Source organism: Lysobacter ciconiae (assembly GCF_015209725.1).
Taxonomy (GTDB): domain Bacteria; phylum Pseudomonadota; class Gammaproteobacteria; order Xanthomonadales; family Xanthomonadaceae; genus Novilysobacter; species Novilysobacter ciconiae.
The window spans coordinates 567,800-625,470 of sequence record NZ_CP063656.1; the positions used below are offsets into that span (position 1 = coordinate 567,800).

General features: G+C 67.4%; 43 protein-coding genes, 1 pseudogene and 1 riboswitch (2 of these 45 running past the window's edge). Of the genes and pseudogenes, 27 read left to right on the forward strand and 17 right to left on the reverse strand.

Annotated features, from left to right (window positions below):
• Positions 1-958, forward strand: the 3' portion of a protein-coding gene (locus INQ41_RS02625; RefSeq protein WP_193987169.1) for a class II 3-deoxy-7-phosphoheptulonate synthase. 440 nt of this gene lie to the left of the window's left edge; only the last 958 of its 1,398 coding nucleotides appear in the window; its start codon lies off the left edge, out of view; its stop codon occupies positions 956-958.
• 100 nt (positions 959-1,058) lie between these two features.
• On the opposite strand, the gene typA is transcribed toward INQ41_RS02625, so the two are convergent.
• Positions 1,059-2,885: a translational GTPase TypA gene (typA, locus tag INQ41_RS02630; protein WP_193987170.1), complete on the reverse strand. Its 1,827-nt coding sequence runs from the start codon at positions 2,883-2,885 to the stop codon at positions 1,059-1,061.
• A 148-nt stretch (positions 2,886-3,033) separates the two neighbouring features.
• Between typA and INQ41_RS02635 the strand changes: the two genes are divergently transcribed.
• The 4 genes from INQ41_RS02635 (at position 3,034) to prpC (ending at position 7,289) form a co-directional block, all read left to right on the forward strand.
• On the forward strand, positions 3,034-3,540 hold the full coding sequence (locus INQ41_RS02635) for a peptidylprolyl isomerase (RefSeq protein WP_193985971.1): 507 nt from the start codon (positions 3,034-3,036) through the stop codon (positions 3,538-3,540).
• A 163-nt stretch (positions 3,541-3,703) separates the two neighbouring features.
• Positions 3,704-4,909: an aminotransferase class I/II-fold pyridoxal phosphate-dependent enzyme gene (locus INQ41_RS02640; protein WP_193985973.1), complete on the forward strand. Its 1,206-nt coding sequence runs from the start codon at positions 3,704-3,706 to the stop codon at positions 4,907-4,909.
• Positions 4,910-4,954: 45 nt separating this feature from the next.
• Positions 4,955-5,941, forward strand: a complete 987-nt coding sequence (locus tag INQ41_RS02645) for a malate dehydrogenase (RefSeq protein ID WP_193985975.1) — start codon at positions 4,955-4,957, stop codon at positions 5,939-5,941.
• 196 nt (positions 5,942-6,137) lie between these two features.
• A complete protein-coding gene (prpC, locus tag INQ41_RS02650) occupies positions 6,138-7,289 on the forward strand; it encodes a bifunctional 2-methylcitrate synthase/citrate synthase (RefSeq protein ID WP_193985977.1) in 1,152 nt (383 codons plus the stop codon).
• Between the two features lie 150 nt (positions 7,290-7,439).
• On the opposite strand, the gene INQ41_RS02655 is transcribed toward prpC, so the two are convergent.
• Together INQ41_RS02655 and INQ41_RS02660 are read right to left on the reverse strand one after the other, a co-directional pair.
• Positions 7,440-7,910 (reverse strand): cell wall hydrolase, encoded by a 471-nt coding sequence (locus tag INQ41_RS02655; protein ID WP_193985979.1) that lies wholly within the window; start codon positions 7,908-7,910, stop codon positions 7,440-7,442.
• A gap of 359 nt (positions 7,911-8,269) precedes the next feature.
• Complete coding sequence (locus INQ41_RS02660; RefSeq protein WP_193985981.1) at positions 8,270-10,300, reverse strand: NADPH-dependent 2,4-dienoyl-CoA reductase; 2,031 nt, start codon at positions 10,298-10,300, stop codon at positions 8,270-8,272.
• Between the two features lie 144 nt (positions 10,301-10,444).
• Between INQ41_RS02660 and INQ41_RS02665 the strand changes: the two genes are divergently transcribed.
• The 4 genes from INQ41_RS02665 to INQ41_RS02680 all read left to right on the forward strand — a co-directional run bounded on the left by INQ41_RS02665 (position 10,445) and on the right by INQ41_RS02680 (position 15,210).
• Positions 10,445-11,908, forward strand: a complete 1,464-nt coding sequence (locus INQ41_RS02665) for a bifunctional 2-methylcitrate dehydratase/aconitate hydratase (protein ID WP_193985983.1) — start codon at positions 10,445-10,447, stop codon at positions 11,906-11,908.
• Between the two features lie 200 nt (positions 11,909-12,108).
• Positions 12,109-13,164: an OmpA family protein gene (locus INQ41_RS02670; RefSeq protein ID WP_193985985.1), complete on the forward strand. Its 1,056-nt coding sequence runs from the start codon at positions 12,109-12,111 to the stop codon at positions 13,162-13,164.
• A 248-nt stretch (positions 13,165-13,412) separates the two neighbouring features.
• Positions 13,413-14,429 (forward strand): OmpA family protein, encoded by a 1,017-nt coding sequence (locus tag INQ41_RS02675; protein WP_193985987.1) that lies wholly within the window; start codon positions 13,413-13,415, stop codon positions 14,427-14,429.
• 190 nt (positions 14,430-14,619) lie between these two features.
• Complete coding sequence (locus tag INQ41_RS02680; protein WP_193985989.1) at positions 14,620-15,210, forward strand: hypothetical protein; 591 nt, start codon at positions 14,620-14,622, stop codon at positions 15,208-15,210.
• Between the two features lie 106 nt (positions 15,211-15,316).
• Here INQ41_RS02680 and kbl read toward each other — a convergent pair whose 3' ends face one another.
• Both kbl and tdh read right to left on the reverse strand, forming a co-directional pair.
• Entirely contained in the window at positions 15,317-16,510 is a 1,194-nt protein-coding gene (gene kbl / locus INQ41_RS02685) for a glycine C-acetyltransferase (protein ID WP_193985991.1), read from the reverse strand.
• Between the two features lie 100 nt (positions 16,511-16,610).
• Complete coding sequence (tdh, locus tag INQ41_RS02690; protein WP_193987171.1) at positions 16,611-17,645, reverse strand: L-threonine 3-dehydrogenase; 1,035 nt, start codon at positions 17,643-17,645, stop codon at positions 16,611-16,613.
• 225 nt (positions 17,646-17,870) lie between these two features.
• Between tdh and INQ41_RS02695 the strand changes: the two genes are divergently transcribed.
• The 10 genes and pseudogenes from INQ41_RS02695 (at position 17,871) to INQ41_RS02740 (ending at position 31,856) form a co-directional block, all read left to right on the forward strand.
• The gene (locus INQ41_RS02695) at positions 17,871-20,048 is read left to right on the forward strand and encodes a S46 family peptidase (RefSeq protein WP_193985993.1); all 2,178 of its coding nucleotides are present in this window, start codon (positions 17,871-17,873) and stop codon (positions 20,046-20,048) included.
• Positions 20,041-22,221, forward strand: coding sequence for a S46 family peptidase (locus INQ41_RS02700; protein WP_193985995.1), 2,181 nt, complete (start codon positions 20,041-20,043; stop codon positions 22,219-22,221). The genes INQ41_RS02695 and INQ41_RS02700 overlap by 8 nt, the downstream gene beginning before the upstream one ends.
• 466 nt (positions 22,222-22,687) lie before the next feature.
• Positions 22,688-24,778 carry a S46 family peptidase gene (locus INQ41_RS02705; RefSeq protein ID WP_193987172.1) on the forward strand — a complete coding sequence of 697 codons (2,091 nt, stop codon included), beginning with the start codon at positions 22,688-22,690 and terminating at the stop codon, positions 24,776-24,778.
• Positions 24,779-24,827: 49 nt separating this feature from the next.
• Positions 24,828-25,475: a histidine phosphatase family protein gene (locus tag INQ41_RS02710; protein ID WP_193985997.1), complete on the forward strand. Its 648-nt coding sequence runs from the start codon at positions 24,828-24,830 to the stop codon at positions 25,473-25,475.
• 64 nt (positions 25,476-25,539) lie between these two features.
• Positions 25,540-26,856: a bifunctional tetrahydrofolate synthase/dihydrofolate synthase gene (gene folC, locus INQ41_RS02715; protein ID WP_193985999.1), complete on the forward strand. Its 1,317-nt coding sequence runs from the start codon at positions 25,540-25,542 to the stop codon at positions 26,854-26,856.
• Between the two features lie 89 nt (positions 26,857-26,945).
• A complete protein-coding gene (locus tag INQ41_RS02720; RefSeq protein WP_193986000.1) occupies positions 26,946-27,965 on the forward strand; it encodes an SPOR domain-containing protein in 1,020 nt (339 codons plus the stop codon).
• A 49-nt stretch (positions 27,966-28,014) separates the two neighbouring features.
• Entirely contained in the window at positions 28,015-28,713 is a 699-nt protein-coding gene (locus INQ41_RS02725) for a CvpA family protein (RefSeq protein ID WP_193986002.1), read from the forward strand.
• 69 nt (positions 28,714-28,782) lie between these two features.
• Positions 28,783-30,252: an amidophosphoribosyltransferase gene (gene purF, locus INQ41_RS02730; protein WP_193986004.1), complete on the forward strand. Its 1,470-nt coding sequence runs from the start codon at positions 28,783-28,785 to the stop codon at positions 30,250-30,252.
• A gap of 264 nt (positions 30,253-30,516) precedes the next feature.
• Positions 30,517-31,337, forward strand: a pseudogene (locus tag INQ41_RS02735) (ferritin-like domain-containing protein).
• Between the two features lie 48 nt (positions 31,338-31,385).
• Complete coding sequence (locus INQ41_RS02740) at positions 31,386-31,856, forward strand: COG3650 family protein (protein ID WP_193986006.1); 471 nt, start codon at positions 31,386-31,388, stop codon at positions 31,854-31,856.
• A 30-nt stretch (positions 31,857-31,886) separates the two neighbouring features.
• Here INQ41_RS02740 and lpxH read toward each other — a convergent pair whose 3' ends face one another.
• Complete coding sequence (gene lpxH, locus INQ41_RS02745) at positions 31,887-32,621, reverse strand: UDP-2,3-diacylglucosamine diphosphatase (RefSeq protein ID WP_193986008.1); 735 nt, start codon at positions 32,619-32,621, stop codon at positions 31,887-31,889.
• Positions 32,622-32,668: 47 nt separating this feature from the next.
• Complete coding sequence (locus INQ41_RS02750) at positions 32,669-33,262, reverse strand: DUF4124 domain-containing protein (RefSeq protein WP_193986010.1); 594 nt, start codon at positions 33,260-33,262, stop codon at positions 32,669-32,671.
• A 178-nt stretch (positions 33,263-33,440) separates the two neighbouring features.
• Here INQ41_RS02750 and INQ41_RS02755 point away from each other — a divergent pair, with 178 nt between their 5' ends.
• Positions 33,441-34,718, forward strand: a complete 1,278-nt coding sequence (locus INQ41_RS02755; RefSeq protein ID WP_193986012.1) for a bifunctional O-acetylhomoserine aminocarboxypropyltransferase/cysteine synthase — start codon at positions 33,441-33,443, stop codon at positions 34,716-34,718.
• 15 nt (positions 34,719-34,733) lie between these two features.
• Here the strand turns inward: INQ41_RS02755 and metF are convergent, their stop codons facing one another.
• The gene (metF, locus tag INQ41_RS02760; RefSeq protein ID WP_193986014.1) at positions 34,734-35,564 is read right to left on the reverse strand and encodes a methylenetetrahydrofolate reductase [NAD(P)H]; all 831 of its coding nucleotides are present in this window, start codon (positions 35,562-35,564) and stop codon (positions 34,734-34,736) included.
• 211 nt (positions 35,565-35,775) lie between these two features.
• On the opposite strand from metF, the gene INQ41_RS02765 reads away from it, so the two are divergent.
• The 4 genes from INQ41_RS02765 (at position 35,776) to INQ41_RS02780 (ending at position 39,243) form a co-directional block, all read left to right on the forward strand.
• Positions 35,776-36,723 carry an alpha/beta fold hydrolase gene (locus tag INQ41_RS02765; protein WP_193986016.1) on the forward strand — a complete coding sequence of 316 codons (948 nt, stop codon included), beginning with the start codon at positions 35,776-35,778 and terminating at the stop codon, positions 36,721-36,723.
• Between the two features lie 52 nt (positions 36,724-36,775).
• Complete coding sequence (locus INQ41_RS02770; RefSeq protein ID WP_407074260.1) at positions 36,776-37,813, forward strand: sensor histidine kinase; 1,038 nt, start codon at positions 36,776-36,778, stop codon at positions 37,811-37,813.
• Complete coding sequence (locus tag INQ41_RS02775; protein ID WP_193986018.1) at positions 37,810-38,553, forward strand: LytR/AlgR family response regulator transcription factor; 744 nt, start codon at positions 37,810-37,812, stop codon at positions 38,551-38,553. Before INQ41_RS02770 ends, INQ41_RS02775 begins: the two co-directional genes overlap by 4 nt.
• A 132-nt stretch (positions 38,554-38,685) precedes the next feature.
• The gene (locus tag INQ41_RS02780; protein WP_193986019.1) at positions 38,686-39,243 is read left to right on the forward strand and encodes a DUF3228 family protein; all 558 of its coding nucleotides are present in this window, start codon (positions 38,686-38,688) and stop codon (positions 39,241-39,243) included.
• 82 nt (positions 39,244-39,325) lie between these two features.
• Here INQ41_RS02780 and ahcY read toward each other — a convergent pair whose 3' ends face one another.
• On the reverse strand, positions 39,326-40,786 hold the full coding sequence (ahcY, locus tag INQ41_RS02785; RefSeq protein ID WP_193986021.1) for an adenosylhomocysteinase: 1,461 nt from the start codon (positions 40,784-40,786) through the stop codon (positions 39,326-39,328).
• 60 nt (positions 40,787-40,846) lie between these two features.
• A riboswitch (S-adenosyl-L-homocysteine riboswitch) is annotated at positions 40,847-40,949 on the reverse strand.
• Between the two features lie 179 nt (positions 40,950-41,128).
• On the opposite strand from ahcY, the gene INQ41_RS02790 reads away from it, so the two are divergent.
• Positions 41,129-43,627 (forward strand): alpha/beta hydrolase family protein, encoded by a 2,499-nt coding sequence (locus tag INQ41_RS02790; RefSeq protein ID WP_193986023.1) that lies wholly within the window; start codon positions 41,129-41,131, stop codon positions 43,625-43,627.
• Positions 43,628-43,982: 355 nt separating this feature from the next.
• On the opposite strand, the gene INQ41_RS02795 is transcribed toward INQ41_RS02790, so the two are convergent.
• From INQ41_RS02795 to INQ41_RS02805, 3 genes are all read right to left on the reverse strand, one after another.
• A complete protein-coding gene (locus tag INQ41_RS02795; RefSeq protein WP_193987175.1) occupies positions 43,983-45,581 on the reverse strand; it encodes an SDR family NAD(P)-dependent oxidoreductase in 1,599 nt (532 codons plus the stop codon).
• A gap of 136 nt (positions 45,582-45,717) precedes the next feature.
• Positions 45,718-47,175 carry a sigma-54-dependent transcriptional regulator gene (locus INQ41_RS02800; protein WP_193986025.1) on the reverse strand — a complete coding sequence of 486 codons (1,458 nt, stop codon included), beginning with the start codon at positions 47,173-47,175 and terminating at the stop codon, positions 45,718-45,720.
• A gap of 21 nt (positions 47,176-47,196) precedes the next feature.
• A complete protein-coding gene (locus INQ41_RS02805) occupies positions 47,197-48,810 on the reverse strand; it encodes a sensor histidine kinase (protein ID WP_228076679.1) in 1,614 nt (537 codons plus the stop codon).
• A 176-nt stretch (positions 48,811-48,986) separates the two neighbouring features.
• Here INQ41_RS02805 and sucC point away from each other — a divergent pair, with 176 nt between their 5' ends.
• Both sucC and sucD read left to right on the forward strand, forming a co-directional pair.
• Positions 48,987-50,150 carry an ADP-forming succinate--CoA ligase subunit beta gene (sucC, locus tag INQ41_RS02810; RefSeq protein ID WP_193986029.1) on the forward strand — a complete coding sequence of 388 codons (1,164 nt, stop codon included), beginning with the start codon at positions 48,987-48,989 and terminating at the stop codon, positions 50,148-50,150.
• 24 nt (positions 50,151-50,174) lie between these two features.
• Entirely contained in the window at positions 50,175-51,050 is an 876-nt protein-coding gene (sucD, locus tag INQ41_RS02815; RefSeq protein WP_193986030.1) for a succinate--CoA ligase subunit alpha, read from the forward strand.
• Positions 51,051-51,411: 361 nt separating this feature from the next.
• Here the strand turns inward: sucD and INQ41_RS02820 are convergent, their stop codons facing one another.
• The 5 genes from INQ41_RS02820 to leuB all read right to left on the reverse strand — a co-directional run.
• Positions 51,412-52,110: a hypothetical protein gene (locus INQ41_RS02820; RefSeq protein ID WP_193986032.1), complete on the reverse strand. Its 699-nt coding sequence runs from the start codon at positions 52,108-52,110 to the stop codon at positions 51,412-51,414.
• 167 nt (positions 52,111-52,277) lie between these two features.
• Entirely contained in the window at positions 52,278-53,579 is a 1,302-nt protein-coding gene (gene thrC / locus INQ41_RS02825) for a threonine synthase (RefSeq protein WP_193986034.1), read from the reverse strand.
• Positions 53,576-54,460, reverse strand: a complete 885-nt coding sequence (locus INQ41_RS02830; protein WP_248285361.1) for a homoserine kinase — start codon at positions 54,458-54,460, stop codon at positions 53,576-53,578. Before INQ41_RS02830 ends, thrC begins: the two co-directional genes overlap by 4 nt.
• 110 nt (positions 54,461-54,570) lie before the next feature.
• Positions 54,571-57,105, reverse strand: coding sequence for a bifunctional aspartate kinase/homoserine dehydrogenase I (gene thrA / locus INQ41_RS02835; RefSeq protein ID WP_193986036.1), 2,535 nt, complete (start codon positions 57,103-57,105; stop codon positions 54,571-54,573).
• Between the two features lie 45 nt (positions 57,106-57,150).
• Positions 57,151-57,671, reverse strand: the 3' portion of a protein-coding gene (leuB, locus tag INQ41_RS02840) for a 3-isopropylmalate dehydrogenase (protein WP_193986038.1). The gene runs 568 nt beyond the window's last position; only the last 521 of its 1,089 coding nucleotides appear in the window; its start codon lies beyond the right edge, outside the window; it ends in the stop codon at positions 57,151-57,153.

Genomic DNA, 57,671 nt, shown 5'->3' on the forward strand with positions numbered 1-57,671 from the left:
CATGGTCAATGCGCCGTTGTTCGAAGCTGCCGCGCGACGCCCGGATCCACGGCGCATGGTCAAGGCGCATGCGCGTTCGGCGATGACGATGAATTTCGTGCGTGCGCTGATCGACGGCGGGTTTGCCGATCTGCGGCATCCCGAGTACTGGAACCTCGACTGGGTCGGGCACTCGCCGCTGGCCGCCGAGTACCGCCACATGGTCGAGTCCATCGGCGATGCGGTCCGTTTCATGGAAACGCTGTCGGGCGGATCGGTCCGCAACCTGGACCGGGTCGACTTCTACACCTCGCACGAGGCGCTGCTGCTGCCGTACGAGGAGTCGTTCACCCGCCAGGTGCCGCGTCACTGGGGCTGGTTCAACCTGAGCACCCATTACCCGTGGATCGGCATGCGTACGGCGGCGATCGACGGCGCCCACGTCGAGTACTTCCGTGGCATCCGCAACCCGATAGCCGTCAAGGTCGGGCCCTCGGTCACGCCGGATCAGCTGATGCGGGTGGTGGATGTGCTCAACCCCCAGGACGAGCCGGGTCGCCTGACGCTGATCCATCGCATGGGCGCGGCGCATATCGCCGAGAAACTGCCGCCGCTGCTGGATGCGGTACGCCGCGACGGTCGCCGCGTGCTGTGGGTGTGCGACCCGATGCATGGCAACACCGAAGCCACCGCGAATGGTTACAAGACGCGCAAGTTCGCCAACATCGGCGACGAGCTGGAGCTGGCCTTTGACCTGCACGCCGCCGCCGGGACCCGGTTGGGTGGGGCGCATCTGGAGCTGACCGGCGAGGACGTCACCGAGTGCACCGGTGGCGCGCGCGGCCTGACCGAAGTCGACCTGGAGCGTGCGTACCATTCCACCGTCGACCCGCGGCTGAACTACGAGCAGGCGCTGGAGGTCGCGATGCTGATCGTGCGCAAGCAGTCGCAGCTCTCGGCGGCCGACAAGAGCGCATAGGCCGGACAGCCGGCACAGGTGCAGCAACAAAAAAGCCGCCCGTGATGGGCGGCCTTTTCGTGTCCGCCCCGCGCGTGGTGCACGGGGCGGTTGCGGGCGCTCAGCTGCGGCTGGCGCGCTTGCGGTCGGTCTCGGTCAGGTGCTTCTTGCGAAGGCGGATTTCCCTCGGCGTCACCTCGACCAGCTCGTCGTCCTCGATGAAGTCCAGCGCCTGCTCCAGGGTGAACTTGATCGCCGGCGTCAGCTTGATCGCATCGTCCTTGCCCGAGGCGCGCATGTTGGTCAGCGGCTTGGTCTTGATCGGGTTGACGGTGAGGTCGTTGTCCTTGGAGTGGATGCCGATGAGCTGGCCTTCGTAGACGTTGTCGCCCTCGGCGGCAAACAGCTTGCCGCGCTCTTCCAGTGGCCCCAGTGAATAGGCGGGGGTGGCGCCGGCCGAGTTGGAGATCATCACGCCGTTGGGGCGCTTGGCGATCGCGCCGACCTCGCGCGGGCCGTAATGGTCGAACACATGGAACAGCAGGCCGGTGCCCTGGGTCAGGGTCTTGAACTCGTTCTGGAAGCCGATCAGGCCGCGCGCGGGGATCATGTAATCCAGACGCACGCGTCCCTTGCCGTCGGACTCCATGTTCTTCAGCTGGCCCTTGCGGATGCCCAGCTTCTCCATCACGCCGCCCTGGTGCTGCTCCTCGATATCGACCACCAGCTGCTCGACCGGCTCCATCAACTGGCCGTCGATCTCCTTGATGATCACTTCCGGGCGCGACACCGCCAGCTCGAAGCCTTCGCGGCGCATGGTCTCGATCAGCACCGACAGGTGCAGCTCGCCGCGGCCGGACACCAGGAACTTGTCCGGATCCGAGCCTTCCTCGACCTTGAGGGCGACGTTGTGCAGCGTCTCGCGCTCCAGGCGCTCGCGGATCTGGCGGCTGGTGATGAACTTGCCGCCGCTGAAGTCCTTGCGGCCGGCGAACGGCGAGTTGTTGACCTGGAAGGTCATCGAGATGGTCGGCTCGTCCACGGTCAACGGCGGCAGCGCCTCGGGCTTGTCCACCGAGCACAGCGTGTCGGAAATGCCCAGGTCCTGCACACCGGAGATGGCGATGATGTCGCCGGCTTCGGCCTCTTCCACCTCGACCCGCTCCAGGCCCATGAAGCCCAGCACCTGCAACACCTTGGCCTGGCGCTTCTTGCCTTCGCGGTCGATCACGGTGACCGGCATGTTGGTGCGCACCTTGCCGCGCTGGATGCGCCCGACGCCGATCAGGCCGACGAAGCTGTTGTAGTCCAGCTGGCTGATGCGCATCTGGAACGGACCGTCGGGGTCCACCGCCGGCGGCGGCACGTGCTTCATGATCGCCTCGTACAGCGCGGTCATGTCGCCGTCGCGCACCGTGTCCTCCAGACCGGCATAGCCGTGCAGCGCGGAGGTGTAGACGATCGGGAAGTCGAGCTGCTCGTTGGTCGCGCCGAGCTTGTCGAACAGGTCGAACACCTGGTCGATCACCCAGTCCGGACGCGCGCCGGGACGGTCGATCTTGTTGATCACCACGATCGGCTTGAAGCCCATCGCGAATGCCTTCTGGGTGACGAAGCGCGTCTGCGGCATCGGCCCGTCCATCGCATCCACCAGGATCAGTACCGAGTCGACCATCGAGAGCACGCGCTCGACCTCGCCGCCGAAGTCGGCGTGTCCAGGGGTGTCGACGATGTTGATCCGGTTGCCCTGCCAGGTGATGGCGGTATTCTTGGCCAGGATCGTGATGCCACGTTCCTTTTCCTGGTCGTTGCTGTCCATCACCCGCTCGGCCAGCACAGTGCGGTCGGAGAACGTGCCGGACTGCTTGAGCAGGCAATCAACGATGGTGGTTTTGCCGTGGTCAACGTGGGCGACGATGGCGATATTGCGAAGGCGTTCGATGGACATGGGGTAGAGCGGCGCGTAGGCAGCTTTCATAAGGAAGTCCGCCAGTATATATGCCCGCGAGTTCGGCGCGGTAACCGGCGCAGGGTGGGTTAAACTTGGGGGTCTGGCGTTCACCCAAGCGCCCCCTTGAGAAAACCGGAGTCACGACATGAGCCTGATAGCCAATTTCGATACCGAGCGCGGCCCGATCCGCATTGAGCTGGCCGCCGACAAGGCGCCGCTGACGGTCGCCAACTTCGTCAACCTGGCCCAGCGCGGCTTCTACGACGGCCTGAATTTCCACCGCGTCCTGGCCGATTTCATGGTCCAGGGCGGCTGCCCGCAGGGCACCGGCACCGGCGGTCCCGGCTACCGTTTCGAAGACGAGACCGGCAACGGCCTGGCCCACGAGCGCGGCGTGCTGTCGATGGCCAATGCGGGCCCGGGCACGAACGGCAGCCAGTTCTTCATCACCCACGTGCCGTGCTCATGGCTGGATGGCAAGCACACCGTGTTCGGCAAGGTGATCGAAGGCCAGGAGATCGTTGACAGCGTCAAGCAGGGCGACAAGATCAAGTCGGTCAAGATCGAAGGCGACGCCGATGCGGCACTGGCGGCCAAGGCCGACCGCGTTGCGGAGTGGAACAAGACCCTCGACGCCGCGCAAGGCAGCTGATCGGGTGCGATCATTTCCGGCGCGCCGCCGCGCGCCGTGAGACCCGTTTGCGATACAAGACCTTGAAACGCCTGGTCGCTTCGAAGCAACCCCCGCCGGCGCCTGATGTCCGGCCTGGTTGCTGTGCCCACCTCACCACTCCTTATCCTTTGAGATTGTTGCGATGCCCCAGTTTGCCCAGCGCATCGGTCGGGCCCAGCCCAGCGCGATCATGCAGGTCGCCGAGAAGGCCAAACGGCTGAAGGCCGAAGGCCGCGACATCATCAACTTCTCGATCGGCGTGCCCAACTTCCTGCCCGGCGACCACATCTATGCCGCGGCGCGCGAATCCCTGGCCCACGACAGCGGCCAGTACGGCAGCAACCGCGGCTCCGACGCGCTGCTGGAGGCCTTCCTCGCGCACCTGGAAAAAATCGGCCTGACCGGTTACACCGTGGCCAATCTGGCCAGCGGAATTGGCGCCAAGCAGGTGATCTACAACCTGGCCGAGGCGCTGCTCGACGAGGGCGACACCATCGCGTTCGCGGTGCCGTACTGGACCAGCTACCGCGACATCGCGGCCATCGTCAACGCGAAGGTCGATCTGCTGCCGTGTCCTGCCGCCCAGGACTACAAGCTGACGCCGCAGCAGCTTGAGGCCGCGCTGGAGAAGAAGCCGCGGGTGTTCCTGTTCAACAACCCGTCCAATCCCACCGGCATGGTCTACGGCAGGGAGGAGATCGCTGCGTTGGCCGACGTGCTGGTGCGCTATCCCGATACCTGGATCATCACCGACGACATCTACCACGCGATGGTGTTCGACGAGCTGGGCTACCACAACTTCGCCCACGCCCGGCCGGAACTGCGTGATCGGCTGATCTTTGTCGACTCGCTGTCCAAGACCTACGGCATGCCCGGTTGGCGCGTGGGCCTGATGGCGGGTCCGGAGTCGGTCGCCAAGGCGATTGCCACACTCAATTCCAACCACATCACCAGCATCCCCGAGGTCGTCCAGGCGGCAGCGGTGGCCGCAATGGCAGGGCCGCAGGATGTGCCGGCCGCCAAGCGGCGCGAGTTCCAGGCCAAGCGCGACCAGGTCATGGACGTGATGGACGCAATCCCCGGCGTGGTCTGCCCGCGTCCGCAGGGCGCGTTCTACGCGTTTCCCGATGTCAGCGTCGCGTTCGGTCGGGTGCACGGTCCCAGCGGTCTGGCGATCGCTGACGACCTGACATTCTGCAGCGTGCTGCTGGAAACCAAGGGCGTGGCGTGCGTGCCCGGTTCGGCCTTCGGTGAGCCGCGTGCCGTGCGCATCAGCTACACCTGCCCGACCCCGCAGCTGGCCCCGGGCCTGCAGCGGTTTGCCGAATTTTTCGCCGAATTGAACTGAGTCGACGCTTCCCGTCCCGCATCCCCACCTGTGTCAGGAGCCCCCATGAAGAATCCCGTTCGCGTTGCCGTTACCGGCGCTGCCGGCCAGATCGGTTACTCCCTGCTGTTCCGCATCGCGTCCGGCGAGATGCTCGGCAAGGACCAGCCGGTGATCCTGCAGATGCTCGAGCTGCCGATGGAGAAAGCCCAGGCCGCACTGAAGGGCGTGATGATGGAGCTGGAAGACTGCGCGTTTCCGCTGCTGGCCGGCATCATCGGTACCGATGACGCCGAAGTCGCCTTCAAGGATGCCGACTTCGCCCTGCTGGTTGGCGCGCGCCCGCGTGGCCCGGGCATGGAGCGCAAGGACCTGCTGCTGGAGAACGCGAAGATCTTCACCGCCCAAGGCGCGGCGCTGAACAAGGTCGCCAGCCGCGATGTCAAGGTGCTGGTGGTGGGCAACCCGGCCAACACCAACGCCTACATTGCGATGAAGTCCGCGCCCGATCTGGACCCGGCCAACTTCACCGCGATGCTGCGCCTGGACCACAACCGCGCGCTGTCGCAGCTCGCCAACAAGGCCGGCGTGCCGGTCGGCGACATCGAGAAGCTGGTCGTGTGGGGCAACCACAGCCCGACCATGTACCCCGACTACCGCTTCGCCACCGTCAACGGCGAGTCGCTGAAAGACAGGATCAACGACGCCGACTGGAACGCCAACACCTTCATTCCGCAGGTCGGCAAGCGGGGCGCAGCGATCATCGAGGCGCGCGGCCTGTCCTCGGCGGCCTCGGCGGCCAATGCCGCCATCGACCACATGCGTGACTGGGTGCTGGGCAGCGACGGCAAGTGGGTGACCATGGGCGTCCCCTCCGACGGCAGCTACGGCATCCCCGAGGGCATCATCTACGGCGTGCCGGTGATCTCCGAAAACGGCAAGTACACGCGCGTGGAAGGCCTGGAAGTCGACGACTTCAGTCGCGCCGCGATGGACAAAACGCTCGCCGAACTGGAAGAAGAGCGCGCCGGGGTTGCGCACCTGCTGGGCTGAGCACGCCGGATAGAGATTCCGACGGGGCAGCTTCGGCTGCCCCGTCGCGTTCAGGGCCGGCCAGTGCCGCGCCTCGGCTAGAATGGTGATCCGTGCCGCGCCGTCTCCGGCGCCGCTCGACACCGCCATTCACGTACGCCGTCCGACGACCACAAGCCGCCGGAACACGGTCTGGACCATCACCATTGGAGCCGAGATGAGCGACACCCCCGTTACCAAGCCGAAGCAGAAAAAATCCGTTGCCCTCAGCGGCACCCCGGCCGGGAATACCGCGCTGTGCACCGTGGGCCTCAGCGGGAATGACCTGCATTACCGCGGCTACGACATCCACGATCTCGCGACCAAGTCGAGTTTCGAAGAGGTCGCCCACCTGCTCGTGCACGGCGTGCTACCCACCCGCGCCCAGCTGGCGGCGTACAAGACGAAACTGCGTCGCCTGCGGGGTTTGCCGGCGCTGGTGACCGAAGTGCTTGAGCTGGTGCCGGCCAACGCCCATCCGATGGACGTGCTCCGCACCGGCTGCTCGATGCTGGGCACGGTGTTGCCCGAACGGGACACGCATCCGGCATCGGAGGCGCGCGACATCGCCGATCGCCTGATCGCCAGCTTCGGCTCGATGTTGCTGTACTGGTGGCACTTCACCCGCAACGGCCGCCGGATCGATGTCGAAACCGAAGACGACAGCGTCGCCGCGCATTTTCTCCACCTGCTGCACGGTGAGCCGGCCAGCGCGCTGCATGCCGATGCGCTGGACAAATCGCTGGTGCTGTACGCCGAGCACGAGTTCAACGCCTCCACCTTCGCCGGTCGCGTGATCGCCGGCACGGGGTCGGATCTGTACTCGTGCCTGACGGGCGCCATCGGCGCGCTGCGCGGACCCAAGCACGGCGGCGCCAACGAAGTGGCGATGGACATCATCAGCCGCTACAGCAGCGCCGACGAGGCCGAGGCCGACATCCGCGCGCGCATGGAGCGCAAGGAGATCGTCATCGGCTTCGGCCACCCGGTGTACACCGTCGGGGATCCGCGCAATCCGATCATCAAGGAGATCAGCCGCACCCTGTGCGAGGACGGTGGCAACCAGGTGTTGTTCGATGTCTCCGAGCGCATCGAGAACCTGATGATGGACAGCAAGAAGATGTTCCCCAACCTCGACTGGTACAGCGCGTCGGCGTACCACATGATGGGTATCCCGACCGCGATGTTCACCCCGCTGTTCGTGATCGCGCGGACGACGGGCTGGAGCGCCCACGTGATCGAGCAGCGCGAGGACGGCAAGATCATCCGCCCGAGCGCGACCTACGTCGGTCCCGAAGACAAGGATTACGTGGAGCTGGACAAGCGCTGAGCGATCGCGAGGTCGCGTGACGCGGCAGCATGCAAAAGGCCGCGCATCTGCGTGGCCTTTTTTGTGCAGCGACGTCTGGTTCAGCGCAGGCGGACGGTCATCGTCTGCCGATGACTGGGGCAATTGCCTGCGCGGCCGCTGGCGGTGCGCTCAGGTGCCGACCGGAAGACTCGAAGGAGCGAGGTTCTGCACCTTAAGGAAGGTGTGGTCGCCGATGGTGGCGACCCGATACGCATTGCGCCAGTTCGGGCTGGCAATCGACAACGCGGCGAAATGGCTGGCGCCGGGCACGATTTCCAGGCGCTCACCGGCAGGCAGTTCCCAGTTGCGCTGCGCTTCGAGCGCGATTGTTACCGATTCGGCCCACGCCTCGGTGTTGCTCAGGCGGGTATTGGGCGAGACGATGGTCGGCGCGAACTGCTTGCGCGCGGTAACCACGTCGCAGACGCTGTCGCCCCACAAGCCGCTGTCGCGGCGACGCAGCGCGACCTCGGCGACCGCTTGCTGTCCCTGCACCGACTGGTTGCGTGCTTCCAGGTACAAGGTGGTGCTCAGGCAAAGCGAGTCTGCGCTTTGCGGGGATAGAACCGAGGCCAACCACAGGATCCAGGCCAGTTTCATGACGAACTCCTTGCTCCGTTGCGCCGGCAACGGTGATCGCACTCCGAAGAGCACGGCCGATTGCCGACATGGCGTACTGGGGAGGCGGCGGCTCTATGGCGCGCTTGGCCCCTTCACCTTGTCCCGCAGAAGGCGGGAGGGTGGATGTCACCAAGGGGTGGTGACTGGGAAAGTTGCGGCACGGTAGCGACCGGAATATAAATGCAACGTGAACAAGGCGCCGCGTTCAGGTTCGTGTGGGCACGGTTTGTACCGGTCCGATTCTGTGAGCCCTTGCTCCGTCACGGTTTCACGACAAGCTGAACAGAAGTCTGAATTTGAGGTCGGGAAACCCCTGTTCAGGCTTTGCCGGCGATGGATCAGAGTGCAGCGGCCACTCGACAGCCCTGATCGATCGCCCGTTTTGCGTCCAGCTCGGACGCCAGCTCAGCACCGCCGATGACGTGGACCTTCCCGATGTGATCGTTCAGCTGGTGCGCCAACGGCTTGAAGGAAACCTGGCCGGCGCAGATCACCACGTGGTCCACGGGCAACACCTCCACTGCGCCGCCGATCCGCACGTGCAGCCCCGCGTCGTCGACGCGCAGATACTCCACGCCGCTGATCATCGTCACCTGCTTGTGCTTCAGAGTGGCGCGGTGGATCCAGCCGGTGGTCTTGCCCAGGCGGGCGCCCAGCTTGCCTTCGCTACGCTGGAGCAACCACAGCGCGCGCGCCGGGGCTTCGGCCGCAGCCGGCACCAGGCCGCCACGATTTTCGGTGTAGTCCAGGTCCACTCCCCATTCCCTGCGCCAGCGCGCGGGTTCCAGCGTGGGCGATCCGCCGGCCTGCGCGAGAAATTCGGCAACGTCAAATCCGATCCCGCCGGCGCCGATGATGGCCACGCGGGCGCCGACTTCGACATTCCCCTGCAGGACATCCGCGTAACGGACCACGCTGGGATGGTCCGCGCCGGGGAATTCCACCTCGCGCGCGACCACGCCTGTGGCGAGCACCACATGGTCGAAGCCGGCCAGATCCGCCTTCGTGGCGCGCGACTCCAGCCGCAGCTCGACGCCGGTCAGCTCGATCTGGCGCTGGAAGTAGCGCAGGGTCTCGTGGAATTCCTCCTTGCCGGGGATCCGCTTGGCCAGGTTGAACTGGCCGCCGATCCGGCTGGCGGCTTCGAACAGGGTGACCCGGTGGCCGCGTTGGGCGGCAACGGTCGCGCAGGCCAGTCCCGCCGGCCCCGCGCCGACGACCGCGATGCGCTGCGACGAGGCGGTCGGGGTGTAGCGCAGTTCGGTTTCGGCGCACGCGCGCGGATTGACCAGGCAACTGGCGCGCCTGTTGGCGAACACGTGGTCCAGGCAGGCCTGGTTGCAGGCGATGCAGGTGTTGATCTCGTCGCTGCGCCGCGTGCGCGCCTTGGCGACCCACTGCGGATCGGCCAGCAGCGGACGCGCCATCGAGACCATGTCGGCCTCGCCGCCGGCAAGGATGCGTTCGGCGGTCTCGGGCATGTTGATCCGGTTGGTGGCAATCACCGGCACGCCGACGGCCGGCCGCAGACGCGCGGTGATGCCGCTGAAGGCGCCGCGGGGGACCGAAGTGGCGATCGTCGGCACCCGTGATTCGTGCCAGCCGATACCGGTGTTGATCAGCGTGGCGCCGGCGGTCTCCACCGCACGTGCCTGGGCCAGGACCTCCTCCCAGCTGAGCGCGTCATCAACCAGGTCGATCATCGACAGGCGGTAGATGAGGATGAAGTCCGGCCCGCACGCCTCGCGGATGCGCCGCACGATCTCCACCGCAAAGCGCATGCGCCGGTCCGCATCACCACCAAACCCGTCCCCGCGGCGATTGGTCCGCGGCGCGGTGAACTGGTTCAGCAGGTAGCCCTCCGAGCCCATCACCTCCACGCCGTCATAACCCGCATCGCGGGCGAGCTGGGCGGTCCGCACGAACGCCGCGATCTGGCGCTCCACGCCGCGTGTCGACAACGCGCGCGGGGTGAACGGATTGATCGGCGACTTGATCCGGCTGGGCGCGACCTGCAGCGGGTGATAGCCGTAGCGCCCAGCGTGCAGGATCTGCAGGCAGATGCGGCCATCGTGGCTGTGGACGGCATTGGTGACCCGGCGATGCTTGCGCACCTCCCACGACCGGCTCAGTTTGCCGCCGAACGGCTTCAGCCAGCCGCTGATGTTGGGCGCGAAGCCGCCGGTCACCATCAGCGCCACGCCTGCCTCCGCACGCTCGGCGAAATACGCCGCCAGCTTGGGGAAGTCGGCCGCCCGGTCTTCCAGGCCCGTGTGCATCGAGCCCATCAGCACCCGGTTGGGCAGGCGGCAGAACCCCAGGTCCAGCGGGGAAAACAGATGCGGATACAGCGGGTGCGGGTCGGTCATGAAAGTACGCGGCCGTATGGATCAGCCACGATGCCGCCAATTGCATGGACCGGCAAGTGTGCATGCGCGGTCCGCCGTGTACGTCCACGTCCCGCTTATGAGCGGGCAGGCACAGTGGTCACCCCGCACCGTGGAGCCCCGCCGATGAGTCAGCCCGACAGCCGTTCTGCGATCCGCCCCTCGCCAGACCAGCCGATGCTGGACGTGGCCGACTACGTGCTGGATTACACGGTCGATTCGATGGAGGCCTACGACACGGCGCGCTACATGCTGCTGGATTCGCTGGCATGCGCGGCGTTGGCGATGGAGCACGCCGAATGCGTCGCCCATCTCGGGCCGCTGGTCCCCGGTGCGGACCTGAAAGACGGCGCGCGCGTCCCGTTCACCGGATTTCAGCTGGACCCGGTGCAGGCGGCCTACAACATCGGCGTGCAGATCCGCTGGCTGGACTTCAACGACACTTGGCTGGCGGCGGAGTGGGGACACCCGTCCGACAACCTCGGCGCGATCCTCGGCGTGGCGGATTATCTGGGCCGGATTGCGCAGCAGGAAGGCAGGGCACCGATGACCGTTCGCGACGTGCTCGGCTGGGCGATCAAGGCCCATGAAATCCAGGGCTGCTACGCGCTCGAGAACGCGTTCAACCGCCTCGGGTTGGACCACGTTATCCTGGTGCGCCTGGCATCGACCGCGGTGGCGACGCGGATGCTCGGCGGTGACCGTGACGCGATCTGGTCGGCGCTGTCACACAGCTGGATGGACAACGGCGTCCTGCGCACCTATCGCCACGCGCCCAATACCAGTCCCCGCAAAAGTTGGGCCGCCGGGGACGCCTGCCGACGCGCGGTAACCCACGCACTCAACGCCCTGCGTGGCGAGGTCGGCTGCCCCAGCGCGCTGACAGCGCCGACCTGGGGCTTCTATGACGTTGCCTGCGACGGCCGGCCCTTCTCCTTCGAGCGCCCCTTTGGCAGCTACGTGATGGAAAACATCCTGTTCAAGCTCAGCTTCCCCGCCGAGTTCCACGCCCAGACCGCGGTTGAGTGCGCCATGCAATTGCATGCGCAGGTGCAGCAGCAACTGGACGCAGGCGGCGTCGATGCGATCGAGCGGATCGAACTGGAAACCCAGCAGGCGGCCATCCGCATCATCGACAAGACCGGTCCCCTGTCCAACTACGCCGACCGCGACCACTGCCTGCAATACATGGTCGCCGTGCCCTTGCTGTTCGGGCGCCTCACTGCCAATGACTACAGCGACGCGGTTGCCGCCGACCCGCGCATCGATGCGCTCCGGGACAAGATGACGGTGAGCGAGGACCCGCGGTTTACCCGGGACTATTCCGATCCCGCCAAGCGCTATATCGGGAACTCGGTCCAGGTGTTTTTCAAGGACGGGACCAATACGCAAAAGATCACGGTGGATGTTCCCATTGGCCATCGGGAGCGCCGGGCGGAGGGAATACCGGTGCTGATGGACAAGTTCGAACGCGCCATGCGCGGCCGGCTTTCTGCCGAGCGGTCGGACCGGTTGATGACGCTTGCAAATGCGCCAACGCAACTGGAATCGCTTGCCGTCACCGACTTCATGGATCTGTTTTCGAACTGAACGAGCCGCGATACGTCCGGCCGCGCTGCGGGAACTTAGTCAATTGTTAGTCGCCTGTTAACACGGCCTTCACGGTCGCGACCCTAGGCTTCACCCCGATGGCGTCAAAACGGCAGCCGTCCACAAGCGCTACCGAAACACGCACCCCGATTTCTACAGACCCGTTCCATACCAGTTTCGATCCATACGGAGATACACGAATGAACAAGAAACTCCTTTGCGCAGCCATGCTTGGTGGCCTTGCGTTCGCCGGCGCCGCAAGCGCTCAAGAGTTCGATGACCGCTGGTACCTGACCGGTTCCGCGGGCATGAACATCCAGGACAACAAGCGCGATTCCCGCGATGCGCCGTTCCTGGCTCTGGGTGTGGGCAAGTTCCTCAACCCGAACTGGTCGCTCGACGCCGAGCTGAACTACCAGAAGCCGAAGGCGGATCGCAACCAGGATCTCAACTGGAGCCAGTACGGTATCTCGCTCGACGCGCGTTACCACTTCCTGGCCGAAGGCCGGAACTGGAACCCGTACGTGCTGATGGGCCTGGGCTACCAGCGCGCCGAGGAAGAGTTTGATCCGTCCAACCCGCTGCTGCCCGCGCGCTTCACCCGCAACGGTGCCCCCAGCGTGCAGAAGGACGGCCACGTCGCCGGCAAGCTCGGTTTCGGTGCCCAGGGCGATGTGGGTCGCGTCAAGATCCGCACCGAGTTGGCCTACCGCATTGATGCGCACGACGACAGCGTTGGCGCGTTCCTGAGCGACGACGTGCCGCGCGATGATGGCGCTGACTGGTTCGGTGACGTGCTGGCCTCGGTCGGTGTCGTGGTTCCGCTGGGTCCCGAGCCGATGGTTCCGGTTGCTCCCGCGCCGCCGCCGCCGCCGGCCCCGCCTGTCCAGGAAGCTCCGGTTCCGGTCACCATCGATCTGCGTGGCGTGAACTTCGACTTCGACAAGTCGACCCTGCGCGCCGATTCGCTGGCGATCCTCAACGAGGCGCTGGAAATCCTGCGTCGTTACCCGGAAGTCCGCGTTGAAGTGGCGGGTCACACCGACCTCTGCGGTTCGGATGCGTACAACCAGTCGCTGTCGGAGCGTCGTGCCCGGGCCGTGTATGACTACATGACTTCCAACGGCATCGATTCCAGCCGTCTGGCCGGCCCGATCGGCTACGGCGAGAGCCGTCCGCTGGAGCAGACCGAGCAGACGCAGCCTGGCTGCCGCAACGAGCGCAACCGTCGCACCGAGTTGAACGTTCAGAACTGAGTGAGGCATTCACCGCTGCAGGTCGTCCTGCAGCCGTGACGCAAACCCGAAGCCCGGCAGAGATGCCGGGCTTCGTTGTTTTCGGCGCTTGTTAATAAAACGTTTGAAAAGGTGTATCATCACGATTGTGACTGCGGCTCGTGGCGGCGTCGTGCCGCCTATCCGAAGTGACCTGCCTGTTCCAGCGATGTGTTGCACAACCGATGTGTCGCCCAACCATTTCCCCCGGATCCACTGAAGGAGCTTCCATGAAAATTCGCTTGATGAGCGCCGCGCTGCTCGCCGGCCTGGCATTTGCCTCGGCCGCCAATGCGCAGGAATTCGATGACCGCTGGTACCTGACCGGTTCCACCGGTTTCAACCTGCAGGACAGCGACCGCGGCACCAACGACGCCCCGTTCCTGGCGCTGGGCTTGGGCAAGTTCGTCAGCCCGAACTGGTCGATCGACGGTGAGCTGAACTACCAGAACCCGAACTTCGACGCCAACCAGGACCTGAACTGGAGCCAGTACGGCATCTCGCTGGACGCGCGCTACCACTTCCTGGCCGAAGGCCGCAACTGGAACCCGTACCTGCTGATGGGCCTGGGCTACCAGCGCGCCGAGGAAGAGTTCGACGCGTTCCCGAACCCGAACTCGCCCGGTCAGCGCGTTGACGGCAACCTGGCCGCGAAGGTCGGTGCCGGTCTGCAGGCCAACATGGGTCGCTTTGGTGTGCGCACCGAGTTGGCCTACCGTGGTGACTTCGACGACCAGAGCGTCCACAACCCGAACGAGAGCTGGTTCGGTGACCTGCTGGCTACCGTTGGCGTGATCATCCCGCTGGGCCCGGAGCCTGTGGCTGCCGTGGCGCCTGCTCCGGTCGCTCCGGCGCCGGCTGCTCCGGTTGAAGAGGCTCCGATCCCGGTGACCATCGACCTGCGTGGCGTGAACTTCGAGTTCGACAAGTCGAACCTGCGCCCGGATGCGGTTTCGGTCCTGAACGAAGCTGCGCAGATCCTGCAGCGCTACCCCGAGCTGCGTGTCGAAGTGGCCGGCCACACCGACTCCAAGGGTTCGGATGCGTACAACCAGGCCCTGTCGGAGCGTCGCGCGAGCGCCGTGTACGACTACCTGACCAGCAACGGCGTTGACGCCGGTCGCCTGGTGGGCCCGAACGGTTACGGCGAGAGCCGCCCGATCGCGCCGAACACCAACCCGGACGGTTCGGACAACCCGGCCGGTCGCGCCGAGAACCGCCGCACCGAGTTGAACGTGCAGAACTAAGCACGTCTGCAACAACAGGGCGCCTGCGGGCGTCCTGCGCGCTACCGAAGCCCGGCCATCGTGCCGGGCTTCGTGTTTTCCGACTGTTGGCCGGGCAGCTGATGCGCTTGCGGTTGTTCAACGCCAAGGCGGCGCATACACTGCCGATGACTGGACGCGGTGTCCAGAAGCCGTTTCCAGGGAGTTCGACATGTTGCGTGCCGCTGCTTTTCTCGTCCTGTTGTCATCCGCCGGCGTGGCGGGCGCGCAAAGCCCTGCTTGCAGCAGCTTGTCGGCGCCGGCCGTGCCGGTCCAGCGCACCGTCATCGTCCCGGTCGCCTCGGAGTTCCGTACCCCGGGCCGCCAGTTGGGGGCGCCCGCAGGCGTTCTATCACAGGCCTTGAGCGAGTCGCTTTCCGCCGAGCAGGTGATGTTCCGCAAGCAGCTTGAGAGCTGCGCCACGTTTGCCAGCATCGCGCCGCCGGTATCTCCGGCCAGCTTGCCTGCGGCCACGGTTGCCCCGGCGGTGCCGGGAGCCACGGCTTCGACGGCCACCACCGGCGCCGTGCCCACGGCGACCGATCCGGCCGCCTACAAGCCGCGTACCGAATTCGACAACACGCCGTGGCGGTTCAACATGAGCGAGAACGGCCAGCGGATGACCGCTGACGCGTTCGACGAGTGGATGAAGGCCAAGGGCTTGCAGGTGGTCGGCGGCAAGTTCATGCGGATTCCTGCCGCCGCAGCGGTCCCGGCCGCGGAGGCAGTCGAGGCCGCAGAGACGCCGGTCCAGGATCAGTAGGCGGTTTAGATAGAGCAAACCCGGATTTTCGACCATGGTCAAATCCAGAAAATAAAAACGGCCGCATCTGCGGCCGTTTTTATATTTGTCACTGTCAGCTGAGCGCTCAGTCCTTCAGCACGCCCAACTCGCGGCCGATGCGGATGAATGCCGCAATGGCGTGGTCGAGCTGCTCACGGGTATGGGCGGCGCTGATCTGGGTGCGGATGCGCGCCTCGCCCTGGGGCACGACGGGGAAGAAGAACCCGATCGCGTAGATGCCTTCATCCAGCAAGCGGTCGGCGAATTTCTGGGCCATCGGCGCGTCGTACAACATCACGGGAACGATGGGATGGTTGCCGGGCTTGAGGTCGAAGCCGGCGGCGGTCATTTTTTCGCGGAAGTAGCGCGTGTTCTCCTCCAGCGTGGTGCGCATGGCGTCGGCGCCGGCCAGCATCTGGAAGGCCCTGGTCCCGGCCGCGACGACATGCGGCGGCAGCGAGTTGGAGAACAGGTACGGGCGTGAACGCTGGCGCAGCAGTTCGATCACTTCCTTCTTGCCGGTCGTGAAGCCGCCCACCGCGCCGCCCATGGCCTTGCCCAGGGTGCCGGTGAAGATATCGATGCGGTCCATGACACCCTTGAGTTCGGCCGAGCCCCGGCCGGTGGCGCCGATGAAGCCGGTGGCGTGGCAGTCGTCGATATGCACCATGGCGCCGTACTTTTCGGCGAGCGCGCAGATCTCGTCCAGCGGGGCGACGAAACCGTCCATCGAGAACACGCCGTCGGTCGTGATCAGTCGGGTCTTGCAGCCGGCGGCTTCCGCGGCCTGCAACTGCTTTTCCAGGTCGGCCATGTCGCAGTTGGCGTAGCGGAAGCGCTGGGCCTTGCACAGGCGCACACCGTCGATGATCGATGCGTGGTTGAGGCTGTCGGAAATGACCGCGTCGTCGGGCCCCAGCAGCGGATCGTACAGGCCGCCGTTCGCGTCGAAGCAGGAGGCGTAAAGGATGGTGTCCTCAGTGCCGAAGAAGTCGGCGATCGTCTCCTCCAGCTCCTTGTGCAGGTCCTGGGTGCCGCAGATGAAGCGGACGGACGCCATGCCGAAACCGTGGGAATCCAGCGCGTCCTTGGCGGCCTGGATGAGGTCGGGATGATCCGCCAGGCCGAGGTAGTTGTTGGCGCAGAAGTTCAGCACCGTGCTGCCGTCTTCCAGGGTGATCTGCGCCGATTGCGGGCTGCTGATCACACGCTCGGACTTGAACAGGCCGGCCTCGCGGATTTCCTCGAGGCTGGTGGCGTAACGCTTGGTCAGGGACATGGCGGCTCCAGAAAGCAGTGGTCGATGTCGGTCGCTGCGCGCAGGTCGCGGTGGCGCGGCGTCGGTAAAACGCGGAGTGCGGCGGGCGAGCGGCGCGGACTCAATTCCAGCTGAGTACGACCTTGCCCGACTGGCCGGCTTCCATGAGGTCGAAGCCCTTCTGGAACTCGTCCACCGGCAGCTGGTGGGTCAGCACCTTGCCCAGCGGGAATCCGCCCAGCACCAGCTGTGTCATCTTGTACCAGGTCTCGTACATCTTCCGCCCGTAGATGCCGTGCAGGGTCAGGCCCTTGAAGATGATCTTGTCCCAGTCGGCGCCGGCGCCCTGGGGCATGATCCCGAGCAGCGCGATCTTGCCGCCGTGGTACATGCAATCGAGCATGTCGTTGAAGGCACGCGGGTTGCCGCTCATCTCCAGGCCGACGTCAAAGCCCTCCATGTGCAGGTCCTTCATGACGTCCTTCAACGAGGTGTTGGCGACGTTGACCACGCGGGTGGCGCCCATGTCGGCGGCGAGCTTGAGCCGGTAGTCGTTGACGTCGGTGACCACCACGTTGCGCGCGCCGATGTGCTTGCAGATGCCCGCCGCGATGATGCCGATCGGGCCGGCGCCGGTGATCAGCACGTCCTCGCCGACCACGTTGAATTCCAGCGCGCAGTGGGCCGCGTTGCCGTAGGGATCGAAGAAGGCGGCCAGCTCGCTGGGGATCTGGTCGGGGATGGGCCACAGGTTGGTCGCCGGCATCACGATGTACTCGGCGAACGCGCCGTTGCGGTTGACGCCGATGCCGACGGTGTTGGGGCACAGATGCTGGCGGCCGCCGCGGCAATTGCGGCAGTGGCCGCAGACGATGTGGCCTTCGGCCGAGACGCGCTGGCCGATGCGGTAGCCGGTGACGCCGGGGCCGAGGTCCACGATGCGCCCCACGAACTCATGACCGATCACCAGGCCCGGCTGGATGGTGCGCTGGCTCCACTCGTCCCACAGGTAGATGTGCAGGTCGGTGCCGCAGATCGCGGTCTTCTCCAGCTTGATCAGGACCTCGTTGGCACCGGCGCTTGGCACCGGGACGTCCTCCATCCAGATGCCTTTGCCGGCTTCGCGCTTGACCAGCGCCTTCATCGTGGAGGGGATCGAGTGCGCTGCGGAGGGCTGCGCGGTGGCAATGGTGTCGGACATGGATGGCCTGGCGGAAACGGCGGATTGAGGGCCAATTGTACCGGCCGCGCCTTCGGCCCCGATGACGGACCTTGCACGCGCCGGTGGCGGCGCCCGACCGCAGGCATGACCGTTGGCGGTTGCGGACCGCGAGCGGCATTGCTTATCGTCGACGGTTGCACAACACAGACCGGGGCACCCGTGACCTTTCGACTCCTCTCGGCGGCCCTGACCGTCGCGCTCGCATCCACCGCCGCCCACGCCGATGAAGGCATGTGGCAACCCCGCCAGATGCCCGAGCTGGCAGCGCAGCTCAAGGCGCGTGGCCTGGAGATGGATCCGGCGGCATTGTCCAACCTGGCCGGCAAACCGCTGGATGCCGTCATCAGCCTGGGCGGCTGCACGGCAAGCTTCGTCTCCCCCACCGGCCTGGTGGTGAGCAACCACCACTGCGTCTACGGCGCGGTGCAGTACAACTCCACGCCCGAGCGCGACCTGCTCAGCGACGGCTTCGTGGCCAGGACACTCGCCGACGAGCTGCCCGCCGAGCCCAATGCGCGCATCTACGTCACCCAGGAGATCGAGGACGTCACTGCCCGCATCACCGGCGGACTGGACGGGCTGGATGGCAAGGCGCGCTACGACACGGTGGAAGCGCGCAGCAAGGCACTGGTGGCCGAGTGCGAGGAGCCCGGCGGCCTGCGCTGCAACGTCTACAACTTCCACGGCGGACTGCAGTTCTCGCTGATCCGGCAGCTGGAGATCCGCGACGTGCGCCTGGTGTATGCGCCGTCGGATGCGATCGGCAAGTTCGGCGGCGATGAGGACAACTTCGAGTGGCCGCGGCACACCGGCGACTTCGGTTTCCTGCGCGCCTACGTCGGTAAGGACGGCAAGCCGGCGGCGTACTCCGCGGACAACGTGCCCTACCGGCCGGCGAGCTGGCTGACGGTGTCCCAGCAGCCGCTGGAGGAGGGCGACTACGTCATGGTGACCGGCTACCCGGGTTCCACCGACCGCTACCGCCTGCCGGGCGAGGTCAAGCAGGCGATCGACTGGCGCTATCCGACCATGGTGGGCTACTTCGGCGACTACCTGGCCACGATTGACCGCACGACCGCTGGCGACAAGGCGGCGGCGCTCAAGTACGCCTCCACCGTGGCCGGCATCAACAACGTGCTCAAGCTGTATCAGGGCAACCTGGACGGCTTCGCCCAGATGGACGATCCGGTGGGCCTGAAGCAGGCGCGCGAGGACGCGCTGGAGGCGTGGCTGGGCAAGCGCGGCAGCGAAGGCCGCGCACAGCTGGCCGCCATCCGCGCACTGGAGAAGGAACTGGCCGAGGACCGCGCGACCCGTGAGCGCGACCTGTGGTTCAACACGGTTCTGGGCGGTGGCCTGCCCGGCGTGGCGGTCAACCTGTACCGCAACGCGATCGAGCAGGCCAAGCCGGATGCGGAGCGCAAGCCGGGCTATCAGGATCGCGATGCGCCGCGCATTGCCGGTTCGATGACCGCGTTCGACAAGCGCTACGACGCCAAGGTGGACCAGGCGCTGATGTCGCTGCGCCTGCAGCGCTACGCCAGCCAGGTGCCCGCGGCGCAGCGCGTGGCGGCCCTCGACCGCTGGCTCGGCATCAGCGCCAGCGACAAGACCATACCCGGACTGGATGCGAAGCTCGACGCCCTGTACGCCGGCTCCAAGCTGGGCGACGCCGACACGCGGCTGGCCCTGCTGAAGGCGGACAAGGCGGCGATCGAGGCCTCCGATGACGCCGCCCTGCAGCTGGCCGTGGCGATGATGCCGACCGTGCTGCAGATCGAAGCCGAGGCCGAAGCCCGCTCCGGCCGGATCTCGGCGCTGCGGCCGAAGTACATGCAGGCGATGATCGATTTCAACCAGTCGCAGGGCAAGCCGGTCTATCCGGATGCCAACAGCTCGCTGCGCATCACCTTCGGCACCGTGAAGGGCTACTCGCCGCGCGACGGCGTGCAGATGACGCCGTTCACCACGCTGGCCGGCATCGTCGCCAAGACCACCGGCAAGGAGCCTTTCATCACCCCGCAGGCGGAACTCGACGCGATTGCCGCCGGCAAGGGCGCGCAGTACCGGATGGATTCGCTGGGCGATGTGCCGGTGAACTTCCTCAGCGACGTGGACACCACCGGCGGCAACTCCGGCTCGCCGACGTTGAACTCCAAGGGCGAGCTGGTCGGCCTGCTGTTTGACGGCAACTACGAAAGCCTCAGCGCCGGCTGGATCTTCAACCCCGAACTGACCCGCTCGATCCACGTCGATATCCGCTACATGCGCTGGGTAATGGACGAGGTCGACCACGCTGAACAACTCCTGGAGGAGATGGGACTGCCGCATGACTGACACCAACGCAAACCTGAAGACCGCCGTGCGCGGCGTCCTGCTGGCCACCGCGGCCGGCCTCGCATTCGGCGCCCACGCCGACGAAGGCATGTGGATGCCCTCGCAGCTGCCGCAGATCGCCGACCAGCTGGCCGCCGCCGGCTACAAGCGCGATCCCGCCGCACTGGCCGACCTGACCCGCCCGCCGATGAGCGCGGTGGTGTCGTTGGGCGGCTGCACCGCCAGCTTCGTGTCGCCGCAGGGTCTGGTGGTCACCAACCACCACTGTGCCTACGGCGCGATCCAGCTCAATTCCACGCCGCAGAACAACCTGATGGCGGACGGCTTCAATGCCGCCACGCTCAAAGATGAAGTCTCCGCCGGCCCCGCCGCGCGCGTGTTCGTGACCACCGACTTCGACCGGGTGACCGACCGCGTGCTCGCGAATGCGCGCGGCAAGACCGGGCGCGACTACTACGACGCCGTTGATTCTGCGAGCAAGGCGCTGGTGGCCCATTGCGAGCAGGATGCCGGGTACCGCTGCAGCGTCGCCAACATGTACTACGGCACCGATTTCTACCTGGTCAAGCAGCTCGAGCTCAAGGACATCCGGTTGGTCTACGCACCGCCCGAGTCGATCGGCAAGTACGGCGGGGAGATCGACAACTTCATGTGGCCACGCCACAGCGGCGACTTCGCGTTCTACCGCGCCTATGTCGGCCGCGACGGCAAGCCGGCCGCGTTCTCGCCCGACAACGTGCCCTACCGGCCCAAGGCGTTCCTCGAGGTGTCGACGGACCCGGTTGCCGAGGGCGACTTTGCCATGCTGGCCGGGTACCCGGGCCGCACGTTCCGCCACCGCACCGCAGCGGAGTTCGCCGACCAGGTAGGCACCCAGCTGCCCGAGCGCGTGGATCTGTATGCCGCGATGATCGACACCATCGAGCGCGCCGCCGCCAATGACGCCGATGCCGGCGTGCTCTACGCCTCGCAGGTCGCGAGCATGAAGAACAACCTCAAACGCGCGCAGGGTGAGCTGGACGGCCTGCGCCGCAGCGATGCGGTCGGCGTGCGCAAGCGCGACGAGGCCGCGATGCTGGCCTGGCTCGACAGACAGCCCGATGCCGCCGACGCCCGTCGCGACATCGATGCGGCGGCCGCGGTTATCGCCCAGTCGCAGGCCACGCGCGAGCGCGACCAGTTGTTCGGCCTGATGCGCAGCCAGACCCAGTTGCTCAAAAGCGCCATGCAGCTGCAGCGACTGGCGGTGGAGCGGGCCAAGCCCGACGCGGAGCGCGAAACCGGCTACCAGCTGCGCGACGAGGCGCAGATCGAGGCCTCGCTCAAGCAGGTCCAGCGTCGTTACGCCCCGCAGGTGGAAAAGGCACTGCTGGCCGAGCTGCTGACCCGCTACCGCGCACTGCCCGCCGATCAGCGCATTGCCGAGCTGGACGCCGTGTTTGGCACCGACAAGACCCAGGCCGCGACCGCACTGGACGCACTCTACAGCGGCACCCGACTCGACGAAGAGGCGGAGCGGTTGCGACTGCTTGCTGCCGACCCGGCACAGATCTCGGCGTCCACCGATCCCCTGATGCAGGCCGCCGCGAAGTTGCTGCCCGCCCAGCTGCGGATCGCCGATGCGGAGAAGGCCAGCGACGGCGAGCTGCTGCGTCTGCGCCCGGCCTACATGCGCGCGCTGATCGGCTTCCGTGAGTCGCAGGGGCAGGCGGTCTACCCCGACGCCAACTCGACCCTGCGGGTGAGCTACGGCAAGGTCAGCTCGCTGGATCCGCGCGACGGCGTCCACTACACCCCGCTGACCACCGTGCAGGGCATCGTCGAGAAGCACACCGGCGAGGACCCCTTCGACGCCCCGCAGACCCTGCGCGACGCAATCACCAAGGGCGACTTCGGCAGCACCGTCGATCCCGTGCTGGGCACCCAGACGGTCAACCTGATGACCAACCTGGACACCACCGGGGGCAACTCCGGATCGCCCGTAATGGATGCCAACGGCAGGCTGATCGGCCTCAACTTCGACAGCAACTGGGAGGCGGTCAGCGCCAGCTGGATGTACGACCCGCGCTACAAGCGGGCCATCCACGTCGACGTTCGCTACCTGCGCTGGTTGATGGGCAAGGTGTATCCGGCACCGAACCTGTTGCGGGAAATGGAACTGCCGTTGGAGTAGGGCGAGCGGACAGGGCGCCTCGTCGCGGGCAGGGGGTGAACGCCCTTGCTACGAATGTCCCCCGGCACCGGTGAAGCCGGTGCCTCCTCCTTTACTTCGCCGCAAGGGCATTCACCCCCTGCATCCAACATGACGGTGGCTGCACAATCGCTAGCCGCCCCGCACGGCGCGACGTGCCAGCATGGGGCGAGCTGTATGTCTTCGGGGCGAAATAAAGAAGGAGGCCGCCGCCGCAGGCGGTGGCCGGGGGACATTCGCCGCGAAGACATGCAGCTCGCCCGACCCTGCAGTCCTCGCCTGACCCCGTAGTCCAGGTCACCCGCGGACCAACGCGCCGGACGCCCACTCCCGGGCAGGCTAAAATCACCGATTCGACATCGGCAGGAGCACTTGCATGCGTTATTCGATATTGACCGCCGCCATCGCGTTGACGGGCGTCATGGGGTCGGCGGTGGCCGGCGAGGGCATGTGGGTGCCGCAGCAGCTGCCGGAGATTTCCGCCGCCTTGCAGAAAACCGGACTGGAGCTGCCCGCCGAACAACTGGCCGACCTGACCGGTGACCCGATGGGCGCGGTGGTATCGCTGGGCGGCTGTACCGCCAGCTTTGTGTCGCCGCAGGGTCTGGTGGTCACCAACCACCATTGTGCTTACGGCGCCATCCAGCTCAACTCGACGCCGGAAAACAACCTGATCGAGGACGGCTTCAATGCCGCGGCAAAGGAGCGCGAAGTCTCGGCCGGGCCGAACGCGCGCATCTATGCGCTGGACTCGATCCGCGACGTTACCCGCGACGTCCGCGCCGCCATCGACGCAGCTCCGGATGCGCTGGGCCGCACGCGCGCGCTGGAGACCATCCAGAAACAGCTGGTAGCCGACTGCGAGGCCGATCCCGGATACCGCTGCCAGTTCTACAGCTTCGCCGGCGGCAACACCTACCGCCTGTTCAAAAACCTGGAAATCAAGGACGTGCGCCTGGTCTACGCGCCGCCCAACAGCATCGGCAGCTTCGGCGGCGATATCGACAACTGGATGTGGCCGCGCCACACCGGTGATTTCGCGTTCTATCGGGCCTACGTCGGCAAGGACGGCAAGCCGGCGCCGTACTCGACCGACAACGTGCCCTACCAGCCCAAGCATTTCCTCAAGTTCGCCAGCCAGCCGCTGAACATCGGCGATTTCGTGATGGTCGCCGGGTATCCGGGTCGGACCGCGCGTTACGCCCTGGCCGAGGAGTTCGACGCGACCGAGCAGTGGACCTACCCGACCATCAAGCGCCATTACGAGGCGATGGTGGATCTCGTCGAGGCGGCCGGCGCGAAGGACGAGGACATCAAGGTCAAGTACGCCAGCACGATCCGCGGCTGGCAGAACACGATGAAGAACTACGGCGGCCAGCTGGAGGGCTTCCAGCGCATCAACGCCAGCAAGACCAAGCACGCCGAGGAGGCCGCGGTACTGGCCTGGCTGCGCGGGCAGGGTGCCAAGGGCGAGCCCGCGCTGCAGGCGCATGCACGCCTGCTGGAACTGGACGCCGCCGAACGCGCGACCCGCGAGCGCGACCTGGTCTTCGGCCAGCTGATCCGCACCGGCGCGATCGGCGCGGCCACCGGCCTGTACCGGTTTGCGATCGAGGGCGAGAAGCCCGACGCACAACGCGATGCCGGCTACCAGGCGCGCGACCTGCCGGGTTTCGAAGGCTCGCTGAAGCAGATGGAGCGCCGCTACGACGCCGGCATGGACCGCCAGTTGCAGCAGTACTGGTTGCGCGAGTACGTGAAGCTGCCGAAGGCGCAGCACATTCCCGCGCTCGATGAATGGCTGGGCGGGAACGACGAGGCCGCCGTGCAGGCCGCGCTCGATCGCCTGGCCGGCACCAGCCTGGGCGATCTGGATACGCGCCTGAAGCTGATGCAAGCCGACCGCGCGACACTGGAGGCCAGCAAGGATCCGGCCCTGCAACTGGCCGTCGCTCTGATGCCGACGATCCTGCAGAACAAGGAGCTCGACGAGATCCGCACCGGCGACGTGCTGCAGGCCCGCCCGGTGTACCTGCAGGCCGTCGCCGATTACCGCGCCAGCCGCGGCGAGTCGGTCTATCCCGACGCCAACTCCTCGCTGCGCATCACCTTCGGCAACGTGCAGGGCTATACCAAGCTGGACGGCAGCCGGCAGGCGGCGTTCACCACGCTGGAGCAGATCGCCGACAAGTCCACCGGCGTGGAGCCCTTCAACGCGCCCAAGGCGCAGCTCGACGCCATTGCCGCCAAGCGCTACGGCGGGCTCGCGAGCGAGGAGCTGGGCACGGTGTCGGTCAACTTCATGGCCGACCTGGACATCACCGGCGGCAATTCGGGCTCCCCGGCGATGGATGCGCGCGGCGAGCTGGTCGGGCTGGTGTTCGACATGAACTGGGAAAGCGTCAGCTCCAACTGGGTGTTTGACCCCGACATGACCCGGGTGATCGCGGTCGATGGGCGCTACCTGCGCTGGGTCATGCAGGAGGCGTTCCCGGCGCCGCAGGTGCTGGAGGAGCTCGGCCTGCCTACCGGCCAGTGATCCCCGCGCCGCCCGTCGCGCTTCCTGTTCCCTCGTATCGAGTACCCGCATGAAAATCATCCTCGCCCGTCACGGCGAAACTGCCTGGAACGCCGAAGGGCGTTACCAGGGCCAGGTCGACATCCCGCTGTCGGAAACCGGCGAGGCGCAGGCACGCGCGCTGGGTGCGCGCCTGCACGACGTGGAGATCACCCGCGCGGTTTCCTCGCCGCTGTCGCGCGCACGCCGCACCGCCGAACTGGCGCTGGGCGAACACCGCGCCGGTCTGCTCAGCACCGACGCCGACCTCAGCGAGATCGCGCACGGTAGCTGGGAGGGTCTGCTGGCCAGCGAGATCCACGCAACCGATCCGGAACTGCTGAGGCTCTGGCGAGATTCACCGCATGAGGTGTTGATGCCCGGTGGCGGCGAGTCGCTGCAGCATGTGTTCGACCGCGCGTGGCCGGCATTCGGCCGGGCAATGGCCGGCCTGGGCGACCACGACACCCTGCTGGTGGTCGCCCACGACGCGGTCAACCGGATGTTGCTGTGCAATGTGCTGGGGATCCCTTTCTCGCGGCCGTGGACGTTCCGCCAGGCGCCGACCACGCTCAACCTGCTGGAAGGCACGCGGCTGGACGATCTCGAGGTGGTGCGCCTGAACGACTGTTCGCATCACACCGCGTTGTTCGGCGAAGCGGTGCATCGCGCGCTCTAGCCGCGGCCGCACGGCCCGCATCCCGTAGCTCCACGTCCAGCCTGTCGCCCTGCGAGTGTCCGCCATGAACATGTCCCGATGGCTCGACCGGATCGAGCAACTGCACCCCAAGTCGATCGACATGGGGCTGGAGCGGGTCGGCGAGGTCGCCGGCCGCCTGGGCATCGCGCGGCCGGCGCGGCGGGTGATCACCGTGGGCGGCACCAATGGCAAGGGCTCCACCGTCGCCTTCATCGAGGCGATCGGCCGGGCCGCCGGCTGGCGCGTGGGCGCGTACACCTCGCCGCATTTGCTGGCCTACAACGAGCGCATCCGCATCGATGGTGTGGACGCGGACGACGCGATGATCGTGGCCGCGTTCGAGGCGATCGAAGTCGCGCGCGGTGAGACCCCGTTGACCTATTTCGAGTACGGCACGTTGGCTGCCTTGTGGCTGTTCCAGCGCGCCCATCTTGATCTGGCAGTGCTGGAGGTTGGGCTCGGCGGCCGCTTGGATGCGACCAACGTGGTCGACCCCGATGTCGCGGCGATCACCACCGTGGACGTGGACCACCAGGACTATCTGGGTGAAGGGCGCGAAGCCATCGGGCACGAAAAGGCCGGCATCGCCCGGGCCTGGAAGCCGTTGGTGCTAGGCGATGACGATCCTCCCTCCAGCGTGCTGCGGCATGCCTACTCGATCGCGGCCAAGACGCTGAGGATTGGCTGCGACTTTTTCGTCGACCTGCCCGGCGGTGCAAGCGGCGATCCGGAGGATTCCAGTGCCGTCGGCGCCGGGCGCTGGCGTTGGCGCGAGGTCGGTCACCGCATCGACCTGCCGATGCCCGGGCTGGTGGGGCAGATGCAGCTGCGCAATGCCGCCGTCGCCATCGCCGCGGTGCGCGCGCTGGACAAATCACCGCCCGACCGGGCGGTGGCGCAGGGAATTGCCGATGCCCGTATCCGCGGTCGACTGCAGCGCTTCGACCGGGACGGGGTGGAGGTGGTGGTGGATGTCGGCCACAACCCGCAGGCCGCGCATGCGCTGGCGGACTGGCTGGCGGCCAGTCCCGTTGCCGGCCGGACGCACGCCGTGTACGCGGCGCTGGTGGACAAGGACGTGGCGGGCGTGGTCTCGGCACTGGCCACCAGCGTCGACCACTGGCACCTGGCCGGGTTGGCGAGGCATGCACCCCGGGGCGTCTCCGTGGAGGATTTCGCGTCCCGGCTGGCCGGGACCGCGGCCCAAGCTGGCCGGCGCCATGACACGATCGCCGATGCCCTGGACGCGGCAGTGGCTGCGGCCAGCCCGGCCGACCGGGTGCTGGTGTTCGGCTCCTTCCACACCGCCGCCGAGGCGCTCACCCTGCTGGAGACCGCGCCAGCGACGCCTTCCAGCTGAACCGCCGGGTCGCGACGGCTGTCGTGGTCCGGCCTTCATTTGGCACAAGGGTATAATTCGCCGGCATTCCCCGTTGCCTGCGAGATCCGATGGAACCTGCCCTCAAACAGCGTCTGATCGGCGCCGCCGTGCTGGTCGCCATTGCGGTGATCTTCCTGCCCATGCTGATCAAGGGTCCCGCGCCCGACAGCGGCGTGTCGGATATTTCACTCGACCTGCCGTCCACGCCCAAGCAGGGTTTTGAAACCCGCGAGCTGCCGCTGGTCACGCCGCCAGCGCGCAATGGTGGCAATGTCACGGCCCCCGGGGCAAAGCCGTCCGGTGAGGGCGCACTGCCCACCGTGGATACCCGCGCCGCGCGCGACAGCCAAGATCAGGCATCGGGCATGACGCCGGCAACGGTGGCGGCCGGCAACTACGCCGTCAGCTTCGGCAGCTACGCCAGCCAGGAAGATGCACAGAAAGTGGTCGGCGCGCTGCAGGCGGCTGGGTTTCCCGCCTTCCAGGAATCGGTGAAGAGCGGCGAGCGAACCTTGCACCGGGTCCGTATTGGCCCCTTCCAGACGAGCGCCGCGGCCGAAACCGCGCGTATCGATTCGGTCCGCGTGCGCAAGGACGTCGGGGCCAAGGTCGTGGTGCTGGACGCGGATCGCGCCGGCTCTGCAGCCGCAAGTACGAGTGCAGAAAAAGCCCCGGCGCAGCCCGCGCAGCCGGTCGCTGCCAAGCCCGAGCCCAAGCCGGAACCGCCCAAGCCCAAACCTGCCGAACCGGCCAAGCCCGAGCCGGCCAAGCCGGTCGCGACGGCACCGGCGCCTGCGCCTGCAAAGCCCGAGCCGGCGCCGGCAGGCAGCCAGCCGGCTCCCGCCGCGGCCGGGGTGGGCTTCGTCGTCCAACTGGGTGCCTTTGGCAACCCGGCCGAGGCCACGGCGCTGCGTGATCGCGCGCGCAGCCAGGGTTTGAGCGCGTTCGTCGAGCAGGTCCGCAGCGGTGACACCACGCTCAACCGGGTCCAGGTCGGTCCGGTCGCGGACCGCGTGGCGGCCGATCAGCTCAAGGCGCAGGCCGCCGCCAAGCTGGGCATCTCCGGCTTCGTCCGCGCACATCCATGACGCAAGCTTTGATGGTGCCCGGCCGCATGCGGCGCGACCGGTTGGCGCGATGATCGCAATCGACTGGGTCCTGATCGGGCTGGTCGGCGTCTCGGCCCTGTTCGGGATGATGCGCGGCCTGATCGGCGTGCTGGCGTCGCTGGCGGCCTGGATCCTTGCGGGCCTGGCGGCGTTCCAGTTCGGGGCGCAGGTCGCGCTGCTGCTGGCCGGCAGCGGCGAGCCGGGCGCCGGCCACCTGTTCGCGGGCTATGCGCTGGCCTTCATCGTGGTGATGATCGTGGTCGGCATCGCGGGCTGGATGCTGCGCACCCTGGTTCACTCGGTGGGATTGTCGGGCGTGGACCGGATGCTCGGTTTCGTCGTCGGCGTCGTGCGCGGCCTGGTGATCGCCTGCGCGCTGCTGTTGCTGATCGGATTGACCGAGCTGCCGCGCGAGCCGTCGTGGAAATCCTCGCGCGTGGTGCCGCTGCTGGTTCCGGGCGCCGAGCAGATGCGCGCCTGGCTTCCCGAGTGGGTCGCCGCGCAGGTGGACCTTCGCGGTGATGGCGACGGCCCGGCGCTGCTGTCGTCCGACACGCTGCCGCGCCTGCCACGCCCGGTCACGCCGCCTGCGGCCCCTGATGCGGGTGCGCAGGATGCGCCCGGGCCCGGGCCGGTCGAGCAGGAAGCGCCGTTGCCGACGCCGGTGCGGTCAGCGCCGTCGGGCGACGCGGACAAACAATCGGTACTACCGGCCGAACGCGGCTGAGACCTCTCCACGGCGGCGTCCGCGCGGTCGTTCTTTTTGCACCGCTCCAACCAACCAGGAATACCAGTCATGTGCGGCATCATCGGAATCGTCGGCCACCAGGACGTCGCGGCGCAGCTCTATGACGGACTGCTCGTCCTCCAGCACCGTGGCCAGGACGCCGCAGGCATCGCCACCGCCGACCGCCACCGCTTGCTGTTGCACAAGGGCAACGGTCTGGTCAGCGACGTGTTTGACGACGCCGCGATGCGGCGGATGGTCGGCCACGTCGGCATCGGCCATTGCCGCTACCCGACCGCCGGCAGCGAGGGCGACGACGAGGCCCAGCCGTTCTACGTCAACTCGCCCTACGGCATCGCGCTGGCCCACAACGGCAACCTGATCAACGCCGACGCGTTGCGCGAGGAGCTGTTCCAGCAGGACCGGCGCAACGTCAACACCGAGTCGGATTCCGAAGTGCTGTTGAACGTGTTCGCGCACGAAATGGCTGGACTGGAGCCGCTGTCAGCGGAGACCGCGTTCCGCGCCGTGAGCGGTGTGTACCGGCGCTGCGTGGGTGGCTACGCGGTGGTGGCCACGGTGCTGGGTCTGGGGCTGGTCGCATTCCGTGATCCCAACGGCATCCGCCCGCTGGTGCTGGGCAAGCGCAGCGGCGCGAGCGGTGACGAATACGCGGTGGCATCCGAATCGGTCGCCTTCGACCTGACCGGCTTCAAGCGCGTCCGCGACGTGCAGCCCGGTGAGGCGATCGTGATCACCAACGACGGCACCCTGCACGCGCGCCAGTGCGTCACGCCGGGCACGCATACGCCGTGCATCTTCGAGTACGTGTACTTCGCCCGGCCGGATTCGATGATCGATGACATCTCGGTGCACAAGGCGCGCATGCGGATGGGCCAGAAGCTCGGCGAGAAGATCCTGCGCCTGCGCCCGGACCACGACATCGATACGGTGATCCCGATTCCCGATTCATCGCGCGACGCGGCCCTGGAAGTGGCCAACGTGCTCGGCATCAAGTACCGCGAGGGCTTCATCAAGAACCGCTACGTCGGCCGCACCTTCATCATGCCGGGGCAGGAAATGCGGGCCAAATCGGTGCGCCGCAAGCTCAATCCGATTCCGCTGGAGTTCCGCAACCGGGTCGTGCTGCTGGTGGATGATTCGATCGTGCGCGGGACGACGTCGCGGCAAATCGTGCAGATGGCGCGCGAGGCCGGCGCGCGCAAGGTGTACCTGGCCTCGGCGGCGCCGCCGGTGCGCCATCCGAACATCTATGGTATCGACATGCCGAGCCGGGAGGAGCTGATCGCCCACCAGCGCGACGAGTCGGAAATCGAGAAGCTGCTGGGCTGCGACTGGCTGGTCTACCAGGACCTCACCGATCTGGAAGAGGCGGTGTCGGGGCCCAAGCAGCGACTGGAGCATTTCGATTCGTCGTGCTTCAACGGGGAATACGTGACGGGCGCGGCGGAGGAGTACTTCGAGCGCGTGCGGCGCTTGCGGTCGGATGAGGCCAAGGCGGATCGGCGGGCGCTTTAGTCGGTCGCTTGACTGGGCAGTTGGTTGTTGAGTGCGTGGGCGGGTTGGTTGGTTGTGTGATCCGGGATGTGGCTTGGAGGGTTCGCGCTGGCGACACCGGGACCCTGTTCCAAGTCGCTCCACGATATTCGCTTGGTTGGAACATGGTCCCGGTGTCGCCTCGGGGTTCGGCCGCCCCTACAGGGTCGGCGGGTTGCATTCCGGCGGTGGATTGCGGCACGGCGCAAGCACCGAGCGAACAGACTGTGAAGGGTGGGGAGGTTCATGGATCTTTTTGAGGCGGCCTGGGAATGCCTGGAGGCAGAGTCGCCGGACGCGAAGGTGGCGGCTACCATGCGCGCGGCTGCGGCGTTTTCCCGGGGGAACTGTCGATTCCGACCGATGCCCCGCCGCCGCGGCCGATCGGGATGCCGGGGCGGCCGTCGCGGCCGCGCCTGGTGCATCCGCGCGATCTGCCGCGGCGCGGGTTTGGCAGCGACGAGGGGCGGGCGGCGTTCATCCATGCCATCGCGCACATCGAGTTCAACGCCATCGACCTGGCCTGGGATGCGGTGTACCGGTTCCGGCGGCTGCCGGATCGGTTCTACGCCGACTGGGTGCAGGTGGCGGCCGATGAGGCGCGGCATTTCACGATGCTGCGTGGGCGACTGCAGCAGTTGGGGCGCGATTACGGGGACTTCGACGCGCACAACGGTCTGTGGGAGATGGCGCAGAAGACGGCCGGCGACGGGCTGGCGCGGATGGCGCTGGTGCCGCGCGTGCTGGAAGCGCGCGGGCTGGACGTGACGCCGGGAATGATCCAGCGCCTGAAGGGCTTGGGCGACACGCAGACGGTCGCGATCCTGGAAGTCATCCTGGAGGAGGAGGTCGCACATGTCGCTGCCGGATCGCGCTGGTTCCGCTGGTATTGCGAGCGCCGCGGCGTGGATCCGCCATCGACGTTCCGCGAGCTGCTGACCGGCTACGCGCGCGCGGTGCTGCACGGGCCGTTCAACGTCGAGGCGCGTACCCGGGCGGGTTTCGATGAGGAGGAGCTGGCGATGCTTGAGGCGGCGGTCACAGAACTGGCCGCGGGGCCGGCGTGACCAAAGCGGTCGGTTAAGCTCAGCGCTTCCAATCGGGAGGGCGTTGCCATGAATCATCTGCGTGCGTTGACGGTGTTGCTGTGCGGCCTCGCTGCCGGCACTGTCTTGCCGGGCTGCGACCCCGATACGTCCGCACCCGCATCATCTTCGACAGAGAACCGAAACGGGAGCGCACCGCCGGTATCCTCCGTGCCGCCCGAGGGCAATGCGGCCCCCGATGGCGACCGGACGGTCGGGTTCCATGCGCGCGGCAACGAGCCCTTCTGGTCGGTCGAGGTCGCCGGGGACAAGCTGCTCTACAACACGCCCGATACCCAGCCGGGCGTCGAACTGGCGGCGACGCGAACCGACACCGCGACCGACGTCGAGTTCCGCGGCGTCCATGACGGCAAGGAATTCGTGCTTATCATCACCCCAGGCCATTGCGAGGATTCGATGTCCGACCAGGACTACGATTACACGGCGAGCTTCAGCGACGGCGAGCGCCAGCTGACCGGCTGCGCCAGCGCCGAGGACTGACGCGCACGGGTTTTTTCGCCGCCCAGCCTCTCAGGCGAGCGCCTCGAGGCGGTGCCCCTGGGAGTCGACCCGCAGCACCGATCCCTGCTCGTACCAGTCGCCCAGCACGATGCGCTCGCGCGGGCGACCGTCCACGTCCAGCGCGTGCACTGCCGGCCGATGGGTATGTCCATGGATCAGCGTCTCGACGCCGAATTGCTGGAAGGCGGCGGCGACCGCGGCGGGCGCGACATCGGTAATCGTTTCCATCGTGCCTTGCGAGGCCAGGCCCGACTGGTGCGCCTTGCTGGCCTCGCGCGCCTGCTTGGCAAAAGCGATCCGCGCGGCCAGTGGCTGGGCCAGGAACTGCGCCTGCCACACGGGATCGCGGGTCTGGGCACGGAACTGCTGGTAAGCGACGTCATCGGTGCACAGCGTGTCGCCGTGCATCAGCAGCACCGGTTTGCCATACAGATCGACGACGGTGGGGTCGGGCAGGATCGCCATTCCCGCCCGATCGGCGAAAGCCTGACCCACCAGGAAATCCCGGTTGCCGTGCATGAACCAGACCGGCGTTCCGCCATCGGCGACCACGCGCAGGCGGTCGGCGACAAAAGTGGCGGTGGCGGAAGGGTCGTCATCGCCGATCCACGCCTCGAACAGGTCACCGAGGATGTAGAGCGCGTCCGCGCCGCGCGCTTCCGCGTCCAGGAAGCGCCCAAACAGCTCGGTAATGTGCGGGCGTTCCGCGTCCAGGTGCAGGTCGGAGATGAAGAGCGTCGTCATCGCGGCATTGTAGGCGCTGGGTGCGCATCCGCTGAACCACCCACCGCTCAGCCGCGGATCCACCAGCAGCCAAAGTGGCGTTGCAGTCCGAACACGGTGTTGGATGGACTGATCCCGTCGCCGGTCGACTGCTCGATGCGCAGGGCCACGGGTGTCTGGCTGATCGGGCGTTTTGCGTAGTACTCCTCGTCGCTGACCACGCCATCGACCGACTGCATCGTTTGCGGACCGACCTGCACGATGCCGGCCAGCGGCCGGTGGGCCACCGCATCCAGCCGACGCAGGATGGCCACGCTCTGGCCGCCGGACATGCCGGCCCAGTGGTAGACCCCGGCCAGCTGGTTGGTGTCCTGCTGGTTGATCGCGTTGGCGACGCGCAGGACCAGTTCGGGAAGATTGCGGGCGCAGCCAAAGCGCGGCGTTGCGCGGCGACGCTGGCCCGCCTGCCCGATAGAGAGATCGCCTGCCGGGGAAGGCGTCGCGCCGAGTTCGGAGCACGGACGATCGGTGTAGACCATGCCGCCGTCCGGCGCCTGGCAACGATAGATCGCGGCCTGGACAACGCGCGGTGCCACGCCGGCCGTGACCAGGAAACTGGCCAGAAGCGCGGCACGCAGCAGGTTGGTCGGGGCCGGGGACATCCGTGCAGGTTACTACCGCCCGGCGTCGCGGCGGGGCGATGGAAGGGCGCTTGGCGGGTTCCGGCGCATTGGTGGAGCAAATGAAATACAGCGTTGGCACAGGCGGCATGCTGCAGCGGCTGTTGTCGTTACATTGACGTGGATGCCACTGAATGACGACCACAAAGAGGGTGTGCCAATGAAGTTTGAAACGCTCGCGATACACGCGGGATACGAGATCGACCCGACCACCAAATCGGTGGCGGTACCGATCTACCAGACCACGTCCTACGCCTTCGACAGCACCCAGCACGCGGCCGACCTGTTCGACCTGAAGACGCCCGGCAACATCTACACCCGCATCATGAACCCGACCAACGCGGTGCTCGAGGAGCGCGTCGCGGCGCTGGAGGGCGGCGTGGGCGCGCTGGCGGTGGCGTCGGGCATGGCGGCGATCACCTATGCGATCCAGACCATCGCCCAGCAGGGCGACAACATTGTCTCGGTGAGCAAGTTGTACGGCGGAACCTACAACCTGTTCGCCCACACCTTCCCGCGCCAGGGGATCAGCGTACGGCTCGCCTCGCACGATGACATCGCCGGGCTGGAGGCGCTGATCGATGGGGACACCAAGGCGGTGTTCTGCGAGTCCATCGGCAATCCCGGCGGCGACATCGTCGATATCCGGGCGCTGGCCGATATGGCGCATCGCCACGGCATTCCGCTGATCGTCGACAACACGGTGGCGACCCCGGCCCTGTGCCGCCCGTTCGAGCACGGCGCCGACATCGTGGTGCACGCCCTGACCAAGTACATGGGCGGCCACGGGACAACGATTGCCGGAGCCATCGTGGACTCGGGCAAATTCCCGTGGGCCGAGCACAAGGCGCGCTTTCCGATGCTCAACGAGCCCGACCCGTCCTACCACGACGTGGTCTACACCGAAGCTTTCGGCCCCGCCGCGTTCATCGGCCGCTGCCGCGTGGTGCCGCTGCGCAATACCGGCGCGGCGTTGTCGCCGTTCAACGCATTTCTGGTGCTGCAGGGCATCGAGACGCTGGCGCTGCGCATGGAGCGCCACTGCGCCAACGCGCTGAAGGTCGCGCAGTTCCTGCAGGCGCACGACCACGTGGCCTGGGTGAAGTACGCCGGCTTGCCTGAGCATCCCGACCACGCGCTCGCGCAGAGCTATATGGGCGGCTGTCCGGCAGGCATCCTCACCTTCGGCATCAACGGCGGGGCCACGGCGGGGGCGCGCTTCATCGACGCGCTGCAGATGATCGTGCGCCTGGTCAACATCGGCGATGCGAAGTCGCTCGCCTGCCACCCGGCATCGACTACCCACCGTCAGCTCAATGCCGAGGAACTCGCCGCGGCCGGCGTCAGCGAGGACATGGTGCGGCTGTCGATCGGGCTGGAGCACATCGATGACATCCTCGCCGACCTCAGCCAGGCTTTGGAGGCCAGCCGGGGCTGAGGCGCGGTTGCCCGCTTACGCGAGCCGCGCCAGCACGGCCAGGGTCGGCCTGGCCAGGTTGAGCGTGTAGAAGTGCATGCCCGGGGCGCCGCCGTCGATCAGGCGCTGGCACAGCTGGGCCACCACGTCGGTACCGAACGCGCGCACGCTGGCCACATCATCGCCGTAGGCGAGCATGCGCTGCGTGACCCAACGCGGAATCTCGGCCCCGCACATCTCCGAGAACCGCCGCAGCTGGCTGAAATTGGCGATCGGCATGATGCCCGGCACGATCGGGATATCCACTCCCGCCGCGCGCACGTCGTCGACGAAGCGGAAATAGGCGTCGGCGTTGTAGAAGTACTGGGTGATCGCGCCGTCGGCGCCGGCCTTCGCCTTGCCGATGAAATGCTTCAGGTCGGCGTGCGCGTCGCGGGCCTGCGGGTGCATCTCCGGGTAGGCCGCGACTTCGATGCGGAAATGATCGCCGGTCTCGTCGCGGATGAACTCGACCAGCTCGCTGGCGTAGCGCAGGTCACCGGGGCTGGCCATGCCCGAGGGCAGGTCGCCGCGCAGGGTCACCAGCCGCGTGGCGCCCATGGAAATGTAGCGCTGCAGTTGCGCGCGGATCTCCTCGCGGCTGCCGCCCATGCAGCTGATGTGCGGGGCCGCCTCCAGGGCGTGGTGCCGCTGCAGGCGCTCGATCGTCTCCGGCGTGTGGCTCAGGGTCGAGCCGCCGGCGCCGAAGGTCACGCTGACGTAGTCGGGGACGGCCGACTTCAGCCGGGCCGCGGTGCGGTCCAGCTGCTTGCGCTGCTCGTCGGTCTTGGGCGGGTAGAACTCGAAACTGGTCGCGGTCGCGGTCATGCGGATGCTGCGGCGTGGGGTAGGCGGGAAATATATCGCTCTATCGTGATGGATGTAAATGCAAGCGGGTTTCCGGGCCGATTGCGCGGGCCGTTCCCGCCGGGCGCCCTCAAACGCCGTCTGCAGCCGATTGTGGCCGTTGGTCACCCGGCGCAACACGGCGGTGGTGGATGCGGCGATGCTTCCATCACGACAACAAGGAGCCGCAGCGATGAATCAGCCAGCCCATTCCCTCACCCGTTTCCCAAAGCGCACCCCGGCCGCCGTGGCCGCGGCGATTCTTGCTGTGGCCTCGCTCACCGCCACCGCAGCGCCGCTGGATCACCACGGCATCAGCGTCGAGGTGGTCGGCGAAGGCACGCCGGTGCTGATGATTCCCGGCCTCAACAGTGGCGCGGACACGTGGCGCGAGACCTGCCATTCATTGCGCCAGCCGGCCGCTGATGGCGCCAGCGCCATGCCGATCCAATGCCACCTGGTCCAGTTGCCGGGCTTCGCCGGCCTGGCGCCGGTGGAGGGCGAGGACTTCCTTCCGGTGATGCGCGACGGGTTGCTGGACTACGTCGTCGAGCACGACCTGCAGGGGCTGACGGTGATCGGCCACAGCCTGGGCGGAACGCTGGCCCTGCAGATGGCGATCAAGCAACCCGACGCGGTGGCCAGGCTGGTAATCGTCGACAGCCTGCCGTATTTCGCCGCCGCGCAGAATCCGGCCGCGACCGTGGCAACGACCAGACCGATGGCCGAGCAGATGCGCGCCGGTATGCTGGCGCTGGATGAGACGATGTACTTCGCCCAGGCCGAGGCTTCGCTGCTGGGCATGACCCGGGCGCCGGAGCGGGTCGAGACGCTGAAGAAGTGGGGACGCGACAGCGACCGTGCGACCACCGCCCAGGCCATGTATGAGCTCATGACAACCGACCTGCGTGGTGAGCTCGGTGCCATCCGCGTGCCGACCCTGGTGCTGGGCAGCTGGGCAGCCTACAAACCCTACGGCGCGACCATCGAATCGACGCGGAAGATCTTTGCCGACCAGTACGCCAGGTTGCCGAGCGCACGCATCGAGATGAGCCGGGGCGGCTACCACTTCCTGATGTGGGACGATCCGCAGTGGGTGCAGGCGCAGATACGCGGGTTTGTCTCGCCCTCGACCCCTTGATGCACCGAGGTGCGGGCGGTCCGCGCCGCCCGGCCTGAACGTGGACAACGCCGTGGAAGATGCCTTGCCAACCCGCCGCTTCTGGATGCTCAACGCGCTCGCGTGGAGCGCCTACGTTGCATTGAGCCTGGGCATGGCCGCCGCGTTCTCGGCGATGTCGCCGGCGATGGTGCTGATCAGCGTATCGCTGGGCGTGCTGCTCTGGCTGGTCAGCGGCGCGATTCGCGCCCGGGCCGCGCGCTTGGGGTGGTGGGAGCGCGGCTTATGGGTATTGGCGACGCGGCTGCTGGCGTCGGTGGTGATCGGGACGACGCTGGCGCAACTGGCGCTGGCGGCGATTCTGGTTCCCACGATCCTCCTGGGTTGGGTCGAGGTCGCCGGCGGCCTGTCGGCCTATCGCCCCGCCGCGACGCTGATGTACTGGACCAATACCGCGGTCGTGCTGGCGCTGTGGACCGGCCTCTGGGCCGGTGCCCATTCGGTGCGCCAGGCGCGCCGGAGCGAGCTGGCGCGACTGCGCGCGGAGGCGCGCCACCATCTGCTGGAACGCGATGCGCTCAAGGCTCGGCTCAATCCGCATTTCGTCTTCAACGCGCTCAACAACCTGCGCGCGCTGATCAACGAGGACCCGGCGCGTGCGCGCGAACTGGTCACCCGGCTGTCGAATACCCTGCGCCATGCGCTGGAGCATTCCGGCGACACCGAGGCCACTGTCGCGCGCGAGCTCGAAGTGGTGGAGGACTATCTGGCGGTGGAGGCGGTCCACTATGAGGACCGGCTGCGCGTCGTGCGCCAGGTGCCGCCTGACACCCTGCAGGCCACACTGCCGGCGATGGCGCTGCAGCTGCTGGTGGAAAACGCGATCAAGCACGGCATCGCCGTCATTCCCGGTGGCGGCGAAATCACCATCGCCCTGCATCGCGCGGGACCGGCGCTGCACGTCACTGTCACCAATCCGGTCCCGCTGACCCGCGCCGCACCCGGCCACGGCGTCGGGCTGGCCTACCTGCAGGCGCAACTCGGTGCAGGCACCGTCGACCTGCAACACAAGGGAGACACCATGGTCGCCAGCCTCGTGGTCCCGCAATGAGCGGGCCGTTGCGGGTGCTCATCGTGGAGGATGCGCGGCTGGCGAGGCGCGAGCTGCGTACCTTGCTGGCCGAGTCTGCGGACGTCGAGTGCGTGGGCGAGGCCGAGGACGTTCCCGCCGCCCGCGAGGCGATCGCGCGTTTGCACCCCGACCTGATCCTGCTTGATATCCAGCTGCCCTCGGGCAGTGGCTTTGACGTGCTCGACGGCCTGGACCCGCTGCCGGCGGTGGTGTTCGTCACCGCCTACGACCAGTACGCGGTGCAGGCCTTTGAAGCCAATGCGCTCGACTACCTGCTCAAGCCGGTCGCGGCGGCCCGCCTGGCGACCGCGTTAGACAAGGCCCGCGCCCAGATGGCCGAGCAGGACACGGCACGCGCGCCCGGGCGACGCGGCACGGACCTGCTGGCGGCCCACGACCAGGTGTTCCTGCGTGACGGCGAGCGCTGCTGGTTTGTCGCCCTGGGCGAAATCCGCCGGATCGTGGTCGACGGCAACTACGCCCGGGTCTGGTTCCGCGACCAGGACGCCCTGCTGGCGCGCAGCCTCAGCGGGCTTGAAGCGCGCATGCAGCCCGGCCTGTTCTTCCGCGCCAACCGCAACACCCTGGTCAACCTGAGGATGGTCCGCACGGTGGAGCCGTCGGTCGCCGACGGCTATGACCTCGGCATGGACGATGGCAGCCAGGTGGAGGTGTCGCGGCGGCAGGCGCGGGAATTGCGCGAGCGGCTGGCGCTCTAGGCGCCGCGCTCCCGCTGATCGTCAGCGCGCCGGGTTGCCGCGCTGGAGCCGGCCGGAAACCGCAGGCGTTCCTCTGCAACCGCCCTGTGCAGCCGCTACCCTTGCCGGGTCTCCCGCCAACCCGTGTCGCGCATGTCCATCGTCCTGACCCCGTTTGCCGTCACCCGGCTGTTCCCGCGCACCCCGCGCGGCAACACCATCCAGGACTGCACGCCAGCGCAGTTCGAGCGCCACCTCAACGAGCACGAGCCGCTCAGGATCCTTGAGGGCTACGCGCCTTTCTGCAAGCTGCACGTGCACCGCAACTGGACGTCCACCCGCTGCCTGACCGCGCCGATCACCCAGGACAACCGCCATCTGCTGCGGTCGGCGTACGAGGCGCGATCGCGCAAGGAACTGCCGGTGCTGGTGCGCTGGTTCGAGGGCCTCGAGGCGCCGGTGGCGGAGTACCTGGTGGTGATCCTCTACAGCCGCGATCAGCTGGCGAAAGAAGGCACCGCGGTGGACGCGGACTGGGGAGTGGTCGGTTGCCTGTACACGATGACGCCGGAGGAAATCCCGATGGCGCCGATCACCATGCTGCGCAACGCGCTGGGCGTGGAGGAGGGTGGCTCGGGCGTGCCTCTGGACCGCGAGGCGTACCGGCTGGCGGTGGAGTTCTGGGACAACAACGCCAACTGGCGGCCGTGACGTCAACGCGCGGCGGCGGCAACAAAAAAACGGGCGCCGTGGGGCGCCCGTCTTGCATGCAGTTCCGACCGATCCGGAACGATCAGTAGCGGTAGTGATCGGACTTGTACGGACCTTCCACCGGTACGCCCAGGTAGGCGGACTGCTCCGCGCTCAGCGTCGTCAGCTTCACGCCGATCTTCTCCAGGTGCAGGCGGGCCACTTCCTCGTCCAGGTGCTTGGGCAGGATGTAGACCTTCTTCTCGTAGCTGTCCTTCTTTTCCCACAGGTCGATCTGGGCCAGGGTCTGGTTGGAGAACGAGTTGGACATCACGAAGCTCGGATGCCCGGTCGCGCAACCCAGGTTGACCAGGCGGCCCTCGGCGAGCAGGAAGATCGCGCGGCCGTCGGCGAACACGAACTTGTCCACCTGCGGCTTGATGTTGATCTGCTCGACATCCTTGAGGCCCTTGAGCGCGTCAACCTGGATCTCGTTGTCGAAGTGGCCGATGTTGCAGACGATGGCCTGGTCCTTCATGTTCTGCAGGTGCTCGACGGTGAGCACGTCCTTGTTGCCGGTGGTGGTCACGTAGATGTCGCCGCGGCCCAGGGTGTCTTCCACCGTGGTGACCTCGAAGCCTTCCATCGCCGCCTGCAGCGCGCAGATCGGATCGATCTCGGTGACGATGACGCGGGAGCCGTAGGCCCGCAACGACGCCGCGCAACCCTTGCCAACGTCGCCATAGCCACAGACCACGGCGACCTTGCCGGCCAGCATCACGTCCATCGCGCGCTTGAGGCCGTCGGCCAGCGATTCGCGGCAGCCGTAGAGGTTGTCGAACTTGGACTTGGTGACCGAGTCATTGACGTTGATCGCAGGAACCAGCAGTGAGCCGGCTTCGGCCAGCTGGTACAGGCGCAGGACGCCGGTGGTGGTTTCCTCCGACACGCCCCTCCAGTCCTTGACCACGGTGTGCCAGAAGCCCGGGCGCTCGATGGCGACGCGCTTGAGCAGATTCTTGATCACCTGCTCCTCGTGCGAGGCGGCCTTCTCATCGACCCACGTGGAGCCGTTTTCCAGCTCGTAGCCCTTGTGGATCAGCAGGGTCACGTCGCCGCCGTCGTCCACCACCAGCTGCGGCCCCAGAAATTTCTCTTTACCGTCAGCGCCCTTGCCGTCGGGGAAGCTCAGCGCGGCCAGGGTGCAGTCCCAGTACTCCTCCAGCGTCTCGCCCTTCCAGGCGAACACCGGGGTGCCGGACGCAGCGATCGCGGCGGCGGCATGGTCCTGGGTGGAGAAGATGTTGCACGAGGCCCAGCGCACGTCGGCGCCGATGTCCCTCAGGGTCTCGATCAGCACGGCGGTCTGCACGGTCATGTGCAGCGAGCCGGTCACGCGCACGCCCTTGAGCGGCTTGTCGCCGGCGTGCTTGGCGCGGATGGACATCAGGCCGGGCATCTCGTGCTCGGCGATGTCGAATTCCTTGCGGCCCCAGTCGGCCAGGTTGATGTCGGCAACCTTGTAGTCGCCTTCCGTGGAGAAGGTGCGGGTGGTGTCTTTCATGGTCCAGCTCCGGTTCGAATCCCGCGGCACCGGTGCGGTGCGTCAAGCGGGGAGGGTGGTCGCAACCGGGCGCCGTTGTAACGGACAGAAACCACGGATGGTCTCGATCGATCCTGCCAAGCCTGGCCGTCCTGATACGACGGTCGCAGCGCCCCTCGGCGGACCGCGCCATTGTAACGGCTTGTGACGAGGCTGGAACCGGGCGGCGGCGCATCGGGACTTCCTTCACTGGCCGGCCCTCAGCAACTGTGGGAGCTTGGCCGCCTCCGCCAAAGCCCCGGCCCCCCATCCGCCGCGCCGGGGCACCACGATCGGATTCCACCTCCACCTCCCGGGATTTTCATGACCAAACCCACGCGGCGCTCCTCCGCCATCGGCCTGTTGGCCGCCCTGCTGCCATTCGCACTGCTCACCCCGGCGCTGGCCCAGACCGCCTCGCTTGACGACCAGGCCGGCTACCAGCTGCCGGTGGACACCTTGCAGGCGCTGGTCGACGCGCCGCGCCAGCCGCAGGTCCGGCTGAGCCCGAACCGCGACTTTGCGACCTTGCTCGAGACCCCGGCGCTGCCGGGCATCGACGTGGTCGCGCAACCCGAGCTGAAGCTGGCCGGCACGCGGATCAACCCGCGCACCTATGCCAGCAGCGCATTCTCGTTCGGTTCGGACCTGCAGTTGCTCGACATCGCCAAGCGCCAGGAGCTGCCGGTCACCGGCCTGCCCGCGGACCTGAAGCTGGCGGCCCTCTCATGGGCGCCGGACCAAAAGCACATCGCCTTTACCCACGTCGACAACGCCTCCGGCCATGTCGAGTTGTGGCTCGTCGAGGTCGCCTCGCGCAAGGCGCACCGCCTGCTGCAACAACCCTTGAACGCGGTGGCCGGGACCGGTTTCGACTGGCTGCCCGACAGCCGCGGCCTGCTGGTGACGCTGCGCCCGCACGGCCAGGGAGCCGCGCCCAACGCCGACGGCGTCCCCGCCGGCCCCAGCATCCAGCAAACCGATCAGGGCGCCGCGGTGCGCTCGATCCGCACCTACCAGGACCTGCTGAATAACGAGCAGGACGCGGCGATCTTCGCCCACTACCTGACCAGCCAGCTCGCACGCGTGGACCTCGCCGGCAAGCTCACGTTGCTCGGCAAGCCCGACCTGCTCATCGGCGCATCGCCGTCGCCCGACGGCAGGCACCTGCTGGTGCAGACGGTGGAGCGTCCGTTCTCCTACCTGGTGCCGTTCTCGCGTTTCCCGCGCCGCATCGAAGTGCTCGACCGCGACGGAAAGCGACTTCATACCGTCGCCCGGCTGCCACTGGTGGAAGGACTGCCGACCGGCAACGACGCGGTCGCCACCGGCGTGCGCCGCATCTCCTGGCGCAGTGATGCGCCCGCCACCCTGGTCTGGGCCGAAGCCCAGGATGGCGGTGACCCGGCGCGCGACGCGGACGTGCGTGACGTCGTGTTCGCCCACTCCGCCCCATTCAGTGGCAAGCCGGTGGAACTGGCACGCCTCGGACTGCGCTATGCGGGCGCCACCTGGGGTCGCGACGACCTCGCGCTGGTCGACGAGTTCTGGTGGAAGACCCGCCAGACCCGGCAGTGGCGCATCGCCCCGGGACAGCCCGCGCAGGCGCCGGAGCTGATCTTCGATCGCTCCTACGAGGACCGCTACAACGACCCGGGTACCCCGGTGACGCGTCCCGACGACGCGGGGAACCAGCGCCTGGTGGTGTCCAGCGATGGCGGCAGCATCTTCCTGATGGGCGCCGGTGCCTCGGACGAGGGTGACCGGCCGTTCCTTGACCGCTTCAGTCTCGCCGACAAGCAGGCCACGCGCCTGTTCCACTCGCAGGCGCCGTGGTACGAGGCCCCGGTGGCGATGCTGGATGACGACGGCAAACGCATCCTCAGCTCGCGCGAGTCGCCCAAACAGCCGGCCAACATCTACCTGCGCGAGCTGGGCGACGCGGACGCTGCGCCGGTCGCGCTGACCGACTTCCCGCATCCCACCCCGCAACTGCGCGACGTGCAGAAGGAGCAGATCCGCTACCAGCGCAAGGACGGCGTCGAGCTGACCGCCAACCTGTACCTGCCGCCGGGTTACGACGCCAAGCGCGACGGCCCGCTGCCAACCCTGCTGTGGGCCTACCCGCGCGAGTTCAAGTCCGCCGATGCGGCCAGCCAGGTGACCGGCTCGCCCTACCGCTTCAACGCGATCAGCTACTGGGGACCGCTGCCTTTCCTGACCCGCGGCTACGCGGTGATGGACGGGCCGACCATGCCGATCGTCGGCGAGGGCGACCGCGAGCCCAACGACACCTACCTGGAGCAACTGGTGGCCGGCGCCCAGGCGGCGGTGGACGAAGTCGTCCGCCGCGGCGTGGCCGACCGCAACCGGATGGCCATTGGCGGCCATTCCTACGGTGCCTTCATGACCGCCAACCTGCTGGCGCATACCCGTCTGTTCAAGGCCGGCATCGCCCGCAGCGGCGCCTACAACCGCAGCCTGACGCCGTTTGGTTTCCAGGCCGAGGAGCGCAACTACTGGCAGGCGCAGGACACCTACATGCAGATGTCTCCGTTCAACTACGCGCACCAGATCAAGGACGCGCTGCTGATCATCCACGGCGTGGACGACAACAACTCGGGCACCTTCCCGGTCCAGAGCGAGCGCCTGTTCGCGGCGATGAAGGGCCTGGGCGGCAATGCGCGGCTGGTGATGCTGCCCAACGAGTCGCACGGTTACCGCGCGCGTGAGTCGATCATGCACATGCTGGCCGAAGAGGATGCGTGGTTGGAGAAGTACGTGAAGCGCGCGGGCGATGCCGAGGTGCGTGCGACGCCGTAGGTCTCATGCCGCGACCTTCGCATGGGAGCCGTGGAGGACATCGGAGGCGGGCGTGGATGCCCTTGGGCGTGAATGTCCCCCGGCACCGGTGAAGCCGGTGCCTCCTCCTTTATTTCACACCCAAGGGCATCCACACCCGCTCCATCCAGCGTGGCGGTGGGTGCTGCAAACAAAAAACCGACTGCCGTGTTCCGACAGCGCGCCGCCGTGACCCGAATGCGTGGCCTGCAGGCCTTCGGGGCGAAGTAAAGGAGGAGGCCTCCGCCGCAGGCGGGGGCCGGGGGACATTCGCCCGGAAGGCCTGCAGGTCGCGCCCCCGGCCGACGACTTTTTTTGGCCCCGGCCCCCCGCAGCGTTACCAATCGGTCGGTTTGTAGTCCTTCAAAAACTGGCCCCACACATGGGTGCCTGTGTTGAAGCCGTCGATGATCGGATCCACGATCCGCGCCGCGCCGTCGATGATGTCCAGCGGCGGGTGGAAGCGCTCTTCCAGCGTTTTGCGTGCCGCCAGCTCGGCCGGATCCTCGTCGGTCACCCAGCCGGTGTCGACGCTGTTCATGTGGATGCCGTCGCCGTGGTAATCGGCGGCCGAGGTGCGCGTCATCATGTTCAGCGCGGCCTTGGCCATGTTGGTGTGGGGGTGCCGGGTCGTCTTGAAGTTCCGGTAGAACTGGCCCTCCACCGCCGAGACGTTGACGATGTGCCTGTCGCGGGTCGGTTCCTCGCCGTCGACCGTGCGCAGCATCAGCGGCTTGAGCCGGGCGTTGATCAGGAACGGGGCGATGGCGTTGACCAGCTGGACTTCCAGCAACTCCACCGAGGGCACTTCGTGCATCTGCAGACGCCAGGAATTGCGTCCGCGCAGGTCCACCTGTTGCAGGTCCTGGTCCAGCCGGCCTTCCGGGAACAGGTGTTTCTGGCCCAGCAGTTCCTCGGCCAGCAGCGGCACCTGGGAGAGCTCAGCGGCACGCACGAGCCCGGCCATCTGGCTGCCGGTGTTTGCCATTTCCCCGCGTGCCGCCGCGGCCTGCACCGACGCGGTGGCCTCGCCGAGCAGGTCCTGGCTGCGCAGGCCCTCGTATCCGCCGATCAGCTGGCGCACCGCCTCGGGCGTATCGCGCAGCGCAGCGGTCTCGCCGGCCATCATGTGGGCGTAGAACTCCGGCGGACGGCGCACCGTCTGGCAGGCGTTGTTGATGATGAAGTCCAGCCGCGGCCGCGTCGCCACCAGCTCGGAACAGAAGGCTTCCACGCTGGGCGTATGGCGCAGGTCCAGGCCGAAGATCTCCAGCCGGTCCGACCACTGGCCAAAGTCCGGCTCCTGGGCGTAGCGTGCGGCCGAGTCGCGCGGGAAGCGGGTCGTCACGATCAAGCCGGCGCCGGCGCGCAGCAGTTTCAGGCCGGCCTGGTAGCCGATCTTGACCCGGCCACCGGTCAGCAGGGCGACCCGGCCGCTCAGGTCCGCCAGCTCGGTGCGTTTGTGGAAGTTGAACGCCGCGCACTCGGGGCACAGCTGGTCGTAGAAGTGGTGCACGCGCGTGTATTTCTGCTTGCACACGTAGCAGTGCAGCAACTCGGGGGATTCCGTGCCGGCGGCGGCATCTGTTTGCGGCTGACCTTCCGGGCCGTGCGGCGGGAAGTAGTTCAGCGCCGTGAATACGGGCTTGCGGCGCAGGGCGCGGATGCCGGTCTGGTTCAGGACCTCGTCCGCGCGGCGGATGTTCTCGGCGTTGCGCTCGCGCTCCTGCGCCTTGAGCTTCTGCCGGCGCTGTCCAGGCTCGGGGTGATAGACCCTCGCCACTGCCTGGTGCAATCGGGAGCGGGCCGCTTTGGGCAGTTCGTCCAGCAGCGTGCGGTCGGCGGCCACCGCCTCGAGCAACTCCACTGCAACCTGCAGGCGCTCGGGCAGGGCGGTCGGTTGGGCGCTGTCGGTGGCAAGCGGCGGGGGTGGCAGGGTGGAGTCGGTGCTGGACAAGATGATGGCTTTGATCGGGGCAAGACCACCAGTTTACCGGCCGCCGGCACGGGCGGCCCCCATGGATCACCCATTGCCGCGTCGAGCCCCCGCAGCGACGCCGCGGGCACCCGGCTCAGTCGATGCCCAGCTTCTTCAGCTTGTAGCGCAGCGCGCGGAAGGTGATGCCCAGCGACGCGGCGGTGCGGGTCTTGTTGTAGCGGTTTTCCTGCAGGGCGTGCTGGATGGCGGCGCGTTCGATTTCCTCGATGTAGGAGGGCAACGCGCTGGTCGCGGTGTCCCGGGGGTCGATGGTGCGCGGGTCGATGCCCGCCGCCGCCGCCGCGGCCTGCGGCGTCTGCTCGCCGCGCGCCAGGGGCTGCAACGGTGCAACGCCGGGTTCGCGTGGCGCCTGATGCGCCGGGGCGTGTGCGGTGACCGTCTGCGGCAGGTGCAGGTCATGCATTTCGAGCTGATCGCCGTCGGCCATTGCCATCGCGCGTTCCAGGATGTTCTCCAGCTCGCGCACATTGCCCGGGAAGCTGTACCGGCCCAGTGCGTCCATCGCCTCGGCCGAAAGCGCCGGCGGCTCGCGGCCCAGGTCGGCAGCCAGGCGCTGGACGATCTTCGCGCACAGGCCCGGCAGGTCGGCCAGACGCTCGCGCAACGGCGGCACGCGCAGCTCGATCACATTGATGCGGTAGTAGAGGTCCTGGCGGAAGCGGCCATCGGCGACCATGCCGGCCAGGTCCTTGTGCGTGGCCGAGAGGATGCGTACATCCACCATCACCTCGGCGTTGGCTCCCACCGGTTTCACCGATTTTTCCTGGATCGCGCGCAGCAGCTTGACCTGCATCGGCAGCGGCAGTTCGGCGACTTCGTCCAGGAACAGGGTGCCGCCGTCGGCGCTGTGGAACAGGCCGGGCTTGTCGGCATGGGCGCCGGTGAAGCTGCCCTTCTTGTGGCCGAAGAACTCGCTTTCCATCAGCTCATTGGGGATCGCGCCGCAGTTGACCGGCACGAACGGGCCCGCGCCGCGGCTGCCTTCAGCGTGGATGGTGCGGGCGACCAGCTCCTTGCCGACACCCGACTCGCCGGCGATGTACACCGGGGCCTGGCTCCGCGCGACCTTGGTGATGGTCTCGCGCAGTTGCTGCATCGCGGGCGATTCGCCATACAGGCGGGTGGCGACGTTTTCCGGGTTGGCCCGTACCGCCGGCTTCTCCTTGAGGTCCAGCGCATGGCGGACGAGGTCGCGCAACACCGACAGCTCGACCGGCTTGGCGACGAAATCGAACGCGCCCGCCTTGAGCGCCTCCACCGCGGCGTCCACATTGCCGAAGGCGGTGATCATCGCGACCGGCGTGTCAGGGAACTGCTCGGAAATCTCCGCGATCAGGTCAATGCCGGAGCCGTCGGGCAGGCGCATGTCGGTCAGGCACAGGTCGTAACGGTTGCGGGCCAGGTGCGCGCGGGCATCGCCCAGGCTGGATGCGGTATCGCAGCGCAGTCCCATGCGGCCCAGGGTCATTACCAGCAACTCGCGGATATCGCGCTCGTCATCGACTATCAAAGCGCTGCGTGTCTCAGCCATCCCGTCCTCCGATCATGAAGGCTAGCTTAAGCGATCACGACGCAGGGAGGCAGTGGCCGACAAGCGGATGCGGAAACAGCTGCCCCCGGCGGGCAGGGCGATGAAGTCCAGCGAGGCCTGGTTGGCACGGATGAGTTCGCGCGCGATGTACAGGCCCAGCCCGGTGCCGTGGCCGGAGGTGGTGAAGAACGGCTGGAACAGCTGTTGGGCGACGCGCTCGGGAATTCCCGGCCCGCGGTCGATGACATCGATGAGCGGATGCCGGCGCTCGTCGTGGTGGATGTGGACGGTCACCCGCGCGGGTTCGCCGGGCATGCGCCCGTAGGTCAGCGCGTTGTGCACCAGCACGGTGAGAACCTGCAGGAGGTGGCGCGGGTCGACCAGCGCCTGCACCTCCGGGCGTTCCGCGGTTGCCACCAAGGTGTCGTTTTCCAGCGGATGGCCGGCCCGGTACTCGTTGACGAAGCGGTTCACCAGCGTCACCAGGTCCACGTAGTCCGGCGCGGCGGGCTCGCGCCGGGCCAGTCCGAGCACGTTCTCGACGATGCCGTTCATGCGCTGGCCCTGCTGGCGGATGATCTCCAGCAGGCGGCGGTCGGAGACCGCGATCTGGTCGGACTCCTCCAGCAGTTGCACGGCGTAGTTGATCGCCGCCAGCGGGTTGCGGATCTCGTGCGCGAGGCTGGCCGAGAACCGGCCCAGCGTGGCCAGGGTCATCGATTCGGCGCGGCGCGACAGCATCGAGGTGTCGTCCAGGAACACCAGGGTCTGGTCGCTGCCGGCGAGCAGGCGGGTGAAGCGTGGGATCACGTCGTTCTGGTCGGTCGCCACCTGCAGCGGCGCGTCGTCCACCACGCCCGACTCGCGCCACTGGGCCAGGCGCCGCGAGAGTTCCGGCAGCGCCAGGGCCAGGTCGCGATGGCCGTCGCCGGCGTCACCCAGCAGTAGCAGGGCGGCCTCGTTGGCCAGCTGCACGCGGTTGTGCCCATCCACCAGCAGAACGCCGGTGCGCAGGCGGCGGATGATCAGCTCGTTGACCTCGGTCAGGTGGGCGGTCTGGACGCCGCGCGTCTCGGCCAACTCGTAGCTGTCACGCATCTGCCGGCCCAGGATGCTGGTGATGGTGGCGACGGCGAGGTAGCCCACCGAGAACATCAGCGGCTCGGTGATCGCGCGCTCGCTTTCATCCAGCAACGTCGCCCAGAAGTGCTCACCGACAATCCCGGCGACGGCCACCATCGCCGCGCCCAGCCCCAGCCGAGGCGGCAGCAGCAGCGCCGCGGCGCCGATGTTGAACATCAGCATGAGCGCGATGCCGGTGCCGGCGACCGGAATGGCATGGATGGCCAGGATGCCGAACAGCAGGTCGCAGCAGATGCCCATGAGCGCCTGACCGCGCAGCTCGCCGCGACGGCCGAACGCAAACAGGACGGCGCCCAGGAATAGGTAGGACAGCGCGACCACCCGCGCGAGCAGGTCGTGTCGCGGCGCCTCCAGCATGTCCGCCGCCGGCCCGAACAGGACCAGCACCAGCAGCGAGCCTTCCAGCAGCCGGTACAGGGTGAAGAAGTAGAGTTCGCGGCGCAGGGCGCTGTCGGCGTCGTCGTTGGGCGGGACGGCGAGGGCTCGCGGCACGCGGTTCATCCTTGGGCAGTGGGAGGCGTACGAGTATAGGCACCGCGCGCGCGACTGCCTGCCGGCGTGCATTTTTTGCGGGCGGCGGCGTGATCGGCCACAATAGCGGGCCCCTCGCTCCCGAGCCGTTTCCGGCCGCGCCAGCGAGGGATGTCTTCCACTCCCCTCGGTGACGCATGAATTTTCACGAATACCAGGCAAAGCAGCTGTTTGCCGACTACGGCATTGCCGTGCCGGCCGGGCGCATCGCCCGCACTCCTGAAGAAGCGGTCGAAGCCGCCAAGTCCATCCCGGGCGACCTGTGGGTGGTGAAGGCACAGATCCACGCCGGTGGCCGCGGCAAGGCCGGTGGCGTCAAGCTGGCGCGGAGCTTTGACGAGGTCAAGCAGTACACCAAGGCCATGCTCGGTACGTCGATGGAGACCTACCAGACCGCCGGTGTCGCGCTGCCGATCGACTCGGTCCTGGTCTGCGAAGGCACCGACATCGACAAGGAGCTCTACCTGTCGGTGCTGGTCGACCGCAGCACGCAGACGGTGACCTTCATTGCCTCCGCCGAAGGCGGCATGGATATCGAGCAGGTCGCCGCCGAGAAGCCCGACGCGATCAAGAGCCTGCACGTGAACTACGTGGAAGGCCTGCAGCCTTACCAGTGCCGCGCGCTGGGCTTTGAGCTGGGCCTGACGGCCAAGCAGGTCAACCAGCTGACCAAGATCATGACCGGCCTGTTCAAGCTGTTCCACGAGAAGGACTTGGCGCTGGTCGAGCTGAACCCGCTGGCGATCCTGACCAATGGCGACCTCGCGGTGCTCGACGGCAAGGTCGATTCCGACGACAACGCGACCTACCGTCATCCCGACCTGGCCCAGATGCGCGACATCCGCCAGGAAGACGAGACCGAGGTCAAGGCCAGCCAGCACGACCTGAACTACGTGACCATGGACGGCAACATCGGCTGCATGGTCAACGGCGCAGGGCTGGCGATGGCGACGATGGACGTGATCAAGCTGGAGGGCGGCGAGCCGGCCAACTTCCTCGACGTGGGCGGCGGCGCGACCAAGGAGCGCGTGACCGAGGCGTTCAAGCTGATCCTGTCCAGTGACAAGGTGGAGGCGATATTCGTCAACATCTTCGGTGGCATCGTGCGCTGCGACATGATCGCCGAGGGCATCATCGCCGCGGTCAAGGAAGTGGACGTCAAGGTGCCGGTGATCGTGCGTCTGGAAGGCACCAACGTGGATGCCGGCAAGGAGCTGCTGAAGAACTCCGGCCTGGCGATCACTTCCGCCGATGACATCAACGATGGCGCCCGCAAGGCCGTCGCCGCCGTTGCCGCCTGACCACATCACCAGGATTCGATATACATGAGCGTTTTGATCAACAAGAACACCAAGGTGATCGTGCAGGGCTTTACCGGCTCGCAGGGCACCTTCCACGCCGAGCAGATGCTCGAGTACGGCACGAAGGTTGTCGGCGGCGTCACTCCGGGCAAGGGCGGCACCACGCACCTGGACCTGCCGGTCTTCAACACGGTCGCCGACGCGGTCGAGCAGACCGGCGCGGACGCCTCGGTCATCTACGTGCCGCCGGCGTTCGCCGCGGACGCGATCCTTGAAGCCGCCGATGCAGGCATCACTGTCATCGTGTGCATCACCGAAGGCATCCCGGTGCTGGACATGCTGCGGGTCAAGAACGTGCTGAACGACTACGAAGACGTCGTGCTGATCGGCCCGAACTGCCCCGGCGTGATCACCCCGGGCGAGTGCAAGATCGGCATCATGCCGGGCCACATCCACACCGTCGGCAAGATCGGCATCGTCAGCCGCTCCGGCACCCTGACCTACGAGGCGGTCAAGCAGACCACCGACGTCGGCCTGGGCCAGTCGACCGTCATCGGCATCGGCGGTGATCCGATCCACGGCCTGGACTTCATCGACTGCCTGAAGCTGTTCCAGGACGATGAGCAGACCGAAGGCATCATCATGGTCGGCGAGATCGGCGGCAGCGCCGAGGAAGAGGCGGCCGAGTTCATCGCGCAGTACGTGACCAAGCCGGTGGTCGGCTTCATCGCCGGTGCCAGCGCCCCTCCGGGCAAGCGCATGGGCCACGCCGGTGCGATCGCCTCCGGCGGTCAGGGCACCGCTGAGGGCAAGTTCGCGGCGATGGAGAAGGCGGGCGTGACCACGGTCAAGTCGCCCGGCGACCTGGGCGCGGCGATCGCCAAGCGACTGGCGAGGTAGGGCCTCGCACTAGGTAATAAAAAGGCCACCTTCGGGTGGCTTTTTTTTTGGCTTTTTTTTCGGGGCGCTGGCGCGGGTTAGAGCATCGTTCGGGTCGCTGGTGATTGTGGTGGCCGAGGGGCGTGGCCTGCATGTCCTCCGGGCGAATGTCCCCCGGCTCCCGCCTGCGGCGGGCGCCTCCTCCTTTATTTCGCCCGGAAGACACACAGGCCACGCCTTTGCTGACGATTCGCCTCCACAAGCACCAGCCATGCTGGAACGACGGGGGTGGGTGCCCTTGGGGCGAAGTAAAGGAGGAGGCACCGGTTTCACCGGTGCCGGGGGACATTCGCCGCAAGGGTATCCACCCCTGGCGCCTTAACTAATCAGCCGTTGCGCCGCCTTCTTCCACGTCACCAGCATCGAGCGCCTCTTCTGCGCCCCACGGAGCCGGCGGGGTGGCAATCGGCCGGGTCAGGTCAAAGCCGACCCGGAACATCCGGTCCTGATCGGTGCGTGCCAGTTCGTAGACAAAGCGCTGCCCCGGATCGATTTCCATGGCCCACACGTTGGTGTTGGAGACGTCCATCCCTTCGCGAGTAAACATTTCCTGTGAGAAGGTGTCGACCGGAAATTCCTGGCGCGTCGCGCTGCCGGAAGATGCTGTCTCCCCGCCGTACATGGTCACCGGGTCGTCGCTGCCGTCCTCCAGTCGGTGATCGTGTTTCAGGCGCAAGCCTTCATCGGTCCGTGTAAGTACCCAGGTGCGCGAGTAGTTGTCGCCGACGTTGAAGGGGATGCGGATCTCCCGGTCGCTGCAGTCGCGCACGTGCATGGTCAGGGTCTGGTCGCGGAACGGGTCCGGACCGTCGCTGACGGGGCGGTCGGTCAGCACGCTGCCCTCGAACGCCTTGCCGCACAGCGCGGTGATGCGGTCGAAGAACGCCTGCTGCGGGTCGGCGGGCGCTGCAGCCGGGGTGTCGGCAGCGGTGGTGGTAGTGGTGGTATCGGTCGCCGACGGACTGCAGGCGGCGAGGGCGGCGGCGAAAGTCGCCGGCAGGAGGATGCGGGAAATAGTCATCCAGTCACGCTAGCCGGTTTCGACCGTGCATGCCATGCGGGGGTGCCGGAAGCCGTGCACTCAGGTGATGCCGACAGGAAAAGTGTGCAAGTTGAGGTGGCGCGGCGAAGGAGCGCCCGCCCAAGGACGCGAATGCGCGGTGACGTCTCGACGCTGACATCGCGCGATCACTGGACTGCCGTGGATTCCAGTAACCAGTCACGAAATGCCGGGTAGTCGAGTCCGAGCGGTGTGGCTGTCGCGGATCGGGCGAGCGCCGCTGCGAGGGCCGGCGGTGGCTTCACTTCATGGCCGATCAGGGGCTCCACCACCCTCTCGAACTTGGCCGGGTGCGCGGTGGCGACGACCGCCCATGGGCGCCTATCGCCATGGGCGCGGAGGCTCTCGAGTGCGTGCAGCGCCACCGCGGTATGCGGACAGGGGACGAGTCCATGCCGGGCGGGAGCACCGGCAATGGCTGCGCTGATCTGGCCGTCGTCCACGCTGCAGGCCCGCATCGATGCACGCACCGCGGCGTCATCAACATGCCACCAGCGCAGGCGCTCGAAGTTGCTCGGCGCGCCGACGTCCATCGCATTGGCGAGGGTCGCCTTGCCGGCTTGCGGGCGGTAGTCCGCGCCGTCGAAGTAGCGTGGCAATACGTCGTTGGCATTGCTGGCGATCACGATGTCCCCGATCGGCAGGCCCATGCTGCGCGCCAGCCATGCGGCCAGGGCGTTGCCCAGGTTCCCGGTCGGAATGACGAAGTTGAGCGACGTGCCGTGGTCGGCCCGGAACTGCAGCGAGGCGTGGGCGTAGTACGCCATCTGCGGCAGCAGCCGGCCCAGGCTGATGCTGTTGGCCGACCCCAGCGTGATCGATTCGCGTAGACCGGCATCGGTGAGCGCCTGCTTCACCAGCTGCTGGCAATCATCGAAGGTGCCCTCGACGCGCAGCGCCTGCACGTTGTCGCCAAAACAACCCAGCCCATGCGCCTGGCGCGGAGAGACGCGTCCATCGGGATACAGGATCACCACGCGGAATCCCTCACGCCTGTGGAATGCCGCGCCGACCGCGGCACCGGTATCGCCGGAGGTCGCGACCAGGATGGTGGTGGGCGGCGCGCCCGATTCGCGCAGGCGCGAGAGCGCTTCGGCGAGGAAGCGCGCGCCGATGTCCTTGAACGCGGCCGTCGGTCCGTGGAAAAGCTCGAGCAGGTAGTCGCCGGCACCCTGCAACGGGCGCAGCGGCACCGGGAAATCGAAGGCCGCGCGGCACATGTCCGCCAGTTGCGGCTCCAGACGCGAGCCGGCGAAGTACGGGCCGAGCAACGCGGCGGCGGTATCGGCGAGCGTGGCGCCGGCCTTGTCGAGGTGTGCCTCCGGAATCGCTAGAGGTACATACAGGCCACCATCGGGCGCCAGCCCGGCCGCCAGGGCGTCATCGATCCCGACCTCGGGCGACCCTCCACGGGTGCTGGCGAACTTCATGCGACCACTTCCGCGCGCGGGCCATTGATGGGCGACAGGTGCACGTCGCTGTCCAGGCCGACCGCGGCAAACGCGGCCTGCATCGCGGTAGCGGCGGTCTGCGCCTGCTCGATGTCGGCGAACCAGCCGAACACGCTGGGGCCGGCGCCCGAGATGCTCGCGCCCAGGGCTCCATGGGCGAGCGCGGCAGCCTTCACCTCGGCGAAGCCCGGTACGAGCGAGGCGCGGCGGGGTTCCACCAGCACGTCGCGTAGACCTTCGGCGATCAGGGTGAGATCACCGCGCGCCAGGCCGGTCAGGAACAGGGCCAGATGCTCGCTGTGCTGGACGACCTGACGCAGCGGGTAGGGCGCCGACAAGGCTTCGCGCGCGAGCCGGGTCTCGAGCACGTGGTGCGGATGCACCACCGCGCACACCAGCGGCGGCGCCGACAGCGGAATCGCACGGGTCGGGGTGGCCAGCACGACGCCGCCGAACAGCATCGGTGCCACGTTGTCGCCGTGCACGCTGCCGCTGGCGACGGACTCACCCAGCAGCGCCAGCGGATACAGCTGGTCGCGGGTCAGTGGCTGCTCCAGCAGCGCATTGGCCGCCACCAGCGCCGCCACGCACGACGCCGCCGAGCCGCCAAGACCCGAACCCAGCGCGATGCCCTTGTGCAGGCGCAGCTCAAACCCGTGTGCGATGCCGTATTGCTCGCGCAACTCCATCAGCGCGCGTCCGGCGGTGTTGCGCCCGGCCTCGCGCGGCAGTTGCGCTGCGCCCGCGCTGTCGCCGTCGATGCCGCTTATGGTGACCGTGGGCGCGTCGACCCGGCGCACGAAGGCGCGGTCGCCCGGGCCCTCGATGCTGTGGCCGAGCAGGTCGAAACCCACGCCGATGTTGCCGACGCTGGCGGGCGCGAATGCGGTGGCTTCCTGGCGCGGCGTAGCCCCGGAGCTACCGGCGCGGGCGGCGCCGGATGTGTGCCTCGGCCGGTCGATATCCGTTTTCACAGTCGTGCCCCGAGCGCCTGCGCAATGGCCAGCACGTCGCCGAACACGCCGGCGGCGGTGACCTCCGGCCCGGCGCCGGGGCCCTGCACGACCAGTGGGTTGTCGGTGTAGCGACGGGTGTGGAACTGGATCAGGTTGTCGGTCAGACGGGTGTACAGGCTGGCGTGTCCTGCCGGCGGCACCACCAGGGCGACGCTCGCACGCCCGTCGCGGTCCATCCGGGCCAGGTAGCGCAAGGCGCCGCCGCCGGCCAGCGCGTCGTCAAGTCGCGCCTGCAGCGGTGTATCCAGCTCCTCCAGGCGGGCAAGGAATTCCTCCAGCGGAACATCCTGCAGCGGCGGCGGCACAAGGTTTTCGATCTCGACATCCTCCAGTGACAGCATGCGACCGGCCTCGCGGGCGAGGATCACCAGCTTGCGGGCGACATCGATGCCCGACAGGTCATCGCGCGGGTCGGGTTCGGTATAGCCCAGCTCGCGCGCCTCGCGCACCAGCGCGGAGAACGGCACGCTGCCATCGAAGCGGTTGAACAGCCACGCCAGCGTGCCCGACAACACGCCCTCGAAGGCGGTCAGTTCGTCACCGGTGTCGAGCTGGTTGCGCAGGGTCACGATCACCGGCAGGCCGGCGCCGACGGTGGCCTCGTAGCCGAAGCGGCCGCCGTGTCGGGTGGCGGCGCGGATCGCCTGGTAGCGGGCCAGGTCGCCGCTGCCGGCGTGCTTGCTCGGCGTCACGACATGGATGCCGGCGGCCAGCCAGTGCGGGTAGTAGTCGGCGATGGCGTCGCTGCCGCTGCAATCCACGATCAGCGCGTGCGGCAGATGGCTGGCGCGGACGTGATGGGCGAACGCATCCAGGTCCAGCGCCTCGCCGGCCTCCAGTGCCTCCAAAGCCTGTTGCGGCGGCAGGTTGCGAGGCGCCAGGCTCATGCGGCGGCTGTTGGCGATCGCGCGCAGGCGCAGGTCGATGCCGCGCTGGCCCTCACCAGCTAGGCGCTGCAGCGAATCGGACAGCTGGCCGAGCAGGGCACGGCCGACCTTGCCGGGCCCGATGAGGCCAATGGAGAGTGTCTGCGGCGAAAGCCAGAACGCGGAATGCACGGCGCGCAAACCGCGCACGGCATCGGCGGCGTCCAGCGCGACGGAGATGTTGCGTTCGCTGGCGCCCTGGGCGATCGCGCGGATGTTGACCCGCGCCTTTGCCAGACCATCGAACAGCCGTGCGGCCACACCGGGGGAGCCGACCATGCCGTCGCCCACGGCGGCGAGGATGACGATGCCCGGCGTCACCTCGACCCCGGCGACCAGCCCTTCTTCAATGGCGTCGGCGAAGGCGCTGGCGACCGCCTCGCGGGCCTGCGCCGCCTGCGCCTCGCGCACCACGCAGCAGATCGAATGCTCGCTGGAGCCCTGCGAGATCATCGTCACCGAGACGCTTGCGGCATGCAGGGCCGCGAACATCCGCTCGGCGGTCCCCGGCACCCCGATCAGGCCGGCGCCACTGAGTTCCAGCAGGGCCATGCGTTCCACCAGGCTGAGGCCTTTCACCGGCGACGCGGCTGCGGCGGACTCCAGGCTGATCACGGTGCCGGGGGCTGCTGGGTTGCGGGTGTTGCGGATGCGGATCGCCAGTCCGGCCTGCAGCGCCGGCGCCATGGTGCGCGGGTGCAGCACGCTGGCACCGAAATAGGAGAGCTCATTGGCCTCGGCGTAGGACATGGAATCCAGGCACACCGCATCCGGCACAAGCCGCGGGTCAGCGCTGAGCACGCCGTCGACGTCGGTCCAGATGGTGAGCTCGTTGGCATGCAGCAGGCGCCCGAACGCGGCCGCGGAATAGTCGCTGCCATTGCGCCCCAGCGTGGTATTCGCGCCCTCGCCATCGCGGGCGATGAAGCCGGTGATGACGCGGCCACGGGAGCATTGCTGCTCCCGCTCCGACCACTGTGCCAGGCGCGACTGGCTGGCCTCCCAGTCAACCGTGACGCCCAGCTCGCCGGGGTTGGCGACGAGCACCTCGCGCGCGTCCAGGCAGCCCCAGCCGGCATCGGCGCCCCCCAGCGCGACCTGCAACACGCGCGCGGAACAGACCTCGCCCAGGCCATGCACGCCTGCGATGTCGGCCTCGCTGCGCGCCTGCCCCGACGCCATCGCCGTCAGCGTGTCGCCCAGCGCGGCAAACCGGGCTTCCAGCCATTCGTGCAGGCCATGCGCCGAGCCCGAATCCAGCACATCCGCCGCGTCCAGATGGCGCTGGCGAAGCGCCATGAAGGCCGGCTTCCAGTCCGTGCCCGCAATGCTGGCATCGGCCAGCGCGATCAGGGTGTCGGTGACCCCGTGCATCGCCGAGACGACGACGAACTGGAGGCCGGACGCTGCCGCATCCATTTCGTCGAGGAGGGCGGCAACGCGCTGGTTGTGGGCGGCGTCGGCAAGGCTGCTGCCACCGAACTTGTGCACGTGGACGGACTTGAGGCCCGGCGCAAGTGGCTGCCCCGGATCGGTGCGCGGCGGGGCAAGGGGGGAGGGCATTCGGGAATCCTGTGGGTCTGCGTTGGGGAGGGCGTGGCTTAAGGTTCAGTCGCGCATGCAAACGGCGTAGCAGCGGACCTGCAGGTTTTCCAGCACTGCCGCGGTGGCGGCGCGGGTGCCGATCGCTGCGCCACTGCCCTGGATGTCGGCGGTGAAGGCACCTGAGTCCAATGCCTGCGATACCGCCTGCTCCACGCAGTCCGCCTCGTCGTCCAGTCCGAGCGAGTGGCGCAGCAGCATCGCCGCACTGAGTATCGCCGCAACCGGGTTGGCGATGCCGCGACCGGCGATGTCGGGTGCCGAGCCGTGAATCGGCTCGTACACGCCGGGCTTGCCGTCGCCCAGCGAGGCCGACGGCAGCAGGCCCATCGATCCGGCCAGCATCGAGGCCTCGTCGGTGAGGATGTCGCCGAACATGTTCTCGGTCACGATCACGTCGTACTCGCGCGGACGCGACAGCAGGTGCATCGCCATCGAGTCGACCAGCTGGTGTTCCAGGGTGATGTCGGGGAACTCGTCTGCGACCACCCGGGTGGCGACCTCGCGCCACAGGCGCGAGGTTTCCA

Bases quoted from the DNA above. Each gene is read 5' to 3' on its own strand.
- typA (WP_193987170.1), bottom strand. From the start codon at position 2,885: ATGTCCATCGAACGCCTTCGCAATATCGCCATCGTCGCCCACGTTGAC.
- INQ41_RS02635 (WP_193985971.1), top strand. From the start codon at position 3,034: ATGAGCCTGATAGCCAATTTCGATACCGAGCGCGGCCCGATCCGCATT.
- INQ41_RS02640 (WP_193985973.1), top strand. From the start codon at position 3,704: ATGCCCCAGTTTGCCCAGCGCATCGGTCGGGCCCAGCCCAGCGCGATC.
- INQ41_RS02645 (WP_193985975.1), top strand. From the start codon at position 4,955: ATGAAGAATCCCGTTCGCGTTGCCGTTACCGGCGCTGCCGGCCAGATC.
- prpC (WP_193985977.1), top strand. From the start codon at position 6,138: ATGAGCGACACCCCCGTTACCAAGCCGAAGCAGAAAAAATCCGTTGCC.
- INQ41_RS02655 (WP_193985979.1), bottom strand. From the start codon at position 7,910: ATGAAACTGGCCTGGATCCTGTGGTTGGCCTCGGTTCTATCCCCGCAA.
- INQ41_RS02660 (WP_193985981.1), bottom strand. From the start codon at position 10,300: ATGACCGACCCGCACCCGCTGTATCCGCATCTGTTTTCCCCGCTGGAC.
- INQ41_RS02665 (WP_193985983.1), top strand. From the start codon at position 10,445: ATGAGTCAGCCCGACAGCCGTTCTGCGATCCGCCCCTCGCCAGACCAG.
- INQ41_RS02670 (WP_193985985.1), top strand. From the start codon at position 12,109: ATGAACAAGAAACTCCTTTGCGCAGCCATGCTTGGTGGCCTTGCGTTC.
- INQ41_RS02675 (WP_193985987.1), top strand. From the start codon at position 13,413: ATGAAAATTCGCTTGATGAGCGCCGCGCTGCTCGCCGGCCTGGCATTT.
- INQ41_RS02680 (WP_193985989.1), top strand. From the start codon at position 14,620: ATGTTGCGTGCCGCTGCTTTTCTCGTCCTGTTGTCATCCGCCGGCGTG.
- kbl (WP_193985991.1), bottom strand. From the start codon at position 16,510: ATGTCCCTGACCAAGCGTTACGCCACCAGCCTCGAGGAAATCCGCGAG.
- INQ41_RS02700 (WP_193985995.1), top strand. From the start codon at position 20,041: ATGACTGACACCAACGCAAACCTGAAGACCGCCGTGCGCGGCGTCCTG.
- INQ41_RS02705 (WP_193987172.1), top strand. From the start codon at position 22,688: ATGTGGGTGCCGCAGCAGCTGCCGGAGATTTCCGCCGCCTTGCAGAAA.
- INQ41_RS02710 (WP_193985997.1), top strand. From the start codon at position 24,828: ATGAAAATCATCCTCGCCCGTCACGGCGAAACTGCCTGGAACGCCGAA.
- folC (WP_193985999.1), top strand. From the start codon at position 25,540: ATGAACATGTCCCGATGGCTCGACCGGATCGAGCAACTGCACCCCAAG.
- INQ41_RS02720 (WP_193986000.1), top strand. From the start codon at position 26,946: ATGGAACCTGCCCTCAAACAGCGTCTGATCGGCGCCGCCGTGCTGGTC.
- INQ41_RS02725 (WP_193986002.1), top strand. From the start codon at position 28,015: ATGATCGCAATCGACTGGGTCCTGATCGGGCTGGTCGGCGTCTCGGCC.
- purF (WP_193986004.1), top strand. From the start codon at position 28,783: ATGTGCGGCATCATCGGAATCGTCGGCCACCAGGACGTCGCGGCGCAG.
- INQ41_RS02740 (WP_193986006.1), top strand. From the start codon at position 31,386: ATGAATCATCTGCGTGCGTTGACGGTGTTGCTGTGCGGCCTCGCTGCC.
- lpxH (WP_193986008.1), bottom strand. From the start codon at position 32,621: ATGACGACGCTCTTCATCTCCGACCTGCACCTGGACGCGGAACGCCCG.
- INQ41_RS02750 (WP_193986010.1), bottom strand. From the start codon at position 33,262: ATGTCCCCGGCCCCGACCAACCTGCTGCGTGCCGCGCTTCTGGCCAGT.
- INQ41_RS02755 (WP_193986012.1), top strand. From the start codon at position 33,441: ATGAAGTTTGAAACGCTCGCGATACACGCGGGATACGAGATCGACCCG.
- metF (WP_193986014.1), bottom strand. From the start codon at position 35,564: ATGACCGCGACCGCGACCAGTTTCGAGTTCTACCCGCCCAAGACCGAC.
- INQ41_RS02765 (WP_193986016.1), top strand. From the start codon at position 35,776: ATGAATCAGCCAGCCCATTCCCTCACCCGTTTCCCAAAGCGCACCCCG.
- INQ41_RS02775 (WP_193986018.1), top strand. From the start codon at position 37,810: ATGAGCGGGCCGTTGCGGGTGCTCATCGTGGAGGATGCGCGGCTGGCG.
- INQ41_RS02780 (WP_193986019.1), top strand. From the start codon at position 38,686: ATGTCCATCGTCCTGACCCCGTTTGCCGTCACCCGGCTGTTCCCGCGC.
- ahcY (WP_193986021.1), bottom strand. From the start codon at position 40,786: ATGAAAGACACCACCCGCACCTTCTCCACGGAAGGCGACTACAAGGTT.
- INQ41_RS02790 (WP_193986023.1), top strand. From the start codon at position 41,129: ATGACCAAACCCACGCGGCGCTCCTCCGCCATCGGCCTGTTGGCCGCC.
- INQ41_RS02800 (WP_193986025.1), bottom strand. From the start codon at position 47,175: ATGGCTGAGACACGCAGCGCTTTGATAGTCGATGACGAGCGCGATATC.
- sucC (WP_193986029.1), top strand. From the start codon at position 48,987: ATGAATTTTCACGAATACCAGGCAAAGCAGCTGTTTGCCGACTACGGC.
- sucD (WP_193986030.1), top strand. From the start codon at position 50,175: ATGAGCGTTTTGATCAACAAGAACACCAAGGTGATCGTGCAGGGCTTT.
- INQ41_RS02820 (WP_193986032.1), bottom strand. From the start codon at position 52,110: ATGACTATTTCCCGCATCCTCCTGCCGGCGACTTTCGCCGCCGCCCTC.
- thrC (WP_193986034.1), bottom strand. From the start codon at position 53,579: ATGAAGTTCGCCAGCACCCGTGGAGGGTCGCCCGAGGTCGGGATCGAT.
- thrA (WP_193986036.1), bottom strand. From the start codon at position 57,105: ATGCCCTCCCCCCTTGCCCCGCCGCGCACCGATCCGGGGCAGCCACTT.